The following is a 56,952-nucleotide window of genomic DNA, read 5'->3' as shown; positions in this document are numbered from 1 at the left end:
GGTGCGCGGCCTGGACCTGGCCGCCGGCAGGGTCGGCGGCGTGGTCACCGAACGCGGCGCCGTCAGCGCGGCGGCCGTGGTACTGGCCGGCGGCGCATGGTCGCGCCTGTTCTGCGGCAACAGCGGGGTGTCGTTCCCGCAACTCAAGGTGCACGCCTCGGTGCTGCGCACCACGCCGCTGGAGACCGGCATGGATCTGGCCATCAACGGCGGCGACTTCACCTGCCGCAAGCGCGCCGACGGCGGCTACACGGTTTCGCAGCTCGGCGCCTCCACGGCCGACCTGACGCCCGACAGCATCCGCCTGATGCGCCAGTTCCTGCCGGCCTGGATGGCCGAGCGCAAGTACCTGAAGCTGCGCGTCGGACGGCGCTTCATCGACGAACTGAAGATGCCGCGGCGCTTCGCGCTGGACGCGCCCACGCCGTTCGAGCAGCACCGCATCCTCGACCCGCAGGCCGGCATGGCGGCCATCTCCACCGCGCTGGAAAAGCTCAAGGCGGCCTTCCCCGCCTTCGCGCCCGCCCGCGTGGCCGGCGCCTGGGCCGGCATGATCGACGTCACGCCGGACGCCCTGCCCGTCATGTCGGCCGTGGATTCCGTGCCGGGTTTCTTCCTGGCCTCCGGTTTCTCGGGCCACGGCTTCGGCATCGGCCCCGCCGCCGGCGAACTGATGAGCGAACTGGTCCAGGGCAGGACGCCCACCGTGGATCCGGCCGCCTTCCGCCTGTCGCGCTTTGCCTGACCCCTTTTTTCACCCCGTTCATGGAGTACATGCAGTGCCTGACAACAATGCCCGACTGATCCGTTTCAACGGCGGCCCGATGGTCGATCCGGTCCCCGGCAAACCCAAGCAGCCGCTCACCGGCGACGCGTCGTTCCTCAGCGTCAAGGCCTTCGACCACGAAACGGCGCGCGCCGGCGTGTGGGAAAGCACGGCGGGCACGTTCCAGGCCAACAACGCCGGCTATATCGAATTCGGCTACATCGTCGAGGGCGCCTGCCGCCTGGTCGATCCGGACGGCACCGTGCATGCGCTGGCCGTGGGCGACGCCTTCGTCATGCCCGAAGGCTATTCGGGCCGCTGGGAAGTGGACCGGACCGTCAAGAAAATCTACTTCATCAGCGTCACCCGCTAAGCACGAACGCCCGGCCCGCCCGGGCATCCCCGCCCCCCGGCCAGCGGCAGTTTCGGCGCCTGCGCCGTCGTCAGCACGTCCCCTAAGGCATCGTCGCGCGGCGCGACAGTACAATTCCCCTGCTTTTTTCTTCTCCTGCCCGGCCATCCATGTCCAATCTCATCGTCCACGGCGGCACGCCCCTGCGCGGCCGCGTCACTCCTTCGGCCAACAAGAACGCGGTGCTGCCCGTGCTGTGCGCCACGCTGCTGACCGACCAGCCGCTGCGGCTGCACGGGGTGCCGGACATCACGGACGTGCGCAAGATCCTGGAGATCTTCCGCACGCTGGGCAGCGATGTGCGGCTGGACGAAAGCACCCGCACGCTGGACCTGCACCACCGCGACACGGCCTTCGACGCCGCCCGCCACCGGCTGCCCGAGGAAATGCGCTCGTCCATCATGCTGGTGCCGCCGCTGCTGGCCCGCTTCGGCGTGGCGCGGCTGGAAGACAACGTCAAGGGCTGCACCCTGGGCGTGCGCGAGATCGATCCGCACGTGGACATCTTCCGCTCGTTCGGCGGCGAGGTGGAGCGGGCCAGCGGCTCGCTGCTGGTGCGCGCCAGCGGCCACCTGCGCCCGACCCATCACTGGCTGGACTACGCCTCGGTGACCACGACCGAGAACTTCGTGCTGTGCGCCGCGGCGGCGCAGGGCGAATCCACGCTGACCAACGCGGCTTCCGAGCCGCACGTGCAGGAGTTCTGCCGCTTCATGACGATGATGGGCGCCGATATCGACGGCATCGGCACCTCGCGCCTGACGGTGCGCGGCGGCGCCCGTCTGAAGGGCGGCGAATTCACCTTCGAGGAAGACTTCCACGAAATCACCACGTTCCTGGCGCTGGGCGCGATCACCGGCGGCGACGTGGTGGTGCGCAACAGCACCCCGGGCAACTTCCCGCTGATCGACCGCACTTTCGCCAAGTTCGGCGTGCAGATCGTGCATGAAAACGGCTGGTCGCGCGCGCTGCGCCAGGGCCCGCTCAAGGTGCAGACGCCCTTCACCAGCAACGTCCTGACCAAGGTCGAGGCGGCGCCCTGGCCCTACTTCCCGGTGGACCTTTTGCCGATCTTCATCGCGCTGGGGGTGTGCGCCGAGGGCAACGCCATGTTCTGGAACAAGGTCTACGACGGCGCGCTGGGCTGGACCGGCGAATTGTCGAAGTTCGGCGCCCACGTGTTCTCGTCGGACCCGCATCGCGTCATCACCTTCGGCGGCCGTCCGCTGACGCCGGCGGTGGTCGAAAGCCCCTACATCATCCGGGTCGCGATCGCGCTCTTCATGGTGGCCAGCAGCATCGGGGGCCGCTCGGAAATCCGCAACGCCACGCCTATCCGCCGCGCCCATCCGCGTTTCGTGGAAAACCTGCGCAGCCTGGGCGTGCAGGTGGAATGGACCAGCGAAGAATAGCTGCCGGCGGGCCGGCGCAAGCCTATACTTTGCAGACACACACGCTCCATTACGCGTAACGGGAGCCCGCCGACTTACTCCCGGCGCGACGCGCCGGGAGCGTGGCACTCCAGGGTCATGGCCCCTTGCACCGGAGGCGGATGCCATGTCGCGCCCCGCAGATTGAGACGGCTCGTTTTTAGACGCAGTCTACGAAGCAGCACCTTCAAGGAGGTGTGTGATGAGCAAACTCTCCAATGACGCGCTGGACGCCCTGCGGGCGTCCGCGAGGGGCCAGGTCCTGACCCCCGACGCGGCGGGCTACGACGACGCCCGCAGAATCTGGAACGCCATGATCGACCGCCGCCCGGCGGTCATTTTGCGATGCGCCGGCGCCGCGGACGTGCGCCTGGCGGTGGACTTCGCGCGCCGCAACCGCCTGGTGGTGGCCGTGCGCGGCGGCGGCCACAACATCGCCGGCACCGCCGTCTGCGACGGCGGCATGATGATCGACCTCTCCGCGATGAAGTCGGTGCGGGTCGATCCGCGGCGCGCCCGCGCCTATGTCGAGCCGGGCGCGCTGCTGGCCGACGTGGACCACGAAACCCAGGCCTTCGGCCTGGCCGTGCCGCTGGGCGTGAATTCGACGACCGGCGTGGCGGGCCTGACCCTGGGCGGCGGCTTCGGCTGGCTGACCCGCCGGTTCGGCATGACAGTCGACAACCTCGTTTCGGCCGACGTGGTGACCGCCGACGGCCAGCTGCTGCACGCCAGCGCGCAGGACAACGAGGACCTGTACTGGGCGATCCGCGGCGGCGGCGGCAACTTCGGCGTGGTGACGATGTTCGAATTCCAGCTGCACGCGGTCGGCCCCATCGTGTACGGCGGCCTGGTGGTGCTGCCGCTGGCCCAGGGCCGGCAGGCGCTGCTGCAATACCGCGAGGCGCTGGAAACCATGCCGGAGGAACTGACGGTGTGGGCGGTGCTGCGGCTGGCGCCGCCGCTGCCGTTTCTGCCCGTAGCGGTGCACGGCAAGCCCATGCTGGCCTTCGCCATCTGCTATTCGGGCGATCCGGACCGGGGCCTGGCAGCGGTCGAGGCGGTGCGCGGCTGGGGCCAGCCCTATGGCGAACACCTGGGTCCCATGCCTTATACCGCCTGGCAGCAGGCCTTCGATCCCCTGCTCACGCCCGGTTCGCGCAATTACTGGAAGTCGCACAACCTGGGCCAGTTGCAGGACGGGCTGATCGACGCGCTCATCGGCGCGGTCGAAACGCTGCCGTCGCCGCAGTGCGAGATCTTCCTGGGCTATATCGGCGGCGTCGCCATGCAGGTTCCCGTCGCGGCAACCGCCTATCCGCACCGCGCCGCGCAATTCGCGATGAACGTGCACGGGCGCTGGGACGCGCCCGAGGACGACGAGCGCTGCATCGCCTGGGCGCGCGCGCTGTTTCGCGCGACGCAGCCCTATGCGCAGGGCGGCGTGTACGTGAACTTCCTGACGCAGGACGAACCGGATCGGCTGGGCGCCGCCTACGGGCCGAATTTCGAACGGCTGGTGCGGGCCAAGACCCGCTACGATCCGCACAACCTGTTCCGGCATAACCAGAACATTCCTCCCGCGGCGGCCTGACGGCGCCCTCGGTCCGCGCCCGGACGCCCGCACCGCGTCCGGGCGCGACCGATTATTGCCGCAACGCCGCGGCATTAAGGCGCGCAACAATTATTAACGTGTCTGGCAAAATATCTCATTGACGGGAATTGCCCCGGCCCTTATTTTTGGGCGATTCTGCCCTGTAATAAAAACGCGGTCGCCGGCGGAAAAAAATCCACCATGTCCCTCCCCCGATAAATGCGTAAGGAGCGCTGAGAACAATGGGTCATCTGGTTTTGTTGCTGCTGGGCGTGGAATATATGCGCAAACGCGCCCGCGCCCTGATGATTATCGGCTGGATATTCCTGATCGCCGGCATCGTGGTATTTATCGATGCGCTGGACAATGCCATCTACTTTCCGCTGAATTTCTTCGCCGGCCTTTTCATCATCGAGGGGCTGGCCACGCTGGCCATCGCCAAATCGGGCGTGGGCGGGCAGCGGGTGCTGCGCTACGCCAAGGGCATCATCGTGCTGACCGCCGGCATCCTGGTGCTGGCCGGCCACCATCACGGGCATTTCCTGCTGTCCATGATTTTCGGGCTGCTGTTCCTGGTGGACGGGCTGCTGCAATGCACCGCCGCCTACGTAGTGCGCTATGAGCGCTGGCGTTATGTATTCGCCTCCGGCGTGGCCGAAATACTGCTGGCGATTTTCTTTTTCCAGCCCTACCCGACCAATTACGTGGGCACGGTGCCTTATTGCCTGGGGCTGTTCCTCGCGTTCGCCGGCCTGAAACTGCTGGCGCTGGCCCACCGCACGCGACGCCTGGATTCGAATCCCGCGCTGTATGCCAACCCTGATCCGGCCTTCATGCCCACGCGCGGCGACGACGCACCGCCGCAAACCGTTTTCGACGGCCCGCCGGCGGCCTCCGAGCGCGCGCTCACGGTCCACGTCTGGACCCCGTCCGGCTCGGCCAAGGCGGAAACCCGCAATTATCCGGTGGTGGACCGGTATATCGCCGCCGTCGACCTCAACGGCGTCGTGTCCACCGGCCATGCCGCGATGGAATCGCCCGAAGGCATCTACATCAGCCTGTATCCGGCCAAGGAAATCGACCGCTCTCCCGAGCAGTTCGGCATGCTGCTGCGCGCCACCGCCGACAACAACGTGCCGGGCCTGTTCCAGCCCGATTACCCGACCGAGGCCAAGGCCTGGTGCCCGTCCACGGTGCAGGTGCGCATCCGCAACTACGACGCCGCCAAGCTGCAGGCGTTCTGGGACGAATACCGCCAGAACACCACCTACAACCTGACCTACCGCAATTGCTCCAGCTCGGTGTCCAACGGCCTGGAGGCGGCGCTGGACGGCGTGGTGGGCCGGCTGCATGGCCCCAAGGCCGGCTGGCGCGTGCTGCTGCGCCTGCTGCTGACGCCCGAACTCTGGGTGGCCGGGCAGATCCGCAAGCGCGCCCTGACCATGGCCTGGACCCCGGGCCTGACGCTGGACTATGCGCGCGCGCTCAGCATGCTGGCCGATCCGCGTCCGTTCGGCTGGTGGAAGATGTCGCAGCAGGCGCTGCGCCAGATGGCGCGCCTGCGCGCCGGTTGGCGCAGCCAGGACCGCGAGGCCGTCGCCCGCAACGCGCGCGCCGAATCGCAGGGCGCGCAATGACGGACGCGGCCCGCCTGCTCCGCCCGCCCGTGCCCTTGCCCGCCCTCGCGTCGCGGCCATGATCGCGCAGATCGCCATCGGACTGGCCGTGCTGGCCGGGGCCGGCTGGGGCGCGCTCGCCCTGTGGTTCCAGGCCCCGCTGGGCCCGCGCGCGCGGGGCGTCGTGACCGCCCTGTGGCTGGCGCTGGGCGCCGCCGCGCTGGCCGGCCTGGCCTGGGGCGCCTGGCGGCCCGCCGCGTTTTTCGGCGCGCTGCTGCTGGGCCTGCTGGCCTGGTGGAAGCTGGGCGTGCGGCCGTCGAACGAACGCCAGTGGATGCCCGAGGTGGCCCGCCAGACCCAGGGCGCGGTGGACGGCGACATCCTCACCCTGCGCAACGTGCGCAATTTCGAGTGGCGCTCGCGCACCGACTTCGATCCGCGCTGGGAAACCCGGGTCTACGACCTGTCGCGCCTGGCTTCGGTGGACCTGCTGCTGTCCTACTGGGGCCGGCCGGCGGTGGCCCACGCCATGGTGTCGTTCGGCTTCGACGACGGCCAGTACCTGGTGTTCTCGGTGGAGATACGGCGCAAGCTGAACGACACGTTCTCGGAAATCGGCGGCTTCTTCCGCCGGTACGAACTGGCCGTGCTGGCCTCTTCCGAGGAGGACAGCCTGCGGGTGCGCACCAACGTGCGCGGCGAGGACGGCTACCTGTATCGGGTGCACATGCCCGAAGGCGCGGCGCGCAAGCTGCTGCTGTCCTACGTGGACACGGCCAACCAGCTGGTGCGCCAGCCGCGCTTCTACAACACGCTGACCGCCAACTGCACCACCATCGTGTACCGCCTGGCCGACCAGATCGTGCCTGGGCTGCCGATGGACTACCGGCTGCTGCTGTCGGGCTACCTGCCCGAATACCTGTACCGGCTGGGCGCGCTGGAAGGCGCCGACAGCCCGCAGGCGTACCGGCAGGCCGGCCACTACACGGACCGCGCCCGCGCAACCGCGGACGCCGCCGACTTCTCGCGCAACATCCGGCGCGGCGTGCCTGGCGTGTAGCAGCAGGCAGCCCATCCCGTTCAGGACGTTCGGGCCGATATCGGCTGCGGCTCAGCGCTGGCCGGCCAGCCGCGCGGCTTCGCCCAGCAACGCGTCCAGCAGGCGGCGCGCCGGCACGGTCAGCGGCGCATCGGCGCGATGGGTCACATAGATGACGGTCTTGGGCAAGGGATCGGCGAGGTCCAGCCGCACCAGGTCCAGCGCCGGCCCGTAACGGTCGAGGAACCCCTGCGGCATGATGCCGATGAGGTCCAGCTGCGGCATCAGCGCCAGCAGCGTGGAAAAGGACTCGCATTCGAGCTGCAGATGCAGCGCGCGCGCCTGCGCTTCGTCGGCATACAGCGCCCTGGGATCGCCCGGCCCCTGCGCCGGCCCGGTCAGCACCCAGGCGGCTTCGGCCAGCTCGCTCAGGCGCCGGGCGCGCGCCAGCGGATGCGACGCCCGCGCGACGATGACCGACTGGCTTTCGAACAGCGGCTGCACGGCCAGGTCGCCGCCGCCGCCCGCCTCGGGCAGGGGACCCAGCGCCATGTCCAGCTCGCCCGAACGGATGCGCTCCAGCGCCTGCGGATAGAGCGTGTCGCGCACCCGCAGCCGCACCTGCGGCCAGCGCGCGCCATAGCGCGCCACCGCGCCCGGGGCCAGCAGGATGGCGGCGGCGGGCGATACGCCCAGCGTCACCTGGGCTTCGGCGCCGCGCAAATGCCACGCCAGGTCTTCGTGGGCCTTCTCGATTTCGCGCATGACCACCGCCGCGCGCGCCGCGAGGATCTCGCCGGCCTGCGCCAGCCGCACGCCCTTGGGGGTGCGCACCACGAGTTCGGCGCCCACCTCTTCCTCCAGCTGGCGCAGCGACTTGGTCAGCGCCGGCTGCGACACGTTCAGCACCTGCGCGGCAGCGCGCATGCTGCCGGTGCGGGCCAGGGTGAGCAACAGGTTCAGATGCTGGAGTCGCAAGCCGCCTCTCCGGCCGATTACCTGCGGTAATCGACATCAAAACAATTCAAGGGATGCGCGCGCAGGCCGTCGATAGAATTCCTGCATGCCCCATCGGAGACAGGAGCCTAGCATGACCCGAGGCGTGAAGAACATTCTCTTCATCATGTGCGACCAGCTGCGCTACGACCATCTTTCCTGTTTCGGCCATCCCACGCTGAAGACGCCGAACCTGGACGCGCTGGCCGCGCGCGGCGTGATCTTCGACCGCGCCTATGTGCAGTCGCCCGTGTGCGGCCCGTCGCGCATGAGCTACTACACCGGACGCTATGTGCACGCGCATGGCGCCAGCTGGAACTTCGTCCCGCTGAAGGCCGGCGAGATGACCATCGGCGACCACCTGCGCCCGCTCGGGGTGCGTTCCGTGCTGGTGGGCAAGACCCACATGCGCGCCGACATGGCCGGCATGTCGCGGCTGGGCATAGACCCGGCCTCCGTCATCGGCCGCCGCATCGCCGAATGCGGCTTCGACGCCTACGAACGCGACGACGGCATCCACCCGTACTCGGGCCACGACCCCGACCCGCGCTACAACGACTATCTGCGCGCACAGGGCTACGGAGGCGACAACCCCTGGGAATGCTGGGCCAATTCCGCCGTGGATGCCGACGGCACGGTACGCTCGGGCTGGTTCCTGAAGTATTCCAACCTGCCCGCGCGCGTGCCCGAAGAGCACTCGGAAACGCCATACATCACGCGCCGCGCGATGGACTTCATCAGCGAGGCGGGCGAACAGCCCTGGTGCCTGCACCTGTCCTACATCAAGCCGCACTGGCCCTATCTGGCGCCGGCGCCCTACGCCGGCATGTACAGCGCGCAGGACGCGCTGCCGGTGGTGCGGTCGGAGGCCGAACGGGCCGATCCGCATCCGGTGTATGCGGCGATGATGCGGCATCGCGTATCCGCGACCTTCTCCGAGCCCGGCGTGCGCGAGGCGGTCATGCCCGGCTACATGGGGCTGATCAAGCAGATCGACGACCAGCTCGGCGTGCTGTTCCGCTTCATGGAGGCGCGCGGCCTGTTCGACAACACCATGATCGTGTTCACGTCCGATCACGGCGACTATCTGGGCGACCACTGGATGGGCGAAAAAGACCTGTTCCACGAGCCCGTCATCCGCATGCCGCTGATCGTCTACGACCCGGACGCGCGCGCCGACGCGGCCCGCGGCACGCGCTGCGCGGCGATGGTCGAAGCGATAGACCTGGCGCCGACCTTCCTGGAAGCCTGCGGCGGCGTGCAGGTGCCGCACATCATGGACGGCCGTTCGCTGCGGCCCCTGCTGTTCGGCCAGACGCCGCCGGACTGGCGCGACCACGTCATCTGCGAGTACGACTACGCCTTCCAGGATTCGCGCATCGCGCTGGGCACGCCCGCGCGCCAGGCCTGGCTGCGCATGGTGCGCGACGAACGCTGGAAGTACGTGCTGGCCGAAGGCTACCGGCCGATGCTGTACGACCTGCAGGAGGACCCCCAGGAATTTGTCGACCTCGGCGCCTCGCCTGCGCACGAGGCGGTGCGCAGGCGCATGGAAGAACTGCTGTTCCGCTGGGCGCGCCAGCCGCGCCAGCGGGCCACGGTGGCCGACGGCACCATCGAATCCATCGAAGTCCAGCCGCGCATTTCCGAAGGCGGCATCCTGATCGGCTATTGGGACGAAGCCGATCTGGCCCGCGCCAGGCAGTCGTTCAAGCCCCGTTTCGCATCATCCAACCCGCTCGTGAAGCCGACGCTGGATCGGCTGTCGCAATCCTGAGGAGTGCCGCATGATTCTCGAAACCCCCGACATCACCCGCGCCCAGACCGGCCTGGACGGCGTTTCCTGGAACATCCTGGGCCAGGTGTACGTGCCCAAGCAGGTCAGCCTGGACAGCATTTCCTGGCACGCCACGTTTCCCGAAGAAAGCTTCGTGCCGCCGCACGTGCACCCGAACCAGGACGAATACATCTTTGTGCTGGACGGCCGCATCGACCTCCTCCTGGACGGCAAGAAGACTTCCGCCGGCCCGGGCGACCTGGTGCGCATGCCCCGCGGCGTGCCGCATGCGTTCTTCAACAATTCCGGCATGACCGCCACCGCGCTGTTCTGGGCCGCGCCCGCGGGCAAGCTGCTGGCGCTCTACCGGCGCATCCACAACATGTCGAGTCCGGCCGAGGTGGTGGCGGTGGCGCCGGAATACGACGTGATCTTCATGCCGCCCGTTTCTTCCGCGGCCTGAGCCATGCGCCGCCGCACGCTACTGAAGGGCCTGTCCGGCGCCCTCGCCTGTACCTTGCCGTGGTCCGCCCGGGCCGCGTACCCGGACAAGCCCGTGCGCATCATCGTGCCGCTGCCCGCGGCCAGCCCGCCCGACGTGCTCGCGCGCGTCATCGGTGAAAGGCTGCAGCGCCTGTGGGGCCAGCCGGTGGTGGTCGAGAACCGCCCCGGCGCGACCGGCATGATAGGGCTGGACGCCGTGGCGCGCAGCGCCCCCGACGGCTACACCGTGGGCATCATGTTCCTGACCCACACCGTGCTGCCGGCGCTGTTCGGCAAGGTGTCCTACCGTACGGATGGCGACTTCGCGCCGATCGCGAACCTGGTCTGGCTGTACAACGCCCTGCTGGTGGCGCCGGGCAGCGAGTATGCCGACGTCCGCGGCCTGGTCGAACAGGCCAGGCGCCAGCCCGGCAAACTCAGCTATGGCTCCGGCGGCAACGGCTCGCCCGCCCATCTGCTGGCCGCCGCCTTCTGTCAGGCAGCGGGCATAGACATGCTGCATGTGCCGTTCAAGGGACCGGCGGAAGCGGCGCAGGCGCTCATGGGCAGCTACGTGCAGACCATGTTCGCCACCGCCTCGGTCGCCGTGCCGCTGGCGCAGTCCGGCAAGTTGCGCGCGCTGGCCGTCACGCGCGACGGCGGCATGGACGCCCTGCCCGGCGTGCCCACGCTGGCCGAGGCCGGGGTGCCGGCGTTCAACCTCAAGGAATGGGAAGGCATCGTCGCGCCCGCGGGCACGCCGCCGGCCCTGATCTCCAAATGGAACGGCGCCATGCAGACCATCCTGGCCGAGGCCGGGGTGCGCGACAAGCTCGCCGGCCTGGGCATGGAAGCCGCGGACGCGAACACGCCGGCCGAATTCGCGGGGCTGATACGGGGCGAGCTGCAGCGCTGGTCGACGTTCGTGTCGGAACGGAAGCTGCGCAACGGATGACGGCGCAGCGCGCCGCAGCCCAGGCCTGCGGCCGCCCGCCCGGCCCGCCTAGCGCGCCGCGCCTGCCGACCGTCCCAGGAAATCGAGCACCGCCAGATACGAACCTTCATTGCCCGCGGCGTTCGCGCTGGCCGATCCGCCGGCGTCCAGCAGCAGGCCCGACATGGCGTGCGGCTTGCTGATGAGGGTCGCGGGCAGGTAGGGATAGTGCACGTGGTGCCCCGCCCCCATGCAGACGTGGTGGAAGGTCGGCAGGCCGTGCGCCAGGCGCTGGCGCATGACGACCTCGGAATAGGCGGTGCTGGGCCAGAAGCCGTCGTCCGAGGCGCTGACCAGCATGATCGGGCCGGGATAGTTTTCGACCGGAATGCGGGCGCGCTCGAACGCCGCGCTGTCGCGCGTGGCGCTGAGAAAAGCATGGGTCTGGCGGTACGGCGGGTCCGAGGCGTAGGCCGCTTCCCAGTCCGCGCTGGCGTTGTCCTGCCACAGGTGCGGCAGCGGCTCGCCGGCCTTGGTCCAGACCTGCGCGTCGCGGCCGGTGCCGGGCGCGCCGGCGCTGACCACGCCGTGCATCACCGGCGACGGCACGTAGGCCACCACCGCGCTGACCAGCTCCGGATAGTGCGAGGCCACCAGCAGCGAGGTCTCGCCGCCGCGGCTGATGCCCGACAGCGCCACGAAGCCGTCGCGCGGCGCCAGCTCGGCGCGGGCCCAGCGCAGCGCATGCTCGAAATATTCCAGCGGCATGTCGTTCAGGTACTTGGGCCGGCCTTCGTAGTTGAAGATGGCCAGCGCCAGGCACTGGTAGCCGCGGGCCGCGAACAGCGCCGCGCGCGGCGCGTTGACGCCGCCGGACGAGCCGTTCATGTAGATCACCAGCGGATGCGGGCCGGGGCCGGCCGGGGTGTAGAGCTCGCCCGACAGCGTCATGCCGCCGACCTGCTCGCGCACCGCGCGGTGGGTCACGCCTTCGGCCAGGAATTCCTGCACCAGCTGCGCGCGGGCGCTGCGGCGGCCGTCGCTGGCCTCGATGTCGATCGCCAGCGCGTCGGTGCGGTCCGGCGGGAACACCACGCGTTCCATGTCGCAGCAGCTCATGGACCAGACCAGGCCCATGGCCGAGGGCTCGGCGTAGCTGCCCGACACCGGGCAGTCGCGCGACAGGTCCAGGCTGCCGTCATGGCCGGCCATGAACACGGCCTGCGAGCGCCACGCGGCGCCGCACATCCGCATGCCGGCCGTCACGGTGACGAAGGCATAGGCCGGGAATCCGTCGATGCGGATGTCGCGCGCCACGTCGATCAGGGCGCGTTCGGGACTGACGGTGATGCGGGGCGGTTCGCTCACGGCGGCTCCTTAGCTCTTGAGATCGGTACGGGGCACGCCGTTGGCCTTGATGACCTGGGCCCACATGGCGGACTCCTCGGCGATGACGCGGTCCAGGTCGGCCGATGACGTGAACTCGACCGTCACGCCCTGCTCCGCGAACTGCTGCACCAGGCCGGGGTCGCGCGTGCCTTCGCGCACCGCATGCTCCAGCTTCTTGACCACGGCCGGCGGCATGGCGGCCGGGCCGGAAATCATCATGCGGGTGTACAGCTCGAAGCCGTCCACGCCCGCCTCCTTCATGGTGGGCACGTCGGGCAGGCTGGACAGGCGCTTGTCGGCGGTGACGGCCAGCACCTGCAGCTTGCCGGACTTGATGTTGGGCAGCGCCGAGGTCGGAAAATCGAAAGAGCTCTGCACGGTGCCGGCCATCAGGTCCAGCAGCGCCGGGCCGCTGCCCTTGTACGGCACGTCCTGGAACTGGGTGCCGGTCTTGGACTGGAAATGCAGCAGCGCCAGGTGGTTGATCACGCCGCGCCCGGCGTGCGCGCAAGTGATGTCGCCGGGCTTCTTCCTGGCCAGGGCGATGAACTCCTGCACGGTCTTCACGCCCAGCGCAGGATTGACGATCAGCAGCATGGGCGACTTGCCCATCGACCCCAGCTGCTTGAAGTCCGACTGCTGGTACGGCAGGTTGTTGTACAGCAGGGGGTTGAGGATCATGCCATTGGTGCCGGCAAAGCCCAGCGTGTAGCCGTCCGGCTCGGCGCGCGCCACCGCCACGGTGGCGATGATGGCCTGGCCGCCGGGGCGGTTCTCCACCACCACGCTCTGCTTGAGCGTCTTGCCCATGCGCTCGGCCAGGGCGCGCGCGGCGATGTCGGTCAGCCCGCCCGGGGCAAAGCCCACCAGCAGGCGCACGGGGCGCGTCGGGAAGTCGTCATGCGCCCAGGACGGGCGCGGGATCAGCGGCAGCGCGGCGAGCGCGCCCAGGGCATGGCGGCGGGCGAATCGCATACGGCTCTCCAGGCGGGAGCCGTCCGCCCGAGGGGCAGACGGTCTCGGAGAACGTATGTTGTATGCAGTTTTACGCCGGAGCTACTCGGGGTATCCCGAGGTCGTCAGGGAAGCATATTCCGCCTGACGGTATTTCGTATGCGATCCAGCCCGATCAGGGCTTGGTCATGAGCTTCTTCCACCCCTCCAGCCCCAGCCGGTTCATGGTGTCGATGTTCTTCTCGTAGATCTCGGCGGCGTCCGGGAAGGACTCCACCGCCCGGTCGATGCTGGCTTCGCGCAGCAGGTGCAGGATGGGATACGGCGAGCGGTTGGTGTAGTTGGAGATGTCGTCCGGCTGCGTGTCGGCGAACTGGAACTGCGGGTGGAAGGTCGCCACCTGCAGTTCGCCCACCAGGCGCATGCGCTTGAGCAGGCGGTCCGACAGGTCCTCGAAGTCGTTGAACTCCAGGAAGTCGTCCAGCGCGTCCGGAACGATGAGCAGCGTGGTGTCGATCTTTTCCGGATCGGCCTCGGCCAGCAGCGCCAGTTCGTCCTGCAGGTCGGTCAGCACGCCCTCGGCGTCGGTGGCGTCGCTGACCGCGAAGCGGATCTGGTCCTTGACCTGCACCGCCTTGGCGAAGGGACAGAGGTTCAGGCCGATCACGGCCTGGTTCAGCCAGTGCCGCGTTTCGGCGACGACGTTGGCGTAGGCGTCGGAGGTGGAAATCATACGGGCATCGCCGCCATCGTCTGGGCCACCGCGGCGGTGAGCTTCTTGCCGTAGGGCACGTGCAGGAATTCGTTGGGGCCGTGGGCGTTGGACTTCGGCCCCAGCACGCCGCAGACCATGAACTGGGCCTTGGGGAAGCCCTTCTGCAGGATGCTCATCAGCGGGATGGTGCCGCCCTGGCCGATGTAGCCGCAGGGCGCGCCGTAGTACTGCTGCGAGGCCGCGTCCAGCGCCTGGGTCAGCCATTGCTCGGAGGCCGGCGCGTTCCAGCCGGTGGCCGCGCCTTCGTTGGCCTTGAAGATGACCTTGGCGTTGTAGGGCGCGTCGGCTTCCAGCAGCGCCTTGATCTCCTGCGAGGCGGCCACGGCGTCGACCAGCGGCGGCAGGCGCAGCGACAGCTTGAAGGCGGTGCGCGGACGCAGCACGTTGCCGGCGCTCGACAGCGGCGGCAGGCCTTCGGCGCCGGTCACCGACAGGGTCGGGCGCCAGGTGCGGTTGAGCAGCGCCTCTTCGGGCTCGGTCGTCATGGGCAGCACGAAGCCGCCGTCGGCGCCGCAGCTCCAGGGAAAACGGCGCCAGACCTCGTCGCCCAGGATGCGCGCGGTGGCGTGCACCTGCTCGATGCGCTCGGAGGGAATTTCGCAATGCAGGCTTTGCGGCAGCAGGCGGCCGGTGGCGCTGTCTTCCAGGCGGTCCAGCAGATGGCGCAGGATGCGGAACGACGACGGCACCACGCCGCTGGAGTCGCCCGAGTGCACGCCCTCGTCCAGCACCTGCACTTCCAGCGTGCCCGACACCATGCCGCGCAGCGAGGTCGTCATCCAGAGCTGGTCGTAGTTGCCCGCACCCGAATCCAGGCACACCACCAGCGCCACGTTGCCCAGGCGATCGCGCAGCGCGTCCACGTAGGGCAGCAGGTCGTAGCTGCCGGATTCCTCACAGGTTTCGACGATGCCCACGCAGCGCGGGCGCGGGATGCCCTGCTTGTCCAGCGCCATGATGGCGGTCAGCGAGGCGTACACCGCATAGCCGTCGTCGGCGCCGCCGCGGCCATAGAGCTTGCCGTCTTCGTACTTCGGGGTCCACGGGCCCAGGCCGGCGCGCCAGCCGGAGAATTCGGGTTGCTTGTCCAGGTGGCCGTACAGCAGCACGGTGTCGCCGTTGTCGCTGCGGGTGGCGGGCGCGTCGAAGAAAATCACCGGGGTGCGGCCCGGCAGGCGCACCACTTCCAGTTTCAGGCCCGAGACCTTCTGCGCCTCGACCCATTGCGCGGCGTCGCGCACCACGCGTTCGATGAAGGCGTTCTTTTCCCAGTCCGCATCGAAGGCCGGGCTCTTGGCCGGGATGGCGATGTAGTCGGTCAGGGCCGGGATGATCTCGTTGTCCCACTTGGCGTCCACGAAAGCCTGCAAAGCCTGCGGATCGAGGGTGGGAGGAAGCGCGTCTTCGGGGATGCGGGCGTTCATGGCGGTGATCCTGTGGTCGGGAAAGATGGGCAAAGCGGTATTTTATGCCCAGCGCCGCGCCGCCGGCAGCTTTCGTCCCCTATTTGAAGCGCCCGCGCGCAAAAGGCGCCGCTACCTGGCCGCGTAGGCCTCGATGCGGCCCCACACCTGCCGGGCCAGCGGCTTGGCGTTGTCCACCGACTGGTACAGCCGGATTTCCATGTGGACGTCGTTGCGCGCGCTGTCGGCGCGCACCAGCGTGCCGGCGCGCAGGTCGGCCTCGACCAGCGTGTGGGGCAGCCAGGCCAGGCCGAAGCCCTGGCGGGCCATGGCGTGCAGCGCGTCGGCCAGGTCCGATTCATAGCGGGTCTGCAACAGCGCCGGCACGCACAGGCCGCGCAGCCGGTCGCCCAGGATGCGGCCCAGCGACATGCTGTCGGCGTACGCCAGGAACGGCACCGCCGGGTCCGAGGCCAGCCTGGGCACCGCATGGCGCGGGTGGCGGCTGCCCGCCGCCAGCGGCGCGCTGACGGCCACCAGCCGGTCGGCGCCCACGCGCCGGCAGCGGTAGCCGGCGTTGTCTATCCGGGCGTAGAGCGGCTCGTGCGCGTGGCACAGCAGGAAATCGACCTCGCCATCCACCAGCATGTCGACGCCGTAGTTCAGGGTGGTGGTGACCACTTTCAGCTGGAACGGCTCCATGCCGCGCTCGACGCTGGCCATGAGCCCCGGCAGCACCGAATGCGCCAGCGTCTTGCCCGAGGCGATGACGATCCTGCGGGCGCGCTGCAGCTCCGGCTTTTGCAGTCCCTCGCGCGTTTCGCGCAGGATCTCCAGGACTTCGACGGCCGCCGCCAGCATGCTGCGGCCCGCGGCGTTGAGCGTGGAGACCTGATGGCCGCGCTCGACCAGCGGCACGCCGGCCCAGTCCTCCAGCGCCTTGATGCGGCGCCCGAAAGCCGGGTGCGTCACGTTGCGAGCCTGCGCGGCGCGCAGCAGGTTGCGCGACTTCGACAGCGCCACGAAGTCTTCCAGCCATTTGATGTCCATGCCGTTTTTCCCGTTGTGCCGTTCCGGCACAGTGGCTGCGCATTTTGCACAAACCCCTGGGCGGGTGCAACTAGCATTCCGGCATCTTTCCTGGAAGCGCCGATGTCCGACTCCCCTGTCCTGCTGAAATCCCTGCGCAGCCATTTCCTGGGCGGCCAAGACGCCGCGGTCCACGGCCTGCCGGTGCTGAGCAAGCCTGTCGTGGGCAATGCCGCGCCGCGGCCGATCGACATGAACGGCAGCTATTGCGCCGGCCAGCTCTACGCGCAGGAATACCGGCTGGCGCGGCCCCGCCACCCCTACCCCGTGCTGCTGTGGCACGGCGGCGGCATGACGGGCGCGCAGTGGGAAAGCACGCCCGACGGCCGCCAGGGCTGGCTGTGGCGTCTGCTGCAGGCCGGCTACGACGTGTTCGTGGCCGACGCGCCGGAACGCGGCCGGGCCTCATGGACGATGTTTCCGCAGATCTACGGATCGGCGCCGATCTTCCGTTCCAAGGAAGAGGCCTGGCACCTGTTCCGCATCGGCCCGGCCGACGGCTACGCGGCGCGCCGCGCCCACCCCGCGCAGCAGTTTCCGCTGGAAGCCTTCGATACCTTCGCCAAGCAGTTCGTGCCGCGCTGGCTGGGCCACGAAGCCATGGCGCTGGACGGCTACCGCCGCCTGCTGGACCTGGCCGGCCCCTGCATCGTCATCGGCCACAGCCAGGGCGGCGGCTACGCCACGCAGCTGGCCCACGAATACTCCGGTTCGATCCGCGCGCTGGTGGCGGTCGAGCCCACCGGCACGCCGGCCGCCGCGGCCGCCTCCCTGCCCGCGCAGCTGCTGGTGTGGGCCGACCACTTCGGCGCCAGCGCCGCCTGGCAGCGCTACCGCGCCCAGACCGACGCCTATTGGCGCGCGCTGCGCCAGGCCGGCCAGCGCGCCGACGTGCTGGACCTGCCCGCCGCCGGCATCGCCGGCAATTCGCATTTCTGCATGCTGGACCGCAACAGCGACCGCATCGCCGAACTCATCGTCGACTGGCTCGCACGCCTCGACTAACCTTGCTCTGGAGACACTGATGACACTGAAGAAAATCGCGATCGCCCTGGCGTTCATGAGCGGCGCCTCGCTGGCCGCGGCCCAGCCGGGCGGCGGCTATCCCGACAAGCCGATCCGCATGATCGTGCCGTTCGCGCCCGGCGGCACCGCCGACATCATCGGCCGCGTGTTCGCCGCGCAGCTGGGCACGGAACTCGGCGCCACCGTGGTGGTGGAGAACAAGGCCGGCGCGGGCGGCTCGATCGGCACCCGCTTCGTCGCCGACTCGGCGCCCGACGGCTACATCCTGCTGCTGGCCTCGTCCAGCACCCACGGCACCAACCCGGCGGTCTACAAGAACCTGAGCTACGACGCCGCGCAGGACTTCACCGCCATCACCCAGCTGGTGACCGTGCCGGGCGTGCTCAGCGTCACCAAGGACTTTCCGGCGGCCGACCTGCAGGGCCTGGTCGCCGCGGCCAAGGCCGATCCGCAGAAGTACACCTACGCCTCGTCGGGCGCGGGCGGCCTGGGCAACCTGGCCATGGAACTGATGAAGTCGATGACCGGCGCCGGGCTCATGCACATCGCCTACCGCGGCGCCGGCCCGGCCTTCACCGACGTGATCAGCGGCCAGGTGTCGATGATCTGGGAACCGCTGCCGGCGTCGCTGCCGTACATCAAGAGCGGCCAGATCCGCGCCATCGCGGTCGCCGCGGACCAGCGCTCGCCCGAGCTGCCCGACACGCCGACGTTCAAGGAAGCCGGCCTGCCGCGCTATGAAGCCAATGCCTGGAACGGCCTGCTGGCGCCCAAGGGCCTGCCGGACGACGTGAAGAAGGCGCTGCACGACGCCTCGGTCAAGGCGCTGAACGACCCGCAGGTCAAGGCCAAGATGGCCAGCCTGGGCGGCACGGTCGTGGCCGGCACGTCCGAGGACTTCCAGGCCCTGATCGCCCGCGACGTGAAGAAGTGGAAGAACGTCGCGGCCGACGCCAGCATCCAGCTGGATCAGTAAGGACTCAGGCCCCCAGCAGCGCCGGCTCGGCGCTGCGGCCCACGGCCGGCGCCTCGGCGTCGATCACGCGGCCAGCCTGCAGCTTGAACACCGCCACGGCCTCGCGCAGGCGCTGGGCCTGGGTTTCCAGCGAGGCGGCGGACGCGGCGGCCTGCTCGACCAGCGCCGCGTTCTGCTGCGTCACGCTGTCCATCTGCGACACCGCCTGGTTGACCTGCTGGATGCCTTGCGACTGTTCCTCGGACGCGCTGGAGATCTCGTTGATGATGTCCGTCACCCGGCGCACCGAACTCACGATCTCCTGCATGGTGGCGCCGGCGGCCTCCACCTGATCCGAGCCGACCGACACTTTCTGCACCGAATCGTCGATCAATCCCTTGATTTCCTTGGCGGCGGCGGCGCTGCGCTGGGCCAGCGCGCGCACTTCGCTGGCCACGACCGCGAAGCCCTTGCCCTGCTCGCCGGCGCGCGCGGCTTCCACCGCGGCGTTCAGCGCCAGGATGTTGGTCTGGAAGGCGATGCCGTCGATCACGCCGACGATGTCGGCGATGCGGTTGGAGCTGTCGGCGATGCCGCGCATGGTGCCGACCACGTCGCCCACGGCGCGTCCGCCGCGCGCGGCCACTTCGGAAGCGGCCGTGGCCAGTTCCGAGGCGCTGCGCGAGCTTTCGGCGTTGTTGCGCACGGTGGACGAGAGTTCGTCCATGCTGGCGGCGGTTTCCTCCAGCGACGCGGCCTGCTGCTCGGTGCGCGAGGACAGGTCGATGTTGCCGGCGGCGATCTCGCGCGCGCCGGTATGGATTTCCTCGACGCCCAGGCGCACGGCCGACACGGTGCGCGCCAGGCTGTCCTGCATGCGCTTGACGGTGCCGTACAGCGCGCCGATTTCATTGTTGCCGCGCTGCTCGATGCGGTTGGTCAGGTCGCCCGCGGCGATGCGGTCGAACAGGCGGCCGGCCTCGTGCAGCGGGCGGAACACCGCGCGCGCGAACACCACGTACAGGCCCACCACCAGCACGCCCACCACGGCCAGCAGGCCGATCAGCAGCGCGATGGCGCCGTTGATGCGGGCCGAGGCCTCGCGCGCCACGCGCTGGCCGACCTCGTCGGCGTAATCCAGGTATTTCTGGATGGCGGCGGTGAAATTCAGGCCCAGCGGCGTGACTTTTTCCAGGTTCAGGCGGCCGGCCTCCTGGGCGTTGCCGGCGCGGATGGCGGCGATCATGGGCACGATGGCGTCGCGGTGGTAGACGTCATAGGCCGCCAGCGCGGCGTCGAACAGCGGCTTGCCTTCGGCCGTGGTCTCGGGCGTCTGGCGCGCGGTCTGGATCAGGTCGGCGGCCTCTTTGGTGTAGCGGTCCAGGCGCTGCATGCTGGCCAGGTTGTCGATGCGCTTGCCTTCCATCAGCGCGGTCTGCGCGGCCACCAGCACCAGCCGGGCGCGCAGCAGCTCGCTGGCGGCGCCGTCCACGGCGTTGGCGCGGACCAGGTTTGTTTCCAGCAGGCGTTCGATGGAGTTGCGGTTGGAGGTGAGCTGCTGGTAGACCGCGATGCCGGTCACCAGGAAAAGCGTGAAGAAAACGACTAAAGCGGTCGTCAAGACCGCGCGGATACTTAAATTCTTGAACATGAGGGGGAGGAACTCCGGGGGGTTGCGTAAAGCTTCCCCTATAACGGCGCACTGCAATGAAAAGTTAAATATCTCATTGAGTTACATATCCTCCCCCTTCCGGCGCGCCGTTCAGGCCGGCTTCCACCCTTGCGGCACGCGCGGCTTGTCGATCTGCGCGAAATGGCAGATGGCGTCGGCGATGCCGGAGAAGTCGATCCCGCCGAATTCGCCGGCGCGCGCCAGGCTAAACGACTCATGCACGGCCGCGGCGACCGGCATCGGCACCTTGGCGGCGTGCGCGGCGCCGACCACCAGGGACATATCCTTGTGCGCCAGGTCGATGGTGAATCCGGGCGTGGTGTCGCCAACCAGCACCTTGTTGGGGAAGTTCATGCGCAGCTGGCCGTTGGAAGCGGACGTGCCGTAGAGCACCTGCAGGGTCTTGGTGATGTCCAGGCCGAAGCGCTGCGACAGCGCCAGCGCCTCGGCGTTGACCTGGCACAGCGTGACCGCGACGTAGTTGTTGACCAGCTTGGTGCGCCCGCCCGCGCCCACCGGGCCGCAGTGGTAGGTGGTGGTGCCCATGGCGTCGAGCAGCGGCTTGACGCGCTCGAAATCGGCGTCGCCGGCGCCCACCATGAAGAGCGATTCGCCGCGGTCGGCATGTTCGGCCAGGCGCCCGACGGGCGCGTCCACCACCGTCATGCCGTGGGCCTGCGCCTGTTCCTGCAGGCGGTCGGTGGCCAGCGGATCGATCGTGCTCATGTCCATCAGCACGCTGCCGCGGGCGGCGTTGGCGAAGATCCCGCCCTCGCCCAGCGCCACCTGCTCGACCTCCTTGGACGAGGGCAGCATCGTGATGATGACCGCGCAGCGCCGCGCCACGTCGGCCACGTCCTTGCCCTGGGCGGCGCCGGCCGCCGCCAGCTCCTCCATGGCCTGCCGGTTGATGTCCAGGACCACGAGCTCGAACCCCGCCTTGCGCAGGTTCAGCGCCATGGACTTGCCCATGCGTCCCAAGCCGATGAAACCGATTTTTTCCATGCCAGTCTCCTCTCTGTCGGCGTTCGAGCGCCGATCGTGTCGCGCGGTTGCTCAATAGCCGATGTAGGCCGTCTTGGTCGAGGTGTAGAAGTCCACGGCGTAGCGGCCCTGTTCGCGCGGGCCGAAGCTCGACGCCTTCACGCCGCCGAAGGGCACGTGGTAGTCCAGGCCGGCGGTGGGCAGGTTCACCATGGTCAGGCCGCTGCGCACGTTCAGCCGGAAGTGGTTGGCGTGCTTGAGCGAGGTGGTGCAGATGCCCGAGGACAGGCCGAAAGCCGTGTCGTTGGCGACCTGCAGCGCCTCGTCGTAGCCCGACACCCGGATCACCGCGGCCACCGGGCCGAAGATCTCCTCCTGGTTGATGCGCATGGCGTTGCTGCTTTCGGTGAACAGGGTCGGACGCAGGAAATGGCCGGCCGTGGCCGCCTCGGCGCGCTTGCCGCCTTCGGCCAGGGTGGCGCCCTCGCTGCGGCCCAGCTCGATGTAGCCCAGGATCTTCTCCAGCTGGGCGGCGTTGATGACCGGGCCGATCTGCGTGCCGGCGGTGCGCGGATCGCCCACCACCAGCTTGCGCATCCTGTCGGTCAGGGCCTGCACGAAGCGGTCGTGGATGCCGTCGGCCACGATCAGCCGGCTGGACGCGGTGCAGCGCTGGCCGGCCGAATAGAAGGCGCCGTTGAGCGCGCACTCCACCGCCACGTCCAAGTCCGCGTCGTCCAGCACCACCAGCGGGTTCTTGCCGCCCATCTCCAGCTGCACCCGCATCATGCGTTCGCTGGCGCCGGCGGCGATCTTGCGGCCGGTGGCCACGCTGCCGGTGAAGCTCACGGCGTCTGCGCCGTCGAGCAGCGCCTGGCCCGCCGCCGCGCCGTAGCCGTTGACCAGGTTGGCCACGCCCGCCGGCAGGCCGGCGCGCTCCAGGATGGCGAACAGTTCCCAGGCCGCGCCGGGCGTGTGTTCGGAAGGCTTGAGCACCACCGTGTTGCCGAAGGCCAGGGCCGGCGCGATCTTCCAGGCCGGGATCGCGATGGGAAAATTCCAGGGCGTGATCATGGACACCACGCCCACCGGATGGCGGCTGATCTGCACGCCGATGTCCGGGCGCACGGAGGGCAGGTTTTCGCCGCCGTAGCGCACCGCCTCGCCGGCGAAGAACTGGAACACCTGGCCGGCGCGCATCACCTCGCCCACCCCGTCGGCCAGGGTCTTGCCGGCCTCGCGCGAGACCAGGGCGCCCAGCTCTTCCTTGCGCGCCAGGATCTCGTTGGCCGCGCGGAACAGGATGTCGCTGCGCAGCTGCGTGCTGCTGCGCTCCCAGGCGGGCGCGGCGTCGCGCGCGGCCTGCACCGCCTGGCGCATCTGCGCCTGGTCGGCGCTGGCGTACAGGCCGATCACGTCCGCGGGGTCCGCCGGGTTGAGGTTCTCGATCGCATCGGGGCCTTCCACCCAGGCGCCGCCGATGTAGTTTGCTTTCTGCTTCACTGTCTGCTCCTAGTTATGGTCTTTGATCGTTTCACGCGTGGCCGCCCTTGCCCTTGCCCAGCACCGCCTCGCGAAAGCGCGACCGGAGATAGGGACCGTCGCGCGGCGGCAGGCTGCCGGGCTCGGGCGCCGAAGACACTTTTAACACCAGGCATTGCAGGCCCGGTTCGCGCAGGGCCGGAATGCGGTCCGACAGCTCCGCCTCGCTGCGCACCGTGGCCGCGTCCGCGATGCCGCAGGCGCGCGCCACGCCGGCGATGTCCACGCCGCGCCCCGAATGCGCCGGCTGCATGCCGGTCTCGCCGTAGTGCTCGTTGTCGATCACGATGATCTTCAGGTTCGAGGGCGCGCGCACCCCTATGGTGGCGAGCGAGCCCAGGCCCATCATCATTTCGCCGTCGCCGACGAAGGCCAGCACCTGCCGGCCGGGCTGCGCCAGCGCCAGGCCGAAGGCCACCATGCAGGCCCCGCCCATCGCGCCCCAGACGTAGAAATTGCGCTCGTCGTCGCCCGCGGCCGACGTGTCGTATGTGGGATTGCCCAGGCTGGCCACCACCAGCGCGTCGCCGCGCCTGTCGAGTATGCGGGCCACCGCCGCCCGCCGGTTCATCGTCGCCGTCGCGTTCATCTGCATGGTCCCGTCCTACTTGCTGAAGTTCTTGATGCCCAGCACGCGCTGGGAAATCACCACGGCCACCGCCCGGTTCGAATTGAACGCGAGCAGGCTGGCCGCCCGCACCGTTTCGGGCGCGTCCTCGCCGCGGTCGACGCGCTGCACGTAGACGCCTGCCGCTTCCAGCGCCGCCACGGCCGACTGGCCCATGGGACATTGCCAGGGATTGAACTCGCCCCATTCGCCGCGCATGGTGACCAGGCACAGCAAGGGCATGCGGCACTCCTGCGTCAACGCCAGCATATTGATGCAGTTGCCCACGCCGCTGGACTGCATCAGCAGCACGCCCTTGGCCCCGCCCAGCCAGGCCCCGCCCAGCATGGCCACGCCTTCTTCTTCGGTGGTGAGCGAAATCGCTTCCACGTCGGGGTCCGCCTCGAACAGCTTGATCAGCCGGCCGTGCCCGGCGTCGGGCACGTACGCCATTTGCGTAATGCCGGCTTCCTTCAAGTTCCGATAAACCAGCTCGGGCCAACTTTCCGCCATGATTGCCTGCCTCCGGTAAGGGATGGGAATTCAGATCTTTGCCTGCAGCTTGCACACGCCGGGCTTGGTCGGCGCATAGGCCTCTTCGCCGGGGATGGTGGCCACTTTCCGGTAGTAGTCCCACTCGCCCTTGGAGGCCGAGGGCGACTTGACCTGCATCAGGTACATGTCGTGGACCATGGCGCCGTCGGCCCGGATATAGCCCTTGGTGAACATGTCGTCGATCTGCATGGACTTCAGCGCGTTCATGACCGCGTCCGAGTCGGTGGTGCCGGCGCGCTCCACCGCCTTCAGGTAGGTGGTGGTGGCGGAATAGTCGCCGGCCTGGAAGGTGGTCGGCATCTTCTTGTTGCGCTCGTGGAAGCGCTTGCTGAACGCGCGCGAGCGTTCGTCGAGATCCCAGTACCAGCCGTCGGTGAGGTACATGCCGGCCGTGGTGTCCAGGCCCAGGCTGTGGATGTCGGTGATGAACACCATCAGGCCGGCCAGGCGCATCTGGTCGCTCACGCCGAATTCCTTGGCCGTCTTGATCGAATTGATCAGGTCGCCGCCGCCGTTGGCCAGGCCCAGCACCTGCGCCTTGGAGGCCTGGGCCTTCATCAGGTAGGACGAGAAATCCGAAGTATTGAGCGGATGGCGGGTGGTGCCGGAAACAGAACCGCCGTTGGCCTGCACCACGTCCATGCTGGCCTTCTCCAGCGAATAGCCGAATGCGTAATCGGCGGTCAGCATGAACCAGCTCTTGCCGCCCTGCGCCACCATGGCCGCCGCCGTGCCGCGGGCCTGCGCCGAGGTCGAATAGGTGTACCGCACCGTGTAGGCGTTGCAGGCCTCCTCGGTCAGGCTGTCGGCGCCCGCGCCGGCGCTGATGAAGACCTTTTTCTTCTCGGCCGCGATGGTGCTGATGGCCAGCGAGGCCGACGAGTTGGAGCCGCCTATCACCAGGTCGACCTTGTCCTGGTCCCACCACTGGCGAGCCCGGTTCGACGCGATGTCGGCGCGGTTCTGGTGGTCGGACGCCAGCACTTCTATCGGCTTGCCCAGCACCTTGCCGCCGAAGTCCGCCACCGCCATGCGGATCGCGTCCAGGCCGCCGACGCCGTCGAAGTCCGAATAAGGACCGCTCATGTCCGTGACGAAGGCGATCTTCACCGTGTCGCCCTGGGCGCTTGCCGCTCCCGTCCCGCAGATGCCGACTACCGCCAACGCGACGGCACCTAACACTTTCGTACTGGTTTCCACGTCTTGTCTCCTTGCTGTGTCGGCCTTGCCGCAGGATCGCCAAAGCCATCTCTGTTTTTAATAATATATTCACCTACGATCTATTTCTTTCATATCGTTTGCCCCTAGACCGACATTCGGCGCCGGTTTCCGATCCCTATAATCCGGTATCGCCCGCCCCTCCCGCGCACCATGGATTTACGCCAGATCGAGTGTTTTCTCTGCCTGTACCGCAACGGCGGCATGACGCGCGCCGCCGCCGAGCTGGGCATCGTCCAGTCCGCGCTGAGCACGCAGCTGGCCAAGCTGGAAAAGACCTTGAAGGTTCAGCTGTTCGAACGCTCCAGCCGCGGCGTCACGCCCACGGCCGCGGGGGTGGATCTGTACAAGATGCTGCTGCCGCTGTCGAAGGAAGTGGAAAGCGTGCGCCAGCGCATGCTGGACCTGAGCGGCGGCACGTCGGGATTGATACGGGTGGGCACGGTGCCGTCGCTGGGCGCGAGCATCGTGCCGCGCGCGCTCTCGCTCTACAGCGCCGAGAACCGCGACGTCACGATCCGGCTGACCGAGGCCTATAGCGCGGGGTTGGTCGAGCGCCTGGACGCCGGCGAGCTGGACGTGGCCATCGTCAACCTGATCCAGCCGGTGCGCAGCCTGGAGATGCGGCCGCTGGTCAGCGAGGAACTGGTGCTGGTGACCGCCGCCGGCAGTCCGCTGCGCAACGTCGAATTCAAGGACCTGTCGATCGACGCGCTGATCGTGCCGTCGCTGGGTCAGGGCCTGCGCGCCATCATCGATCCGGTGCTGAAGAAACGCGGCGCGGCTGCACGCCCGCGCCTGGAAATGGACGCGCTGACCCCGACGCTGGAGCTGGTGAAGTCAGGCGCCTGGGCCACCATCCTGCCGGTCAGCGCCATCGCGCACGAACTGGACGCCGGCGCCCTGTCGGTACGCCGCATCCACGCCGACATGCAGCGCCAATTGGTGGTGGTGAATCATCCGCGTCGCCCGCTCAGCCTGGCGGCCCAGCGCTTCGTGGCCGCGCTGGCCGCCGAGGCGCAGGACGCGGTCACGCGCGCGCAGCGGTTCATGAAGTCGTTGAAGCGTGCGTCGTAGGATGGGTGCAGCGCGCGGAGACCCGGGCCAGAACCCAGATCCCCAACGCGCGGAACCCATCAGGCGAGCCAGACGCGGGCATTGCGGAACATGCGCATCCACGGGCTGAACGCGCCGCCGGCGTCGGCCGCGCCCCACTTCTCGGGCGCCCACGACATCATGACGTTGCGGGTCACGCGCTCGGGGTGCGGCATCATGACCGTGAAGCGGCCGTCGGCAGTGGTGACCGCGGTCAGGCCGCCGGGGCTGCCGTTGGGGTTGAACGGATAGGCTTCGGTGGCTTGGCCGCGGTTGTCGATATAGCGCGCGGCGGCCAGCACACGGGCGGCGTCGCCCTGCTGCGAGAAGTCGGCATAGCCCTCGCCGTGGGCCACGGCGACCGGCACGCGCGCGCCTTCCATGCCGGCGAAGAAGATCGACGGCGACTTGGCCACTTCCAGCATGGACAGCCGCGCCTCGTACTTTTCCGACTGGTTGCGCGTGAAGCGCGGCCAGAATTCGGCGCCCGGGATCATGGGCGCCAGCGCGGCCATCATCTGGCAGCCGTTGCACACGCCCAGCGCAAAGGTGTCGGGGCGCGCGAAGTACGCGGCGAACTGATCCGACAGCTTGCTGTTGAAGCGGATGGTGCGCGCCCAGCCTTCGCCGGCGCCCAGCACGTCGCCGTAGCTGAAGCCGCCCACGGCCACCAGGCCCTGCGCCTGCGCCAGGTCCACGCGGCCCGACAGCAGGTCGGTCATGTGCACGTCGATGGCCTCGAAGCCGGCGGTGTCGAAGGCCCAGGCCATTTCCACCTGGCTGTTGCAGCCCTGCTCGCGCAGGATGGCTACGCGCGGGCGCTTGCCGGTGTTGATGAACGGCGCGGCCACGTCTTCCTGCGGGTCGAAGGCCACGCTGGGGCTCATGCCCGGGTCCTGGGTATCGTTCCAGACGTCCAGTTCGGCCTGGGCGCAGGCCGGGTTGTCGCGGCGCGCCATGATGCGGTAGGAAACTTCGCTCCAGGCGCGGCCGAGGTCGGCGCGCGGCTGGCCCCAGACCTTCTTGCCGTCGCGGTAGAACTCCACTTCGTCGGCGCCGTTCAGGCCGCCGATGACGTGCGAGTGGGCCGACAGGCCCGCGCCGCGCAGCACCTGCATGACGGCGTCGCGCTGCGAGGCCGGCACCTGGATCACGGCGCCCGCCTCTTCCGAGAACAGCGCCTTGAGCGTGAGTTCGTCGCGCTGCACCGCCACCTGCTCGGGGCGGATCTTGAAGTCGCCCCAATCCGCCGATTGCGGATCGAAGGTCAGCATGTCCAGGTTGACCGAGATGCCGGTGCGGCCGGCGAAGGCCATTTCCACCAGGGTCGCGAACAGGCCGCCGTCGGAGCGGTCGTGGTAGGACAGGATGGAGCCGGCTTCGGCCAGCGTGCGGATGGTGACGAAGAAGGCGCGCAGGTCCTGCGGCGCGTCGATGTCCGGCACGGTCTCGCCGACCTGGTTATAGACCTGCGCCAGGATCGAGCCGCCCATGCGATGGCGTCCGCGCCCCAGGTCGATCAGGATCAGCACGCTGTCGCCGGCGTCGGTGCGCAGCTGCGGCGTGAGGCTGGCGCGCACGTCGGCCACCGGCGCGAAGGCCGTGACCACCAGCGAAACCGGCGCCACCACCTGGCGCTGCTCGCCGTCCTGCTGCCACGAGGTCTTCATGGACAGCGAATCCTTGCCGACCGGAATCGACAGGCCGGTCGCCTGGCACAGCTCGCTGACGGCGGACACCGTGTCGTACAGCGCCGCGTCCTGGCCGTCCACGCCGCAGGCGGCCATCCAGTTGGCCGACAGCTTGATGTCTTCCAGGCGCGCCACGTCGGCGGCGGCCAGGTTGGTCAGGGCCTCGGCCACGGCCATGCGGCCCGAGGCCGGCGCGTCCAGCATGGCGATCGGGGTGCGCTCGCCCATGGACATCGCTTCGCCGCGGAAGCCTTCGTAGTCGGCCAGCGTCACGGCGCAATCGGCCACCGGCACCTGCCAGGGGCCAACCATCTGGTCGCGGCTGGACAGCCCGCCCACGGTGCGGTCGCCGATGGTGATGAGGAAGGTCTTGTTGGCCACGGTGGGGTGGCGCAGCACGCGGTAGGCGGCGTCAGTCAGGTCGATGCCGGCCAGGTCCAGCGGCGCGGACACGCCGGGCAGGCGCGTCACCTCGCGCGTCATGCGCGGCGGCTTGCCCAGGATCACGTCGATCGGCACGTCCACCGGACGCACCTCGGCCTCGCCTTGCGGACGGATCGTGTCCAGGCCGGGCAGGCCTTCGCCGTCGACCACGCGCAGCTGGCGCTCTTCGGTGGCCACGCCCACCACCGCGTACGGGCAGCGTTCGCGGCGCGCGATGGCGTCGAAGCGGTCGAGGTCTTGCGGCAGGATCGACAGGACGTAGCGCTCCTGCGATTCATTGCTCCAGATTTCGGCGGGCGACAGGCCGGATTCTTCCAGCGGCACGCGCTTCAGGTCGAAGATGGCGCCGCGGCCGGCGTCGTTGACCAGCTCGGGGAAGGCGTTGGACAGGCCGCCCGCACCCACGTCATGGATGGCGATGATGGGGTTCTTGTCGCCCTGCTGCCAGCAGCGGTCGATGACTTCCTGGGCGCGGCGCTCGATCTCGGGGTTGCCGCGCTGCACGGAGTCGAAGTCCAGCTCGGCCGAGTTGCTGCCCATGCTGATGCTGGAGGCGGCGCCGCCGCCCATGCCGATGCGGAAACCCGGGCCGCCCAGCTGGATCAGCAGCGCGCCGGGGGGAATGACTTCCTTGTGCGTCAGGCCGGCGTCGATGCTGCCCAGGCCGCCGGCGATCATGATGGGCTTGTGGTAGCCCCAGCGGGTGCCGCCGGCGGTCTGCTCGAACGAGCGGAAGTAGCCCAGCAGGTTGGGACGGCCGAATTCGTTGTTGAAGGCGGCGCCGCCGATGGGGCCGTCGATCATGATGGACAGCGGCGAGGCGATGCGATCGGGCAGGCCGTGGTGATCGGCTTCCCAGGGCTGCAGCGCGTCGTCGAAGCGCAGGTGCGAGACCGTGAAGCCGGTCAGGCCGGCCTTGGGCTTGGAGCCGCGGCCGGTGGCGCCTTCGTCGCGGATCTCGCCGCCGGCGCCGGTGGAAGCGCCCGGGAACGGCGCGATCGCGGTCGGGTGGTTATGCGTTTCCACCTTCATCAGCGTGTGCACGACGGTGTCGCGGCGGATGTATTTGGCGCCTTCCGCGCCCTCGCCCGTCACGCCCGGCACGCCGGCCTGGAAGCGCTGCGCGGGGCCGCCTTCCATGATGGCGGCGTTGTCGGAATAGGCCACGACCGTGCCGGCCGGCTGCGCCTTGTGCGTGGCGCGGATCATGCCGAACAGCGTGTTGGGCTGCGCCTGGCCGTCGATCACCCACTGGGCGTTGAAGATCTTGTGGCGGCAGTGTTCGCTGTTGGCCTGGGCGAACATCATCAGTTCCACGTCGGTGGGGTCGCGCCCCAGGTCGCCGAAGGACTTGGCCAGGTATTCGATTTCGTCGTCGGACAGGGCCAGGCCGAGCGTGGCGTTGGCCTCGACCAGCGCCTGGGCGCCGCGCGCCTGCACGTCCACCGTGCGCATGGGCTTGCCGGCCAGCGGCTGGAACAGCGCCTGGCCGTCGAAGCTGGCGTCAACCACGGTTTCGGTCATGCGGTCGTGCAGACAGTCGGCGGCGCGCGCCAGCATGGCTTCGTCGAAGGACTTGGCGCCCAGCAGGCCGCGTTCGGGCGTGATCACGTAGCGCACGCCGCGCTCGATGCGGTGCACGGCCGTCAGGCCGCAGTTGTGGGCGATGTCGGTGGCCTTGCTGGCCCACGGCGAAATCGTGCCCAGGCGGGGAATGACCAGCAGCGCCAGACTCTTGGCCGGCGCCTCGCCCGTGGCCGGCGTGCCGTAGTCCAGCAGTTGGGCAAGCTGGTTCTGTTGCTCGGCCGTGAGCGCGGCGTCGGTGCTGACGAAGTGCTCGTAGCGGGCGGATATGTCGGCCACCGGCAGGCCGGCTTCCTTCAGCTGCGCCAGCAGGCGATCGCGACGGAAAGAGGACAGGACGGAGGAACCAGGCAGATGCTGAACTAGGGACACGATGCGGGCGCCGTATAAGGTAGAAGGAGCAAAAAGCGATTTTACCCGTTTAGGGGGTTTTCCCGGAGCCGCGCTGCAACCGGTCCGTTCAGGCCCCGCCGGCGGCCGAGGTTACAAAAGAATTCCGCCGCCCATGCACGAAGATGGTGCATGGCAATATCTGCGCGCATTTCCTTATGCAGTCCCCGTTTACCTGCCATCCTGGAGGCCTGGCCCGGAAATTTATGCTGCGACGCACCATGTTGCGTCCATCCCGCACCGCGGGAAAACACGAACTATCGCGCCCACGGCGCAACGGTAGGATGCAGCGACCCCACAAATAAAAAGCAAAGCGCCTACCCGCGCGCTGGCCGTTGCCTCATGTCCCGCCCCGAAGCCCCCGCCGAGCCCGTAGAACCGATCATCCCCGCAGAACCCGATCCCGCCGTAAAAGTGCCGCTGGCCATCGAGGACTGGCTGGCCGTGATCCTGCTGGCGGCGCTGGCCATCATCACCTTCCTGAACGTGCTGGTGCGCTATTTCACCGACCAGTCCTTCGCCTGGACCGAAGAAATCTCGGTGTTCCTGCTGATCGTGCTGACCATGGCCGGCGGCAGCATGGCCTTCGTGCGCAACCACCACATCCGCATCGAGATCCTGGCCGACTCGGGTTCGCCGCGCCGCCAGCGCATCATGGCGCTGATCTCCAACGGCTGCGTGCTGGCGTTCTTCCTGCTGCTGACCGTGCTGTCGGTCAAGCTGGTGGCCGACGAATACATCTACGAAGAGACCTCGCCGGCCATCGGCGTGCCGACCTGGTGGTATTCGATCTGGCTGCCCGTCATGGCCGCGGCGATCTCGCTGCGCACCATCGGCATATTGCGCCGCATCGCGCGCGCCCCCGTGGCGGCCGATTCCGCCAGCCGGGGCCAGCCATGATCGCGGGCGTCCTCTTCACCGTCTTCATCGTGCTCATGCTGATCGGCGTGCCGGTCGGCGTGGCGCTGGGCATCGGCGGCACCGTGGCCATCGTGCTGTCCAACCTGGACACGCCCTGGTATGGGCTGTTGACGGTGCCGCAGAACTTCTACGCCGGACTGGCCAAGTATCCGCTGCTGGCCATTCCCATGTTCGTGCTGGTGGGGTCGATCTTCGACCGCTCCGGCGTGGCCAAGCGGCTGGTGGATTTCGCCATCGCCATCGTCGGGCGCGGCCCGGGCATGCTGCCGCTGGTGTCGATCGCGGTGGCCATGTTCCTGGGCGGGATTTCCGGCTCCGGCCCGGCCAGCGCGGCCGCCGTGGGCGCGGTGATGATCACCGCCATGTCGCGCGCCGGCTATCCGGGTTCGTTCTCGGCCTCGGTGGTGGCCGCCGGCGCCGCCACCGACATCCTGATCCCGCCCTCGGTGGCCTTCATCATCTATTCGGTGCTGGTGCCCGGCGCCTCGGTGCCGGCGCTGTTCGCCGCCGGCATGGTGCCCGGCGTCCTGGCCGGCCTGGCGCTGATCATTCCGGCGGTGTGGCTGGCGCGCAAGCACAAGATGGGCGCGCTCGAGGCGCATCTGCCGCGCCCGCCGTTCTGGGCCAGCCTGCGCGAGGCCTCGTGGGGCCTGGCCGCGCCGGTGCTGATCCTGGGCGGGATGCGCATGGGCTGGTTCACCCCCACCGAGGCCGCCGTGGTGGCGGTGTTCTACGGGCTGTTCGTAGGCATGTGCATCCACCGCAGCATCAAGCTGCGCGACCTCTTCACCATTTTGCGCGAAGCGGCCGAACTGTCCGCCGTCATCATGCTGGTGGTGACGCTGGCCGGCATCTTCGCTTGGGCCCTGTCCACGCTCAGCATCATCGATCCCGTCACGCACGCCATCGTCAATTCCGGCCTCGGCGAATGGGGCGTGCTGGCGCTGCTGATCCTGCTGCTCATGACCGTGGGCATGTTCCTGGACGGCATCTCCATTTTCCTGATCTTCGTGCCGCTGCTCATGCCGATCGCCAACGCCTACGGCTGGGACCCGGTGTGGTTCGGCGTGATCCTGACGCTGAAGGTGGCGCTGGGCCAGTTCACCCCGCCGCTGGCGGTGAACCTGATGGTTTCCTGCCGCATCGCGCGCGTGCCGATGGAGTCCACGGTGCGCTGGGTGGTGTGGCTGCTGGGCGCGATGTTCCTGGTGCTGGTGGCGGTGCTTGCCTTCCCGCAGCTGGCGCTGTGGCTGCCCCACAAGCTCGGTTATTGAAGCGGCTGACCTGCATTACACAACAACAGACAGACTAGCAAAGAGAGGAGACGCAACATGAAGTTCCGCAACCTGATCGGCGCCGCCCTGTGCGCGGCGGCAGTGGCGGGCATGGCGCCCGCGCATGCCCAGAACTACAAGTCCGAATACAAGCTCTCGATCGTCGTGGGCACCACCTTCCCGTGGGGCCAGGGCGCCGAAATCTGGTCCAACCTGGTGCGCGAGCGCACCGAGGGCCGCATCAACATCAAGGTCTACCCGGGCACCTCGCTGGTCCAGGGCGACCAGACCCGCGAATTCACCGCCATCCGCCAGGGCGTGATCGACATGGCGGTGGGCTCCACCATCAACTGGTCGCCGCAGGTCAAGCAGCTCAACCTGTTCTCCCTGCCCTTCCTGATGCCCGACTACGCCGCCATCGACTCGCTGGTGCAGGGCGAGGTCGGCAAGCAGATGTTTAAGCTGATCGAGAAGGCCGGCGTGGTGCCGCTGGCCTGGGGCGAGAACGGCTACCGCCAGCTCAGCAACTCCAAGCACGAGATCAAGAAGCCCGAGGACATGAAGGGCATGAAGCTGCGCGTGGTGGGCTCGCCGCTGTATATCGACACCTTCACCGCGCTGGGCGCCAACCCCACCCAGATGAGCTGGGCCGACGCCCAGCCCGCGCTGGCCAGCGGCGCCGTGGACGGCCAGGAAAACCCCCTGTCGATCTACACCGGCTCCAAGCTCTACACCGTGGGCCAGAAGTACCTGACCCTGTGGAACTACGTGGCCGACCCGCTGATCTTCGTGGTCAACCGCGAGGTGTGGAATTCCTGGTCCGAGAAAGACCGCGACATCGTGCGCCAGGCCGCGCTGGACGCCGGCAAGCAGCAGATCGTGATCGCGCGCAAGGGCGTGACGCCCGAGGACCCGTCGCTGCTCAAGGAGATCGAGGGCCACGGCGTCAAGGTCACCTCGCTGTCGCAGGCCGACCATGAAGCCTTCGTCAAGGCCACCAAGCCCGTCTACGACAAGTGGAAAAAGCAGATCGGCGAAGACCTGGTGAACCTGGCCGAAAAGTCCATCGCCAGCCGCAAGAAGTAAGCCCGCAAGAACACAGCAAGCCCCAGGGGAACCGGCGGCGCAAGCCGCCAACCGAGGCAGGGACGCCAGATCCCGCCCGCCAACGGGCGCCGGCCACGAGCCGGCGCCCGTATTTTTTTTGAGGCGGCCCCGTTACGCCGGGTAAGAAACTTCCAGGATATCCAGCTCTTCGATGCCGCCGGGCGTGCGCAAGACCACCGTATCGCCTTCCCTGGCCTTGATCAGCGCGCGCGCCACCGGCGAGATCCAGCTGATCTTGCCGGCCAGCGGCTCGGCCTCGTCCACGCCCACGATGGTCACGCGGTGCTCTTCGCCGGCCTTGTCGGAATACAGCACCGTGGCGCCGAAGAAAACCTGGTCGCGGTTGGGCTGGGCGGCCGGATCGACCACCTCGGCGAAGTCCAGCCGCTTGGTCAGAAAGCGCATGCGGCGGTCGATCTCGCGCAGCCGCTTCTTGCCGTAGAGGTAATCGCCGTTCTCCGAGCGGTCGCCGTTGGACGCGGCCCAGGACACCACCTGCACCACGGCCGGACGCTCCACGTTCATCAGGTGCGCCAGCTCGCCGCGCAGGCGTTCGTAGCCGCCGGGCGTCATGTAGTTCTTGGTGCCGGCCGGCAGCGCCTGGGCCTGCGGCAGATCGTCGTCGTCCTCTTGATCGGATTCTTTAACAAATGCTTTGTTCATGGCGGTTGCGCCGTTGGGCGCGGTCACAGTCGATAGCATGGCGGGCGTGGCGGACGGGCCGCCGCCCGGGTCAGAACCAGTCGTGCCAGACCGGCTTGAGGTCCGGCGGCAGCGCCGGCAGGCGGCCCAGGTCCATCCGGCTTTCCTTGGGGCTGTGGAAGTCCGAGCCGCGCGAGGCGAGAAAGCCGTAGCGGCGCGCCACGTCCGCGTAGTGGCGGGCCTCTTCGACCGTATGGCTGCCGGTGTTGACCTCGATGCCGACGCCGCCCAGTTGCAGGAACTCGTCGAACAGCGCGGCGAACTGCAGCGGCGTGTACTTGTAGCGGCCGGGATGCGCGATCACGGCGCGGCCGCCGGCCCCGCGTATCCAGCCCACGGCTTCGGCCAGCGTGGCCCATTGCATGGGCACGTGGCCGGGACGGTCGTCGCCCAGGTGTTTGTTGAACACGGTCTGCACGTCGGGGCAATAGCCGGCCTCGACCAGGTAGCGCGCGAAGTGCGTGCGGCTGATGAGTTCGGGATTGCCGGCAAACGGCAGCGCGCCTTCGTAGGCGCCCGGCATGCCCATCTCGGCCAGGCGTTCGCCGATGCGCTTGGCGCGCTCGGCGCGGCCGGCGCGGGTCTTGCGCAGGCCTTCGATCAGCGTCTGGTCGGCCGGATCGAAGCGCAGCCCGACGATGTGCACCGTCAGGCCGGCCCAGGTAACCGAGATCTCGACGCCGGTGGCGAATTCCATGTCCAGTTCGCGCGCCGCAGCGGCGGCTTCGGCCAGGCCGCCGACCTCGTCGTGGTCGGTCAGGGCCCAGACGTCCACGCCATTGGCATGCGCGCGCTGCGCCACGTCGCGCGGCGCGAGCGCGCCGTCCGAGACGGTGGAATGGCAATGCAGGTCGATATTCAGGGTGCGCGCGTTCATGGGGCTATTGTAGAGAAGCCCCGCCAGCGTGGATAGCGCCGTGTCCGTCCCTGGTTTGGCAGGGCGCTAACCCAGCAGGAACGCGGCCACCGGTTCGACCTGCTCGTCGGCCATCAGCGTGGGCGCGTGGCCCACGCCGGCCACTTCGTGCGCCTGCGCGCGCGGATTGCGCGCCAGCATTTCTTCGACCGTGGTGCGGGTCAGCAGATCCGATTGCTCGCCGCGCACGATGAGGATGGGGCAGGCCACCGTGTCATAGGCGCGCCACAGGATCTGCTCGCCGGCGGCCAGTTCCTGCGGCGTCTGCGCGGCCAGGGCCTGGGCCAGCGCCAGGTCGTAGTGCTTGACCCATTTGCCGCCCTGTTCGGGGTACAGATAGCGTCCCAGCTCGGCCCATTGCGCGTCGGTATGCGGGCCGAAAGTCGTGGAGTTGGCGCGCATGGCGGCCACGGCCGCGTCGAACGACTCGAATTCGGCCGGCTCGCCCACATACTGGCCGATGCGCGCCAGCGCGCCGGTCTCCAGCCGCGGGCCGACGTCGTTGAGCACCAGCTTGTCCAGCCGCAGGCCTTCGGACGGCGGCAGCATGCCCGCATGCGGGCGCATCGCCAGCATGGCCTGCGCGTATACCGCGGCGCCCGACAGCGCCAGGCCGATCAGCCCGCCCATGGAGGTGCCCAGCCAGGCCAGGCGCGCCGGGCGCAGGCGGGCCAGCAGGGTCACCATGTCGGAGACGTACTGCGGCACGGTGTAGAAAGCGGGATTGGCGAGCCAGTCCGAACGCCCCCGGCCCACCACGTCCGGGCAGACCACCCGGTAACGGTCGGCCAGGCGGCGGGCCAGCGTGTCGAAATCCCGGCCGCTGCGGGTCAGGCCGTGCACGCAAACCAGCACCTCGTCGTTGGCCGGGTCGCCCCATTCCCAATAGGCCATGCGATGCAGCCCGGCCGGGCTGGCGCAGGTGACGAATTCCAAACGGGGTTCCAGGCGGGCGTCCTGCATCGATGCACTCCATGAGTCTGCGCGCGCCGGCACGGTGCGCCAGGCCGGTATCTTATAGGATGGCGCCGAACTCGGACCGCGGCCCTGGACTATCGGAGCGCGCATCGCTACGATCACGCCATCCGGATCGACGCCCCGACCGCCGGGCGGAAGGTGAATTAGCCTATCGGCGCGATCCAACATTTAAATTGGAGTTGCCCGCCGTTTCGCGCCACAGTACGCAGCCTCGAGCATTGCCAGATCAGTCTTCCCAAATTGATATGGAGTCCGTATGCAGCAAAGCAGTCCCGCCTCCCCGCTGACCACCGATGAGCAGGCCGTCAGCCTCCCCCCTCCCCAAGCCCCCAAAGTGTTGCAGGACGTCCTGGCCCGCGCCGACGTCCAGATCAACGGTACGCGTCCCTGGGACATCCGCGTCCACGACAAGCACATGTACGACCGCGTGTTCGCCAGCTGGTCGCTGGGCCTGGGCGAGTCCTACATGGACGGCGAATGGGACTGCGACCAGCTCGACGAGCTCTTCACCCGCCTGCTGCGCGCCGACGTGGGATCGGCGGCGCTGGGCCTGGCGCGCCTCAAGCTGATCGCCGAACACCTGCGCCACAAGCTTTTCAACCTGCAATCCAAGAGCCGCGCGTTCGAGGTCGGCAAACAGCACTACGACGCCGGCAACGACGTGTTCGAAGCCATGCTGGACAGCCGCATGATCTATTCCTGCGCCTACTGGGAACATGCCGAGACCCTGGAACAGGCCCAGGAAGCCAAGCTGGACATGATCTGCCGCAAATTGCAGCTCAAGCCGGGCGAAACCCTGCTCGACATCGGCTGCGGCTGGGGCGGGCTGGCCAAGTTCGCGGCCGAGCGCTACGGCGTCAAGGTCACCGGCGTGACCGTCTCCAAGGAACAGCTGGCGCTGGCGCAGCAGCGCGTGCAGGGCCTGCCGGTGCAACTGCTGCTGCAGGACTACCGCGACCTGCAAGGCAGCTTCGACAAGGTCGTGTCGGTCGGCATGTTCGAGCACGTCGGCCCCAAGAACTACGACACCTACTTCACCCACGTGCAGCGCTTGATGGCGCCCGGCGGCATCTTCCTGCTGCACACCATCGGCATCGCCGCCACCAGCCAGAGCACCGATCCCTGGATCGACCGCTACGTCTTCCCCAACGGCAAGCTGCCCTCGGCGCGCGAAATCGCCACGGCGGTGGAAGGCCGTTTCATCATCGAGGACTGGCACAACTTCGGCGCCGACTACGACCGCACGCTGATGGCCTGGTGGGAGAACTTCGAGCGCGCCTGGCCCACGCTGGAAGCGCGCTACGGCAAGCGCTTCTACCGCATGTGGAAGTACTACCTGATGTGCTGCGCGGGCTTTTTCCGCTCGCGCGAGGGCCAGCTCTGGCAAGTGATGCTGACCCACCCGCAGCGCCAGGACATGTACCGCTCGCTGCGCTGACCTTCGCTACGCGGCCTGCCCCGCGTCCGCGCGGATCAGGTCGGCCGCGCGTTCGGCGATCATGATGGTCGGCGAATTGGTGTTGCCCGACGTGATCAGCGGCATCACCGACGCGTCCGCAATGCGCAGCCCCTCCAGCCCATGCACGCGCAGCCGCGCGTCGACCACCGCGCCGGCGTCGGCGTCGCGGCCCATGGCGCAGGTGCCCACCGGATGGAAAATCGTGGTGCCGATCTTGCCTGCCGCTTCGCGCAGCTGGGCTTCGTTCTCGTACGCCGGTCCCGGCAGCCATTCCTGCGGACGGTAGCGCTGCAACGCCGGCGCCGCGGCGATCCGGCGCACCAGGCGGATGGAATCCGCCGCCACCCGCAGGTCTTCCTCGGTGCTCAGGTAGTTGGGCGCGATCACCGGCGCCAGGCCCGCGCCTTGCGGGCCCTGCGCATGCACGCTGCCGCGCGAGGTGGGCCGCAGGTTGCAGACGCTGGCGGTGAAAGCGTCGAATCCGTGTAGCGGCTCGCCGAAGGCGCCCAAAGACAGGGGCTGCACGTGGAACTCGACATTGGCGCGGGCCTGGCCCGGGTCCGATTTGGCGAAGGCGCCCAGCTGCGACGGCGCCATGCTCATCGGGCCGCTGCGGTTGACCAGGTATTCCAGGCCAATGCCCGCCCTGCCCCACCAGGTGGAGGCGATGCGGTTCAAGGTCTTGACGCCGTCGACCTTGAGGATGACGCGCAGTTGCAGATGGTCCTGCAGGTTTTCGCCCACCCCGGGCAGGGCGTGGCGCAGCGCGATGCCGCTTTCGCGCAGCCGCGCCGGCTCGCCCACGCCCGAGAATTCGAGCAGCTGCGGCGTGTTGATGGCGCCGGCCGCCAGCACCACTTCGCGGCGCGCGCGCACCGTCGCGCCGGCCTCGCCGCGCTTGAGCTGCACGCCCACGCAGCGCTTGCCTTCGAACACCAGCAGCTCGACCAGCGCGCCGGTTTCCACCCGCAGGTTCGGGCGCTGGCGCACCGGCCGCAGAAAGGCCTTGGCCGTGTTCCAGCGCCAGCCGCGGCGCTGGTTCACTTCGAAGTAGCCGCTGCCGAAATTGTCGCCGCGGTTGAAGTCCGCCACGCGCGGGATGCCTTCCTGCTCCGCCGCCTCGGCGAAAGCCTCCAGGATGTCCCAGCGCAGCCGCTGCGGCTCCACCCGCCATTCGCCGCCCGCGCCGTGGAACTCGTCTGCGCCGCGGTGGTGGTCTTCGCTGCGCTTGAAGACCGGCAGCACCTGGTCCCAGCTCCAGGCCGGATCGCCCGACAGCGCGGCCCAGTTTTCGTAGTCCTCGCGCTGGCCGCGCATGTAGATCATGCCGTTGATCGACGAGCAGCCGCCCAGCACGCGGCCGCGCGGGTAGATCAGCGCACGGCCGCCCAGGCCGGGCTCGGCCACGGTGCGGTACATCCAGTCGGTGCGCGGATTGCCGATGCAATGCAGATAGCCCACCGGGATGTGGATCCAGTGGTAGTTGTCGCGCCCGCCGGCCTCCAGCAGCAGCACCTGCACGGACGGATCGCGGCTGAGCCGGTTGGCCAGCACGCAGCCGGCCGAACCCGCGCCCACGATGATGTAGTCGTATGTCTCCATAAGCGCTTCTTATTTTCATGCCCGGGCGGATGCCGGACTTTGCCATGACTCTGGCGCAGTGCTGCGCGCCTGTCCAATGAATTGTTGAAAAACGCTTTATAAGCGTCTTTAATAAAGCTCGACTTCCCCGCCCCCATCCAGCCATGGATCTCAAGCATATCCGCAGCTTCGCCGCCGTGGCCCGCGCCGGCAACCTGACGCGCGCGGCCGAGCAGCTGCACCTGACCCAGCCCGCGCTCAGCCTGCAGCTCAAGAATTTCCAGGAATCGCTGGACCTGGCGCTGTTCGCGCGCACCGCCCAGGGGCTGGCGCCGAACGCCGACGGCCGCGCGCTGCTGCCGGCGGCGCAGCGGGTGCTGGACGCGCTGGACGATTTCGAGCGCGCCATCGGCGCGCTGCGCGACACCGTGCAGGGCGAGCTGCGGATCGGCACCATCCTGGACCCGGAATTCCTGCGGCTGGGCGCCACACTGCAGCACCTGGTCGAGCACTATCCCAAGATCCGTCCCACGCTGCGCCACGGCATGTCCGGTTCGGTGGGCAGGCTGGTGCGCGCGGGCGAGCTGGACGTGGGTTTCTTCCTGGGCGCGCCGGGCGACGCGGCCGCGGGGCTGGAGGCGCTGCCGCTGGCTTCGTTCACGTATAGCGTGGTCGCGCCCAAAGGCTGGGGCGCGCAGGTGGCCGGCCGCGGCTGGGCCGAGATCGCCGCGCTTCCGTGGATCTGGACGCCCCCGGATTCCGTGCACCACCGCCTGCTGGCCGCGCAGTTCGAAGCCCTGGGCATCGCGCCCAACGCGGTGGCCGAGGTCGACCAGGAAGCCTCGATGCTGGACCTGGTGCGTTCGGGCGTCGGCCTGTCGCTGGCCCGCGATTCCATCGCGCTGCGCGAATCCCAGGCCAACGGCGTGCTGCTGATCAAGGGCCTGTCGATCCAGGCGGAACTGTCCTTCATCACCCAGGCCTCGCGGCGCGCCGACCCCTTGGTGGACGCCGCCTTCGCCGCCGTGCGCGCCGCCTTCGGCTGACGGCGCGCCCCGCGCCAAACAGGTGCGGCGCGCACAACACTATGCACCGCAATGAAGCAGCCCGCCGCACGCGCGGACGCGCCGGCCGCGCGCGCCCCCGCGCGCGCCGGCTGGCATGGACTTTGCTTTGAATCCTGGCAGGCGGACCGCAAGCCCGCCGCACACGACAATTCGAGCAACACCGGCAAAGGCGCCCTCGACCGCAAGGTCCAGGGCGCTTTTCGTCTTTTCGGAACCGGGGATTTCCCATGAACGTATCGGCAGCAAGCGATTCCCTGCAAACCCTCGTCATCGTCGGCAACGGCATGGTGGGCCACCACTGCGTCGAACAGCTGATCGCGCTGGGCGCGCTGGAACGCTACCGCATCCACGTCTTCGGCGACGAGCCGCGCCGCGCCTACGACCGCGTGCACCTGTCCGAGTACCTGAACGGGCGCGACGCCGAATCGATGGCGCTGGGCGCGGCCGGGCTTTACGAACACCCGGGCGTCACGCTGCACCTGGGCACGCCGGTGCTGGAGATAGACCGGCGCCAGCGCGAGGTCGTCACCGCCGCGGGCCGCTATGCCTACGACAAGCTGGTGCTGGCCACCGGCTCCCATCCTTTCGTGCCGCCGATAGCCGGCGCCGAGGGCGCTTCGCGCCTGGTCTACCGCACGCTCGACGACCTGGACCAGATCCGCCAGGCCGCCGACGGCGCGCGCCGCGGCGTGGTGGTGGGCGGCGGGCTGCTGGGCCTGGAGGCCGCCAACGCGCTGAAATCCCTGGGCCTGCAGGCGCACGTGGTCGAATTCGCGCCGCGCCTGATGCCGGTGCAGCTCGACGAGCAGGGCGGCGCGGCGTTGCGCGCCCGCATCGAGGCGCTGGGCGTGGGCGTGCACCTGTCGCGCGCCACGCAGGACATCCGGCCCGGCACGCAGTACCGCTACCGCATGCGCTTCGCCGAAGGCGCGCCGCTGGAGACCGACCTGATCGTGTTCTCCGCCGGCATCCGGCCGCAGGTCACGCTGGCGCGCAAGGCCGGGCTCACGCTGGCCGAGCGCGGCGGGATCGCGATCGACGACTTCTGCCGCAGCAGCGACGAACACATCTACGCCATCGGCGAATGCGCGGCCTGGAACGGCAGCGTGTACGGCCTGGTGGCGCCGGGCTACCAGATGGCGCGCACCGCCGCCGCCGCGCTGTGCGGCGAGGCCGCGCAGCCCTTCGCCGGCGCCGACATGTCGACGCGGCTCAAGCTGCTGGGCGTGGACGTCGGCTCCATCGGCGACGCCCACGGCGCCACGCCGGGCGCGCGCAGCTACCGCTATATCGACGAGGCCGGCGCCGGCTACCGCCGCCTGGTGGTCTCGGGCGACGGCAAGCGCGTGCTGGGCGCGGTGCTGGTGGGCGACAACAGCTACTACGACACCCTGCTGCAATACGTGCAGAACGGCATCGCCCCGCCGGCCGACCCGGCCAGCCTGATCCTGCCGCGCGGCGAGGCGGCGCCGCTGCTGGGCGCGGACGCCCTGCCCGATTCGGCCACGGTCTGTTCCTGCCACAACGTCAGCAAGGGCGCCGTCCGCCGGGCCATCGACGGCGGCTGCGCCGACCTGGGCGCGGTCAAGGCCTGCACCCGGGCGGCCTCGGGCTGCGGCGGCTGCGCCGGCCTGCTCAAGCAGGTGGTGGAACACGAACTGGCCGCGCGCGGCGTGGCGGTGGACAAAAGCCTGTGCGAACACTTCGCCTACACGCGCCAGGAGCTGTACGCCATCGTGCGGGTCGGCGGCATCGAGAGCTTCGAACAACTGCTGGCCAGCCACGGACGCGGCCGGCTGGGCTGCGAAATCTGCAAGCCCGCCGTCGCCTCCATCCTGGCGTCGTGCTGGAACCGGCCCATCCAGGACCCGGCCCTGGTGCCGCTGCAGGACACCAACGACACCTTCATGGCCAATATGCAGAAGAACGGCACCTACTCCATCGTGCCGCGCATCGCCGCCGGCGAGATCACGCCCGACGGCCTGATCGCCATCGGCGCCGTCGCCAAGAAATACGGGCTGTACACCAAGATCACCGGCGGACAGCGCATCGACCTGTTCGGCGCGCAGCTGCACGAACTGCCCGCCATCTGGGGCGAACTGATCGCCGCCGGCTTCGAGACCGGCCACGCCTACGGCAAATCGACGCGCACGGTGAAGTCCTGCGTGGGCAGCACCTGGTGCCGCTACGGCGTGCAGGACAGCGTGCGCATGGCGCTGGACATCGAGCACCGCTACAAGGGCCTGCGCGCGCCGCACAAGCTCAAGTTCGCGGTCTCCGGCTGCACCCGCGAATGCGCCGAGGCGCAGAGCAAGGACATCGGCGTCATCGCCACGGAGAAGGGCTGGAACCTCTACGTCTGCGGCAACGGCGGCATGCGCCCGCGCCATGCCGAGCTGTTCGCCACCGACCTGGACGACGCCATGCTGATCCGCGTCATCGACCGGCTGCTGATGTTCTATATCCGCACGGCCGACAAGCTGCAGCGCACCGCCGCCTGGCGCGAGTCGCTGGAGGGCGGGCTGGACTACCTGAAGCAGGTGGTGCTGGAAGACAGCCTGGGCCTGTGCGCCGAGCTGGAAGCGCAGATGCAGCTGGTGGTGGACCGCTATGAATGCGAATGGGCCAACGCGCTGAACGATCCGCAAAAGCTCAAGCGTTTCCGCACCTTCGTCAACGACGACGCCGCCGACCCCGACATCCGCTTCGTGCAGGAGCGCGGCCAGCCGCGGCCCGCCCCCGCCCGCGTCATCCCCATCGCCGAGGAGATTGCCTGATGGACGCCCTGGTCAACGAACCCCAAGCCTGGCGCCCGGTGTGCCGCCGCCAGGACCTGGTTCCCCACTCCGGCGTGGTGGCGCTGGTCGACGGCGTGCAGATCGCGCTCTTCTACCTGCCGCAGGCCGCCGAGGGCGAGATCTACGCCATCGAGAACCGCGACCCGCGCTCCGGCGCCAACGTCATCGGCCGCGGCATCGTCGGCCACCTGGACGGCGAGCTGGTGGTCGCCTCGCCGCTCTACAAGCAGCATTTCCGGCTGGCCGACGGCAGCTGCGTGCAATACCCCGAACAGCGGCTGCGCGCCTGGCGTGCGCGCCTGAACGCCGACACGGTCGAGATCGGCTGACCTCACGGCAGATTCTCGCGGAATATCACCTGGCTGCGCGCCATTTCCACGCCGTTCATCGCGCTGCGCCTGTCGCGCAGGTTGGAGAAGATCCGCACGCAGCTCATCAGCGCCTCCATCGGGCTTTGCGTGATGACCGCGTCCATGGTGCCGTCTATCAGCAGCGAGCGGGTGTCGGGCGTGAGGCCGTGGCCGATGAACACCACCCGGTGCTGCAGGCCGGCCTCCTTCAACGCGCGCGCCACGCCGTCCGAGGCGCCGCCGATGTTGTAGATGCCGGCCAGCTGCGGATACTGCTCCAGCAGCTGGCGCGTCTGCTCGTAGTTGCGCTGGGCGTCGTCGTAGCCCTCGCGCAGGTCGACCACCTGCATGGCCTGAAACTGTTCCGCATACAGCTGCAGAAAGCCGCCCTCGCGCTCCTCGTGCGCGCGGTAATGGCGCGAGCCCGCGATCAGCGCCACGTGCGCCGCGCGCGAGCCGATGAAGCGCGCGATCAGGTAGCCCGCGGTGCGCCCTGCCGCGCGGTTGTCCAGCCCCACGTAGGCGGCGCGCGCGCAGTTGGCGATGTCGGAAATCAGCGTCACCGTCGCCACGCCCTGCTGCGCCAGCGCGTCGACCGCCTCGCGCACCACCGGATGCTCCAGCGCCATGAACGCGATGCCGTCGGCGCGCCGGCCGTGCCTGGCCAGCGCCTGGGCCAGCGCGTCGGGGTTGAAGCTCTCGACGTATTCGACCTGGCACTTGGCGTTCAGCGGCGCGAAGTGCTCGTGCGCGTAGCTGACGGTGTCGCCCAGCATGCGCAGATAGCGGTTGCTGCCGCGCGGCAGCAGGAACACCAGGCGCATGGGCTCGGGCGCGGCGGCCGCGAGGATTTCCTGTTCGGGCAGGTAGTCCAGCTCGATGGCGGCGCGAAAGACTTTCTGCGCGGTGCTGGCGCGCACGCCGGGGCGGCGGTTCAGCACCCGATCGGCCGTGGCGGTGGAGACGCCGGCTCGCGCGGCCACGTCGGCCAGGCGCGCCAGCCTGCGTTCGGAAGGTTTTCTATTCACATCAAAAACCATCATTAAAGAAGTTTGACGATGATAGCGCCTATTCACTATTGTCCAGTCTGCCGCATGGGATTGGCACTTTTGTGGCGCATCAAAAAACATCATAACCACGATTATGGAGACAACCATGAAGCTGATGACCCGCCGCAGTGCCTTGCGCCGCCTGGGCGCCGTTCCCGCCCTGGCCCTGGCCAGCGGTTTCCCGATGATCGCGCGCGCCGCCGACTATACGCTGAAGTACGGCAACAACCTGCCCGTCACCCATCCGCTGAACATCCGCGCCCAGGAAGCGGCCGAACGCATCCTCAAGGAAAGCAATGGCCGGGTGGACATCAAGATCTTCCCCAACAACCAGCTGGGCGGCGACACCGACATGCTGGCGCAGGTGCGCTCGGGCGGCATCGATTTCTTCACGCCGTCGGCGCTGGTCATCGCCACGCTGGTGCCGGTGGCGGCGATCAACGCCGTGGGCTTCGCTTTCAAGGACTACGACCAGGTCTGGAACGCCATGGACGGCGCGCTGGGCGCGCACGTGCGCGCCGCCATCGCGCAGCGCCGCCTCTACGCCTTCGAGAAGATGTGGGACAACGGCTTTCGCCAGACCACCAGCAGCAAGGCGCCGGTGCAGACCGCCGCCGACATGGACGGCCTCAAGATCCGCGTGCCGGTGAGCTCGCTGCCCATCTCCATGTTCAAGGGCCTGGGCGCCGCGCCGGCCAGCCTGCAGTTCAGCGAAGTCTATTCCTCGCTGCAGACCAAGGTGGTCGACGCCCAGGAAAACCCGCTGCCCATCATCCAGGTCGCCAAGCTGTACGAAGTGCAGAAGTACTGCTCGCTCACCAACCACATCTGGGACGGCTACTGGTTCATCGCCAACGGCCGCATGTGGGAAGGCCTGCCGCAGGACCTCAAGACGGTCGTCGCCCGCGGCATCAACGAGGCCGGCCTGGCGCAGCGCGAGGACATCAAGAAGCTCAACGCCTCGGTGCAGTCCGACCTGGAAGCCAAGGGCCTGCTGTTCAACCAGCCCTCGGCAGACAGCTTCCGCCAGCAGCTGCGCAACGCCGGTTTCTACAAGGAATGGCAGGGCCGCTTCGGCAACGAGGCCTGGACCCTGCTGGAGCAGGCCGTCGGCAAACTGGCCTGAGGTCGCGCCATGTCCTCCCTGTCCGCTCCCCACGCCGCGCCGCCCCTGCTGCCGGCCCATCCCCTGCGCCGGGCCGCCGGCGCAATAGACAGCCTGCTGGGCTGCGTGGTCGAACACGCGGCGGCGGCCATCGTGCTGGTCGAGATCGCGGTGCTGTTCGCCGGCGTGGTCGCGCGCTATGCCCTGCACAGCCCGCTGGTCTGGTCCGACGAACTGGCGTCCATCCTGTTCCTGTGGCTGTCCATGCTGGGCGCGGTCGTGGCGCTGCGGCGCGGCGAACACATGCGCATGACGGCCTTCGTCAACAACGTCGGCCCCGCGCGCCGCGCGCAGCTGGAAACGGCGGCGCTGGCGGCCTCGCTGGCCTTCCTGGCGCTGATCCTGGCCCCGGCCATCGAGTATGCGCACGAAGAACACTTCATCGTCACGCCCGCGCTTGAACTGAGCAACGCCTGGCGCGCCGCCGCCATTCCGGTCGGCATGGGGCTGATGGCCATCGTGGCGCTGCTGCGCCTGGCGCGCACCCAGACCCTGCCGCAGATGCTGGCGGCGCTGGCCGGCGCGGCGGCCGTGGTGGGGCTGTTCTGGCTGGCCCAGCCGCTTTTCTCCACGCTGGGCAAGCTGAACCTGGTGATCTTCTTCGTGGGCATCGTCGCGGCCACCGTGTTCGCCGGCGTGCCCATCGCGTTCTCGTTCGCGCTGGCCACCTTCTCCTACCTGGCGCTGACCACCAACACCCCCATGCTGGTGATGGTGGGCCGCCTGGACGAAGGCATGTCGCACCTGATGCTGCTGGCGGTGCCGCTGTTCATCTTCCTGGGCTCGCTGATCGAGATGACCGGCATGGCGCGCGCCATGATCCAGTTCCTGGCCAGCCTGCTGGGCCACGTCCGCGGCGGCCTTTCATACGTGCTGATCGGCGCCATGTACCTGGTGTCGGGCATTTCCGGCTCCAAGATCGCCGACATGGCGGCCATCGCCCCGGTGCTGTTTCCCGAGATGCAGAAGCGCGGCGCCAAGCCGGGCGACCTGGTGGCGCTGCTGTCGGCCACCGGCGCGCAGACCGAAACCATTCCGCCCTCCATCGTGCTCATCACCATCGGTTCGGTCACCGGCGTGTCGATCGCGGCGCTGTTCACCGGCGGCCTGCTGCCGGCGGTGGTGCTGGGCCTGGCGCTGTGCTCGGTGGTCTGGTGGCGCTACCGCAAGGAAGACCTGAGCCTGGCCCAGCGCTTCACCTTGCGCGAAATCGGCCGCTATTTCGTGATCGCCCTGCCCGCGGTGGCCCTGCCCTTCGTGATCCGCGCGGCCGTGGTCGAAGGCGTGGCCACCGCCACCGAGGTCTCCACCATCGGCATCGTCTATTCCGTGGTCATCGGCCTGCTGGTCTACCGCCGCTTCGACTGGGCCCGCCTCAAGCCCATGCTAATCGAGACCGCCTCGCTGTCCGGCGCCATCATGCTGATCGTGGGCTGCGCCACCGCCATGGCCTGGGCGCTGACGCAATCGGGATTCTCCGGCGACCTGGCGCGCCTGATGGCCGACATGCCCGGCGGCTCGTACGGCTTCCTGGCCGTGTCCATCGTGGCCTTCATCATCCTGGGCAGCGTGCTCGAAGGCATACCGGCCATCGTGCTGTTCGGCCCGCTGCTGTTCCCGATCGCGCAGCAGGCCGGCGTGCACGAGGTGCACTACGCCATGGTCGTGATCTTCGCGATGGGCATCGGCCTGTTCGCGCCGCCGTTCGGCGTGGGCTACTACGGCGCCTGCGCCATCAGCCGGGTCGATCCCAACGAAGGCATCGGGCCGATCTGGGGCTACGTCGCCGCGCTGCTCGTCGGCCTGGTGATCGTGGCGGCCTTCCCCTGGTTCTCCATCGGTTTCCTGTAAGTCTCCCGCGGGGCCGCGGCCCCGCGCTTTCCAACCCTCAAAGCTGCAAAGTCCGATCATGAGTCGATTCCTGGGCGAAATCCGCCAACTCGGTTACGTGGTGCACGATATCGAAGCCGCCATGGACTACTGGAGCGCCACGCTGGGCGTGGGCCCCTGGTACTACAACCCGCGCGTGCCCATCGTGAACTACCGCTACGACGGCGCCAGCCATCAGCCGCACAACTCGGTGGCGCTGGCCAACTCCGGCTACGTGCAGGTCGAGCTGATCCAGACCCGCAACGACGTGCCCTCCATGTACCGCGACTTCCTGCAGGCCGGCCGCACCGGCCTGCAGCACGTGGCCTACTGGACCGAGGACTACGACGCCGATCTCGAACGCCTGCTGGCGCAGGGCTTCAAGCCCAAGATGAGCGGCGAAGTCGGCGAAAAAGGACGCTTCATCTATTTCGATACCGAGTACCACCCCGGCACCGTGATCGAGCTGTCCGAAGTGGCCGGCCCCAAGGGCCGCCTGTTCGACCTGATCCGCGACAGCGCGCGCGACTGGGACGGCAAGGACCCCGTGCGCCCCTTCCCCGACCTGAGCCGACTCTGAAGCGCCCGCCCATCGCCCTATGAACTCCCAATCGTTTACCGCCACCTACCTGATCGAAACCCCGCTGGACCCCGCCCGGGTGGCCGAGGTCATGGCCGGCGAGCAGTCCTGCGGCACCTTCACGCGGGTGCAGGGCGAAACCGACGAGCTGCGCGCGCGCGCCCGCGCGCGCATCGAATCCCTGGAGGAACTGGAGACCGTCAGCGCCCCCAGCCTGCCCAACGCCTGGCTGGCGCGCCAGCCGGGCGGCATGCCGGCGCGCTACCGGCGCGCGCGGGTGCGCATCGCCTTTCCGGTCGCCAACGTCGGCGCCAACCTGCCCACGCTGGCAGCCACCGTCGGCGGCAACCTGTACGACCTGGGCGAAGCCACCGGCCTGCGCCTGGAAAGCCTCGAACTGCCCGCCAACTACCGCGCCCAGTTCGACATGCCCCGGGCCGGCATCGCCGGCACGCGCGCCCTGACCGGCGTGGCCAGCGGGCCGCTGGTGGGCACCATCATCAAGCCCAACGTCGGCCTATCGCCCGAGCAGACCGCGCACCTGGTGGCGCAGCTGTGCGCCGCCGGCGTGGACTTCATCAAGGACGACGAGGTCTGCGCCAACCCGGCCCACGCTCCGCTGGCGCAGCGCGTGGCCGCCGTGATGGCCGTGGTGCGCGCGCACCGCGAACGCACCGGCCGCCAGGTCATGGTGGCGTTCAACATCAGCGACGAAACCGACGCCATGCGCCGCCACGCCGAGCTGATCGAACGCGAGCAAGGCAGCTGCGCCATGGTCAGCCTGAACCACTGCGGCTACTCCGCCGTCCAGACCCTGCGCCGCAGCACGCCGCTGGCGCTGCACGGCCACCGCAACGGCTACGGCGCGCTGTCGCGCCACCCCATGCTGGGCGTGGGATTCCAGGCCTACCAGACGCTGTGGCGGCTGGCGGGCGTGGACCACATGCACGTGCACGGCCTGCAGGGCAAGTTCTCGCAGGAGGACCAGGAAGTAGTGGACGCCGCGCGCAACTGCCTGGCTGCGCTGACCTTCGGCATCGACGACGCGGTGATGCCGGCGTTCTCGTCCGGCCAGTGGGCCGGCACCGTGCCCGCCACCTGGTCGGCGGTGCGCAGCGACGACCTGCTGTTCATGTCGGGCGGCGGCATCCTGGCCCACCCGGACGGCCCCGCCGCCGGCGTGCAGAGCATCCGCCAGGCCTGGCAGGCCGCGCGCGAAGGACAGGCCCTGCAGGACTACGCGCGCCAGGCGCCCGAACTGCGACGGGCGCTGGACTTCTTCGGAAACCGCGCATGACCCGCGACCAGCGCGGCCCCGCGCCGCCGCGCGTGGGCTGGTACGGAGACGACTTCACCGGCGCCACCGACACGCTGGCCGAAGTCTCGCGCGCCGGCCTGCGCAGCCTGCTGTTCCTGGGCGTGCCAACGCCGCAGCAACTGAGCCGCGCCGGCGCGCTGGACGCCATCGGCATCGCGGGCGCGGCCCGCGCCATGCCGCCAGCCGAAATGCAGGACGAGCTCGACGCCGTGGGCCGCTTCATGGCCGGGCGCGGCGTGCGCGTGCTGCACTACAAGTGTTGCTCCACGTTCGACAGCGCGCCGCACGTCGGCAATATCGCCGCCGCCATCCAGGCGCTGCGCCGCCACATGCCCAACCCGCTGGTGCCCATCGTGGGCGGGCAGCCCAGCATCGGGCGCTATTGCAGCTTCGCGCAGCTCTTCGCCCGCGCCGGCGGCGCCCCCGCGATCCACCGCATCGACCGCCACCCGGTCATGCGCGCGCACCCGGTCACGCCCATGCACGAAGCCGACCTGCGGCTGCATCTCGCGGCGCAAGGCCTGCGCGAGATCCGGTCGGTGCCGCACACCGACTACCCGCGCCTGCGCCGGCCGGCCGACGCGCCCGTGCTGGAAGACTGGATCGACGGCGTCGTCGAATCCGCCGACGGCCCCCTGCTGCTGGACCTGATCGACGACGAGCAGCTCCCGGTGATCGGCCGCCTCATCTGGCGCGCGGCCGCCTGCCTGCCGCTGCTGGCGGTCGGCCCCAGCAGCGTGCAGCAGGCGCTGGCCCGCGCCATGCCGGGCGGCCGCGCCGCCGCCGTCGACGCACCGCTGGCGCCGGTCTCGGGGCCGGTGCTGGTGGTGGCGGGCAGCCTGTCGCCGGTCACCGCGCAGCAGATCGCCGCGTGCCGGCGCTATGCGCGCCAGCCGCTCTCCGTGCAACGGCTGCTCTCGGATCCCGGCTACGCGGCCGCGCAGTCGCGCGAGGCCGTCGCCGCGCTGGTCCAGGGGCACAACGTGCTGGTCCATACCGACCGGCCCGAGCAGGCCCCCAGCGCCGCCCACACGGCGGCCACCGCCCGCGCCACCGCGCAGCTTGCCGCCGCCATCGTGCGGGGCTGCGCGCAGGCGGGCCGACGGCTGGGCCGCGTCGGCATCGCCGGCGGCGACACCTCCAGCCAGGCCACCCTCGCCCTCGGCCTGTGGGGCCTGGCGTTTCGCTGCGTGCTGGCGCCCGGCGTCACCGTCAGCGTCGCGCGCAGCGACGACCCGCGCATCGACGGCATGGAGCTGATGCTCAAGGGCGGCCAGATGGGCGGCGACCTGCTGTTCGACGAACTGGCGCAGGGGCAGGCCTGACGCCGTACGCCGCGCTTGCGGGTTATGCTGCGCCGTTGCGCCCGCCCGTCGGCGCCCCGACCCAGGAGACTCCCCGCATGAACCGGCTGCTGCGCGCCTCGGCCATGGCCGCATTCACGCTGTGCGTATCCGCCGCGGCCGCCGCCGCGCCGGCCACCCGCGCCGAATGGAGCGGCGCCGCGGCGCGCCAGCTGCAACGCCACCTGACCATGCCCAAGGAAGCCGACGGCCTGCCCGGCCCGCTCAGCCTGAAACTGCGCCTCACCATCCTGCCCGACGGCGGGATAGACAAGATCGAAGTGGCCGCCAGCTCCGGCCATGCGGCAGTGGACCGCGCCGCAGCCGCCATGGTCCGGCGCGCCGGGCCGCTGCCCGCCTTCGCCGCCGACATGACCGGCGACAGGGAAATCCTGATGCTGCCGCTGCGCTTCGAACCGGAAGCGCCGCAAGAGAATCCGCCGGCCGCCGCCGCGCACCGCTACGCCGACCCGGCGCGTGGCTACGGCGTGACCGTGCCCGCCCCCTACCGCATCCTGCCCAGCGGCAGGACGGCGGAATTCGACCTGCTGGTCAGGGTGGGCGATGCCAGCGGAGAGCGGTGCACCATCGGTTTCAACACCGCGCGCAAGGCGCTGACGGCCCATCCCGGCCGCGAGGCGCCGCTGTCGGCAGCCGCCCGGCTGGCCGCGGACGAAACCCTCGAAGCCGCGCAGGGCCGCGAACTGCAGGAACGCCGGACATTCGAATCGGCCGGCGCGCACGGCGTCGAATACGTGGCGCCGGCCGCGGACGCGGCGCTGCTGCGCTACACCGCCCTGCTCGACACGCCGGCCTTGCGCGTGGCGCTGGCCTGCACCGCCACGCGCGCGGCCATGCCGACCGCCCTGGCCGACTTCCGCCGCATCCGGGACGGGATCAGCCTGGGATCGCCGGACGCGCCTTGAACCTAGCGCCCATGCCAGTAGCGCCGCCCGCGCTGGCGCTGCGTCCACACCTCCAGCCCGTCCGGCGTTGAACTCGCTATCACCGCCCCGTCGCGGTCGCTGCGCCAGAACGCCGCGCCGGCGCGCATCCAGCGCCGCTCCACCGCGCGCGCCGGATGTCCGAAGCGGTTCAGGTGGCCGGCCTGCGCGATCGCGTGGCCCGCGCCGCTGGCCTGCACCAGTTCGCGTCCCGAGGACGAGGCCGAGCCATGATGCGGGGCCAGCACCACGTCCGCGCGCCCGAGACCGTTGGCGGCCAGCGCGCGTTCCTGCGCCGTGCCCACGTCGCCGGTCAGCAACAGCGTATGGCTGGCCCCTTCGATGCGCAGCACGCAGCTTTCGGCATTGGGGTTTTGCGCCGCGCCGGCGCCCGCGCGCGGCGGATGCAGGAACGTAAAACGCACGCCGTCGGCCTCCCAGCCCAGCCCGCTGCGGCAACGCTGCGCCTGGCGCGGCGGAGCCGGCGCGCCGGCCCGCGGCCACAGCCGGGCGTCGCGCCGCAGAAACGCTTCCAGGTCGAAGGACGCGTAGCTGCGCGCCGCCGGCACGGCCGCCAGCACCGCGCGCAAGCCGCCCACGTGGTCCATGTGGGCATGCGACAGCACCAGCACGTCCAGCCGGCGGATCGCGCGCGCCTGCAGGAACGGCGCGACCACGCGCTCGCCGGCGTCGCTGCCGCCGTAGTGGCGCGGCCCGGCGTCGAACAGCAGCGTCTGGCTGGCCGTCTCCACCACGACGGCGCCGCCCTGTCCCACGTCCAGCGCGCTCATGCGCCAGTGGCCGGGCTCGGGCCTGTCGGGACGCCAGCACAGCAGCGGCAGCATGCACAGCCATCCCAGCCGCCGCCCCGGCCAGCCGGGCGCCTGCAGCGCCCAGGCCATGCCCGCCACCGCCAGCGCCAGCCACGGCCACGGGGCCGCCCCCACCGCCACGCTGGACCACTCGGCCGCGGCCACCCAGCCGACCGGCGCCATGGTCGCGTCGAACGCCGCCAGCCCCGCGCGTCCGGCCAGCGCGGCCAGGGCCTGGGCGCCCGGCAGTGCCGACAGCGCCGCGCACAGCAAGGCTAGCGGCGTCACCACGAAGGTCACCACCGGGATCGCCACCGCATTGGCCAGCGGCGATCCCACGGACACCTGATGCACCAGATAGGCCAGCAGCGGCGTGAGCCCCACGGTGATCGTCAACTGCAGGCGCGCCGCCTGCGCCAGCCGCGCCGTCCATCGCGCCCGCCAGCCCGCCTGCGCATCGCGCGGCGCCTGGGCGACCCGCAGCAGCACGGCCACCGCCCCGAACGACAGCCAGAAGCCCGGCGCCATCGGCGCCCACGGGTCCAGCGCGGCCACCACCGCGGCCGCGCCGGCCAGCACCCGGTCGGCCGACAGCGGCAGCCGCGACACCGAAGCCGCCAGGGCCACGGACAGCATGAAAAAAGTGCGCCGCGCCGGCACGCCCCAGCCCGCCAGCAGGCAATACAGCAGCGCGACCGCCGCGGCGGCCGCGCCGCCGGCCACGCGCGCCGGCGCGTACTCCGCCAGCCCCACGCCGCGCCATCGTCCCTGCCGCCACAGCGCCGCCGCCAGCAGGCCCGCCAGCCCCGCGATCGAGGTGACGTGCATACCGCTGATGGACACCAGATGGGTAATGCCGCTGCGGCTGAACACCTGCCAGTCCTCGCGCGCCACGCCGGCCTGGTCGCCGATCGCCAGCGCGATCAGCACCGGCGCATAGCGGTGCGCTCCCAACGCGGCGCGCAGCCCCTGCCGCACGTGATGGCGCGCCCGCTCCAGCGCCACGCCGGCCGTCGCCCAGGGCCGGTCCGCCAGCAGCCGCGGCCGCCCGCGCACCTTGCCCAGCGCCCGCACGCCGCGCGCGAACAAGCGCCCCTCGGCATCCGGTCCCGCCGGATTCAGCGCCCCATGCGGACGCCGCAGCACCAGCGCCATGCGCCACACCTGCCCCGGCGCCAGCGCCGGCAGCCCGCCCGCCGGCGCCGGCCAGCTCACCAGGATGCGCGACGGAATCCCCGCCGCCGCCGGCTCGGCCAGCTCCGCGAGGAAGCGCAGTTCCTTGTCATCGCCGTCGGGCAACCCGGCCACTCGCAGCACCACGCGCGATACCGCGTTTTGGTGCACCTGCGCCAGTTCATCGTCGAGCCGCCGTTGCGCCTGCACGCCGGCATTGAGCAGCCCCACGCACAGCCCCAGGGCCGCGGCCGCGCAGTTGCGTGGGCCCGCAAGGCGCAAGCGCAGCCCGGCAAGCAGCGCCAACGCGGCGCCGGCGGCCAGCAGCCAGGCCGCGCCGGCCCCGGGCAGGCGCGGCAGAACCTGCACCAGTCCCGAGCCGGCGACCAATGCGATGCAGAAAATGCGGCCCGTGATATGCGCCTCCCGAAACGGGACAGCGTAGGCGGCCGCGATGGCCCTGCGGCGTCGCGCGTGGCGGTTTCGGCCGCCCCGGCCCGCCGCAACTCAGCCCTTCACCGGATTGCCGGCATACGCGCCGACCACGTCGATGAACCGCCTGAGCAGCGCCGACTTGTTGTCCGCGCGCCAGACCAGTTCCCAGTGCTGCACCACGTCCAGGTCCGGCAGTTCCATGAAGGCGACCGAATCCGGCGCGGCGCGCGTGGCGGAGTCGGGCAGCACGGTGCAGCCCATGCCGGCGGCGACCAGGGTGAGCATGGAGGCCACGTCCACGCCCTGCACCGCGGCCCGCGGCACGAAACCGGCCTTGAAGAAGCAGTGGATCAGCTTGTCGTGCCAGACCGGCGCGGCGTTGCGCGGCAACCAGATGAAGTCCACCGCGTTGAGGTCGCGCAGCGAGGCGGGCGGGCCGCCTTCCCATCGCCAGTCGGCGGGATAGGCCAGCAGCATTTTCTCTGAATAGATGGGGATGCCCTCGAACGCGGGGTCGTCCGGCGGGCGGAACAGGGTGAAGCCGGCGTCCAGCCTGCCGGTGGGCAGCCACTCGAGCTGGGTGTCGGACAGCAGGTGGCTCAGCGTCAACGAGACGCCCGGCGCCTCGTGGCGGAAGATGCGCAGCACTTCGGTCAGCAGCGGACGCAGGGTCAGCATGACCGGCAAGGCGATGGACAGGTGGCCGATTTCGCCGCGTCCCACGCGCTGGGCGCGTTCGACGGTGGCCGCGGCGTCGCCCAGCAGCCGGTTGGCGTCCACCAATAGCTGCTTGCCGACTTCGGTCAGGCGCACGCCGCGGGCGCTGCGCTCGAATACGGTCGCGCCCAGTTCTTCCTCCAGCGCCTGGATCTGCCGGGTCAGCGCGGGCTGGGCGATGTAGACGGCCTGGGCCGCCAGGCTGATGCTGCCGTGCTGTGCAACCGCAACGAAGTAGCGCAACTGCCGCAGATCCATGGTTATACCTTTACGGCATGGGGAACATAGGTAACAAGCATTTTACGGCATGGCCTGCGCTTCCTACCATCCAGCGGTGTCCATGCTTTCCATCAAGAGTATCCATGCCCATGCCACAGAAAATCCCGCAGTTGCTGCCCTCGGAGATCGACGCCTACCGGAAAATCCGGCGCGACCTCCATGCCCATCCCGAACTGGGTTTCGAAGAACACCGGACGGCCGAAGTGGTCTGTGCGGAGCTGCGCCGGCTGTCCATCGAACACCGCACGGGAGTCGGCGGCACCGGCGTGGTCGGCATGATCCAGGGACGCGGAACGGCCAGCGGGCGCGCGATCGGACTGCGCGCCGACATGGACGCGCTGCCCATGGATGAATGCACGCGGCTGGACTACGCCTCGCGTCACGCAGGCAGAATGCACGCCTGCGGCCATGACGGGCACGTCGCCATGCTGTTGGCCGCCGCCGCTTATTTGCAGCGCACGCGGGCCTTCGACGGCGTGGTCTATCTGATTTTTCAACCTGCGGAGGAGGGATTGAATGGGGGATTGGAGATGGTCAGGGATGGCCTGTTCGAGCGGTTTCCGATGCAGGAGGTCTATGCCCTGCACAACTGGCCCGCGCTTGCGCTGGGATCGGTGTCGGTTCCGGTCGGGCCGGCCATGGCCGCGTCCGACCGCATCACCATCCGGATCAAGGGCAAGGGCGGCCACGGCGGCCTGGCGCCGCAGCGCGCGCTGGACCCCATCCTGATGGCGGGCCACGTCATCGTGGCGGCGCACTCCATCGTCAGCCGCAACCTGGACCCGCTGGAGGCCGGCGTGCTCAGCCTGTGCGGCATCGCCGGCGGCAGCCTGGCGGGCTTCAACGTGATCCCGGACGAGGTGGTGCTGACCGGCACCGCGCGCTCGCTTCAGCCCGAAGTGCGCAGCATCATCGAGACGCGGTTGCGGGCCACGGTGGAGCACGTGGTGCAGGGCCTGGGCGGCACGGCGACGCTGGAATACGAGCCCAACGTGCCGGCGACCGTCAACACCGAAGCCCAGGCCCTGCTGGCGCGGCGGGCGGCGGCCGACGTCGTGGGCGAGGACAACGTGGTGCGCCGTCCGCTGCCCAGCCTGGGCGGGGAGGATTTTTCCTTCATGCTGCAGCAACGCCCGGGCGCCTACATCCATCTGGGCACGGGAGACCCGGACCATCGCCACGGACTGCACAACTCGAATTTCGATTTCAACGACGCCGCGCTCCCCATCGGGGCCGCGGTCCTATCCCGTATCGCTGAACTGGGACTGCCGCTGCATAACAACGCATAAGCGGCGGCCGGGAGGAGACAGACTATGAAACAGACGAAAAAAGCGGCCCCTCGATGGCTGCAACTGACCGCCGCCATTCTGGGCAATGCGCTGGAATGGTATGACTTCGGCGTGTTCGCCGCGCTGGCCTTCATCATCGCCAAGGTGTTCTTTCCCGCCGCGGGTGAGCACACCGCGCTGCTGCTGACCCTGGCGACTTTCGGGGTGGGCTTCGTGACCCGGCCCATCGGCGGGATCGCCATCGGCATTTATGCCGACCGGCGCGGGCGCAAATCGGCGCTGCAGCTGATCATCGCGCTGATGACGGTGTCGCTGCTCATCATGGTGTTCACGCCCTCTTACGCCACCATCGGCATCGCCGCGCCCATTCTGATCGTGATCGCGCGCCTGATGCAGGGCATCGCCA

At 69.3% G+C, this 56,952-nt stretch carries 48 protein-coding genes (2 of these 48 cut by a window edge); 28 read left to right on the top strand and 20 right to left on the bottom strand.

Translation table 11 applies throughout. From position 1 onward, the window contains the following. From AC1IQ6_RS11620 to AC1IQ6_RS11595, 6 genes are all read left to right on the top strand, one after another. On the top strand, positions 1-745 hold the 3' portion of the coding sequence (locus AC1IQ6_RS11620; RefSeq protein ID WP_485866355.1) for an NAD(P)/FAD-dependent oxidoreductase. The gene continues 521 nt to the left of window position 1, outside the view; the window shows 745 of its 1,266 coding nt (coding positions 522-1,266); its start codon lies off the left edge, out of view; the stop codon is at positions 743-745. Positions 746-779: 34 nt separating this feature from the next. Further along, positions 780-1,139, top strand: a complete 360-nt coding sequence (locus AC1IQ6_RS11615) for a cupin domain-containing protein (protein ID WP_102772015.1) — start codon at positions 780-782, stop codon at positions 1,137-1,139. Between the two features lie 149 nt (positions 1,140-1,288). After that, the gene (locus tag AC1IQ6_RS11610) at positions 1,289-2,590 is read left to right on the top strand and encodes a UDP-N-acetylglucosamine 1-carboxyvinyltransferase (protein WP_485866354.1); all 1,302 of its coding nucleotides are present in this window, start codon (positions 1,289-1,291) and stop codon (positions 2,588-2,590) included. A gap of 220 nt (positions 2,591-2,810) precedes the next feature. Next, a complete protein-coding gene (locus tag AC1IQ6_RS11605) occupies positions 2,811-4,202 on the top strand; it encodes an FAD-binding oxidoreductase (protein ID WP_485866353.1) in 1,392 nt (463 codons plus the stop codon). 242 nt (positions 4,203-4,444) lie between these two features. Beyond that, entirely contained in the window at positions 4,445-5,839 is a 1,395-nt protein-coding gene (locus tag AC1IQ6_RS11600; protein WP_209165953.1) for a DUF308 domain-containing protein, read from the top strand. A gap of 58 nt (positions 5,840-5,897) precedes the next feature. Further along, on the top strand, positions 5,898-6,878 hold the full coding sequence (locus AC1IQ6_RS11595) for an Lnb N-terminal periplasmic domain-containing protein (protein ID WP_485866352.1): 981 nt from the start codon (positions 5,898-5,900) through the stop codon (positions 6,876-6,878). A 51-nt stretch (positions 6,879-6,929) separates the two neighbouring features. On the opposite strand, the gene AC1IQ6_RS11590 is transcribed toward AC1IQ6_RS11595, so the two are convergent. After that, the gene (locus tag AC1IQ6_RS11590) at positions 6,930-7,835 is read right to left on the bottom strand and encodes a LysR family transcriptional regulator (protein WP_102772020.1); all 906 of its coding nucleotides are present in this window, start codon (positions 7,833-7,835) and stop codon (positions 6,930-6,932) included. Between the two features lie 112 nt (positions 7,836-7,947). On the opposite strand from AC1IQ6_RS11590, the gene AC1IQ6_RS11585 reads away from it, so the two are divergent. Genes AC1IQ6_RS11585 through AC1IQ6_RS11575 form a run of 3 tightly spaced genes read left to right on the top strand, consistent with a single transcriptional unit; the run spans position 7,948 to position 11,068 of the window. Further along, positions 7,948-9,630: an alkaline phosphatase family protein gene (locus AC1IQ6_RS11585; protein WP_102772021.1), complete on the top strand. Its 1,683-nt coding sequence runs from the start codon at positions 7,948-7,950 to the stop codon at positions 9,628-9,630. 10 nt (positions 9,631-9,640) lie between these two features. Then, entirely contained in the window at positions 9,641-10,093 is a 453-nt protein-coding gene (locus AC1IQ6_RS11580) for a cupin domain-containing protein (protein ID WP_102772022.1), read from the top strand. Positions 10,094-10,096: 3 nt separating this feature from the next. Further along, positions 10,097-11,068, top strand: a complete 972-nt coding sequence (locus tag AC1IQ6_RS11575; RefSeq protein ID WP_485866351.1) for a Bug family tripartite tricarboxylate transporter substrate binding protein — start codon at positions 10,097-10,099, stop codon at positions 11,066-11,068. A 48-nt stretch (positions 11,069-11,116) separates the two neighbouring features. Here AC1IQ6_RS11575 and AC1IQ6_RS11570 read toward each other — a convergent pair whose 3' ends face one another. The 5 genes from AC1IQ6_RS11570 to AC1IQ6_RS11550 all read right to left on the bottom strand — a co-directional run bounded on the left by AC1IQ6_RS11570 (position 11,117) and on the right by AC1IQ6_RS11550 (position 16,618). Then, a complete protein-coding gene (locus AC1IQ6_RS11570; protein WP_485866350.1) occupies positions 11,117-12,415 on the bottom strand; it encodes an acyl-CoA thioester hydrolase/BAAT C-terminal domain-containing protein in 1,299 nt (432 codons plus the stop codon). Between the two features lie 9 nt (positions 12,416-12,424). Further along, positions 12,425-13,411, bottom strand: coding sequence for a Bug family tripartite tricarboxylate transporter substrate binding protein (locus tag AC1IQ6_RS11565; protein WP_485866349.1), 987 nt, complete (start codon positions 13,409-13,411; stop codon positions 12,425-12,427). 154 nt (positions 13,412-13,565) lie between these two features. Further along, the gene (locus AC1IQ6_RS11560; protein WP_102772026.1) at positions 13,566-14,123 is read right to left on the bottom strand and encodes a DUF1415 domain-containing protein; all 558 of its coding nucleotides are present in this window, start codon (positions 14,121-14,123) and stop codon (positions 13,566-13,568) included. Continuing rightward, the gene (locus AC1IQ6_RS11555) at positions 14,120-15,589 is read right to left on the bottom strand and encodes a M20 family metallopeptidase (RefSeq protein ID WP_102772027.1); all 1,470 of its coding nucleotides are present in this window, start codon (positions 15,587-15,589) and stop codon (positions 14,120-14,122) included. The genes AC1IQ6_RS11560 and AC1IQ6_RS11555 overlap by 4 nt, the downstream gene beginning before the upstream one ends. 111 nt (positions 15,590-15,700) lie before the next feature. Further along, positions 15,701-16,618 carry a LysR family transcriptional regulator gene (locus tag AC1IQ6_RS11550; RefSeq protein ID WP_102772028.1) on the bottom strand — a complete coding sequence of 306 codons (918 nt, stop codon included), beginning with the start codon at positions 16,616-16,618 and terminating at the stop codon, positions 15,701-15,703. Between the two features lie 102 nt (positions 16,619-16,720). On the opposite strand from AC1IQ6_RS11550, the gene AC1IQ6_RS11545 reads away from it, so the two are divergent. Both AC1IQ6_RS11545 and AC1IQ6_RS11540 read left to right on the top strand, forming a co-directional pair. Further along, entirely contained in the window at positions 16,721-17,662 is a 942-nt protein-coding gene (locus tag AC1IQ6_RS11545) for an alpha/beta hydrolase (RefSeq protein ID WP_485866348.1), read from the top strand. A 19-nt stretch (positions 17,663-17,681) separates the two neighbouring features. Then, positions 17,682-18,659 carry a Bug family tripartite tricarboxylate transporter substrate binding protein gene (locus AC1IQ6_RS11540; RefSeq protein ID WP_102772030.1) on the top strand — a complete coding sequence of 326 codons (978 nt, stop codon included), beginning with the start codon at positions 17,682-17,684 and terminating at the stop codon, positions 18,657-18,659. A 4-nt stretch (positions 18,660-18,663) separates the two neighbouring features. Here AC1IQ6_RS11540 and AC1IQ6_RS11535 read toward each other — a convergent pair whose 3' ends face one another. The 6 genes from AC1IQ6_RS11535 to AC1IQ6_RS11510 form a co-directional block, all read right to left on the bottom strand. Further along, entirely contained in the window at positions 18,664-20,289 is a 1,626-nt protein-coding gene (locus AC1IQ6_RS11535) for a methyl-accepting chemotaxis protein (RefSeq protein ID WP_102772031.1), read from the bottom strand. A gap of 111 nt (positions 20,290-20,400) precedes the next feature. After that, a complete protein-coding gene (locus tag AC1IQ6_RS11530; protein ID WP_102772032.1) occupies positions 20,401-21,315 on the bottom strand; it encodes an NAD(P)-dependent oxidoreductase in 915 nt (304 codons plus the stop codon). 51 nt (positions 21,316-21,366) lie between these two features. Continuing rightward, positions 21,367-22,797, bottom strand: coding sequence for an aldehyde dehydrogenase family protein (locus AC1IQ6_RS11525; protein WP_485866347.1), 1,431 nt, complete (start codon positions 22,795-22,797; stop codon positions 21,367-21,369). 31 nt (positions 22,798-22,828) lie between these two features. Beyond that, the gene (locus AC1IQ6_RS11520) at positions 22,829-23,431 is read right to left on the bottom strand and encodes a thiamine pyrophosphate-dependent enzyme (protein ID WP_246842353.1); all 603 of its coding nucleotides are present in this window, start codon (positions 23,429-23,431) and stop codon (positions 22,829-22,831) included. 9 nt (positions 23,432-23,440) lie between these two features. Beyond that, on the bottom strand, positions 23,441-23,956 hold the full coding sequence (locus AC1IQ6_RS11515; protein WP_102772034.1) for a thiamine pyrophosphate-binding protein: 516 nt from the start codon (positions 23,954-23,956) through the stop codon (positions 23,441-23,443). 30 nt (positions 23,957-23,986) lie between these two features. Beyond that, on the bottom strand, positions 23,987-25,198 hold the full coding sequence (locus tag AC1IQ6_RS11510) for an ABC transporter substrate-binding protein (RefSeq protein ID WP_440130622.1): 1,212 nt from the start codon (positions 25,196-25,198) through the stop codon (positions 23,987-23,989). A gap of 171 nt (positions 25,199-25,369) precedes the next feature. On the opposite strand from AC1IQ6_RS11510, the gene AC1IQ6_RS11505 reads away from it, so the two are divergent. Beyond that, entirely contained in the window at positions 25,370-26,293 is a 924-nt protein-coding gene (locus AC1IQ6_RS11505) for a LysR family transcriptional regulator (RefSeq protein ID WP_102772035.1), read from the top strand. Between the two features lie 59 nt (positions 26,294-26,352). Here the strand turns inward: AC1IQ6_RS11505 and purL are convergent, their stop codons facing one another. After that, complete coding sequence (gene purL / locus AC1IQ6_RS11500; protein ID WP_485866346.1) at positions 26,353-30,402, bottom strand: phosphoribosylformylglycinamidine synthase; 4,050 nt, start codon at positions 30,400-30,402, stop codon at positions 26,353-26,355. A gap of 360 nt (positions 30,403-30,762) precedes the next feature. Between purL and AC1IQ6_RS11495 the strand changes: the two genes are divergently transcribed. From AC1IQ6_RS11495 to AC1IQ6_RS11485, 3 genes are read left to right on the top strand one after another with little or no spacing between them, the layout of a single operon-like run. Next, entirely contained in the window at positions 30,763-31,320 is a 558-nt protein-coding gene (locus AC1IQ6_RS11495; RefSeq protein WP_102772037.1) for a TRAP transporter small permease, read from the top strand. After that, a complete protein-coding gene (locus AC1IQ6_RS11490; RefSeq protein ID WP_485866345.1) occupies positions 31,317-32,615 on the top strand; it encodes a TRAP transporter large permease in 1,299 nt (432 codons plus the stop codon). Before AC1IQ6_RS11495 ends, AC1IQ6_RS11490 begins: the two co-directional genes overlap by 4 nt. Positions 32,616-32,672: 57 nt before the next feature. Next, positions 32,673-33,701 (top strand): DctP family TRAP transporter solute-binding subunit, encoded by a 1,029-nt coding sequence (locus AC1IQ6_RS11485; RefSeq protein WP_102772039.1) that lies wholly within the window; start codon positions 32,673-32,675, stop codon positions 33,699-33,701. A gap of 132 nt (positions 33,702-33,833) precedes the next feature. Here AC1IQ6_RS11485 and greB read toward each other — a convergent pair whose 3' ends face one another. The 3 genes from greB to AC1IQ6_RS11470 form a co-directional block, all read right to left on the bottom strand. Then, positions 33,834-34,385: a transcription elongation factor GreB gene (greB, locus tag AC1IQ6_RS11480; protein ID WP_102772818.1), complete on the bottom strand. Its 552-nt coding sequence runs from the start codon at positions 34,383-34,385 to the stop codon at positions 33,834-33,836. A 70-nt stretch (positions 34,386-34,455) separates the two neighbouring features. Further along, positions 34,456-35,301: a 3',5'-nucleoside bisphosphate phosphatase gene (locus tag AC1IQ6_RS11475; RefSeq protein WP_102772040.1), complete on the bottom strand. Its 846-nt coding sequence runs from the start codon at positions 35,299-35,301 to the stop codon at positions 34,456-34,458. Between the two features lie 66 nt (positions 35,302-35,367). Beyond that, complete coding sequence (locus AC1IQ6_RS11470) at positions 35,368-36,303, bottom strand: alpha/beta fold hydrolase (protein WP_485866344.1); 936 nt, start codon at positions 36,301-36,303, stop codon at positions 35,368-35,370. Positions 36,304-36,574: 271 nt separating this feature from the next. On the opposite strand from AC1IQ6_RS11470, the gene cfa reads away from it, so the two are divergent. After that, complete coding sequence (gene cfa, locus AC1IQ6_RS11465; protein ID WP_209165944.1) at positions 36,575-37,756, top strand: cyclopropane fatty acyl phospholipid synthase; 1,182 nt, start codon at positions 36,575-36,577, stop codon at positions 37,754-37,756. 6 nt (positions 37,757-37,762) lie between these two features. Here the strand turns inward: cfa and AC1IQ6_RS11460 are convergent, their stop codons facing one another. Beyond that, the gene (locus AC1IQ6_RS11460) at positions 37,763-39,379 is read right to left on the bottom strand and encodes a GMC family oxidoreductase (RefSeq protein ID WP_485866343.1); all 1,617 of its coding nucleotides are present in this window, start codon (positions 39,377-39,379) and stop codon (positions 37,763-37,765) included. A gap of 143 nt (positions 39,380-39,522) precedes the next feature. On the opposite strand from AC1IQ6_RS11460, the gene AC1IQ6_RS11455 reads away from it, so the two are divergent. From AC1IQ6_RS11455 to nirD, 4 genes are read left to right on the top strand one after another with little or no spacing between them, the layout of a single operon-like run. Beyond that, a complete protein-coding gene (locus tag AC1IQ6_RS11455) occupies positions 39,523-40,404 on the top strand; it encodes a LysR family transcriptional regulator (protein WP_111824845.1) in 882 nt (293 codons plus the stop codon). A 51-nt stretch (positions 40,405-40,455) separates the two neighbouring features. Beyond that, entirely contained in the window at positions 40,456-40,656 is a 201-nt protein-coding gene (locus AC1IQ6_RS11450; protein ID WP_209165942.1) for a hypothetical protein, read from the top strand. After that, positions 40,653-43,202: a nitrite reductase large subunit NirB gene (nirB, locus tag AC1IQ6_RS11445; RefSeq protein ID WP_485866342.1), complete on the top strand. Its 2,550-nt coding sequence runs from the start codon at positions 40,653-40,655 to the stop codon at positions 43,200-43,202. Before AC1IQ6_RS11450 ends, nirB begins: the two co-directional genes overlap by 4 nt. Further along, positions 43,202-43,552, top strand: a complete 351-nt coding sequence (gene nirD, locus AC1IQ6_RS11440; RefSeq protein WP_485866341.1) for a nitrite reductase small subunit NirD — start codon at positions 43,202-43,204, stop codon at positions 43,550-43,552. The genes nirB and nirD overlap by 1 nt, the downstream gene beginning before the upstream one ends. 2 nt (positions 43,553-43,554) lie before the next feature. Here nirD and AC1IQ6_RS11435 read toward each other — a convergent pair whose 3' ends face one another. Then, positions 43,555-44,616, bottom strand: coding sequence for a LacI family DNA-binding transcriptional regulator (locus AC1IQ6_RS11435; RefSeq protein ID WP_209165940.1), 1,062 nt, complete (start codon positions 44,614-44,616; stop codon positions 43,555-43,557). A 112-nt stretch (positions 44,617-44,728) separates the two neighbouring features. Between AC1IQ6_RS11435 and AC1IQ6_RS11430 the strand changes: the two genes are divergently transcribed. The 6 genes from AC1IQ6_RS11430 (at position 44,729) to AC1IQ6_RS11405 (ending at position 51,823) form a co-directional block, all read left to right on the top strand. Then, entirely contained in the window at positions 44,729-45,748 is a 1,020-nt protein-coding gene (locus AC1IQ6_RS11430) for a TRAP transporter substrate-binding protein (protein ID WP_111824841.1), read from the top strand. A gap of 9 nt (positions 45,749-45,757) precedes the next feature. Continuing rightward, positions 45,758-47,638 carry a TRAP transporter large permease gene (locus AC1IQ6_RS11425; protein WP_111824840.1) on the top strand — a complete coding sequence of 627 codons (1,881 nt, stop codon included), beginning with the start codon at positions 45,758-45,760 and terminating at the stop codon, positions 47,636-47,638. 58 nt (positions 47,639-47,696) lie between these two features. Further along, on the top strand, positions 47,697-48,236 hold the full coding sequence (locus AC1IQ6_RS11420) for a VOC family protein (protein WP_485866340.1): 540 nt from the start codon (positions 47,697-47,699) through the stop codon (positions 48,234-48,236). 19 nt (positions 48,237-48,255) lie between these two features. Then, on the top strand, positions 48,256-49,533 hold the full coding sequence (locus tag AC1IQ6_RS11415) for a ribulose-bisphosphate carboxylase large subunit family protein (protein ID WP_479731562.1): 1,278 nt from the start codon (positions 48,256-48,258) through the stop codon (positions 49,531-49,533). After that, the gene (locus tag AC1IQ6_RS11410) at positions 49,530-50,879 is read left to right on the top strand and encodes a four-carbon acid sugar kinase family protein (protein ID WP_485866339.1); all 1,350 of its coding nucleotides are present in this window, start codon (positions 49,530-49,532) and stop codon (positions 50,877-50,879) included. The genes AC1IQ6_RS11415 and AC1IQ6_RS11410 overlap by 4 nt, the downstream gene beginning before the upstream one ends. A gap of 77 nt (positions 50,880-50,956) precedes the next feature. Beyond that, a complete protein-coding gene (locus AC1IQ6_RS11405) occupies positions 50,957-51,823 on the top strand; it encodes a TonB family protein (protein ID WP_485866338.1) in 867 nt (288 codons plus the stop codon). 2 nt (positions 51,824-51,825) lie between these two features. On the opposite strand, the gene AC1IQ6_RS11400 is transcribed toward AC1IQ6_RS11405, so the two are convergent. Continuing rightward, positions 51,826-54,186 carry a DNA internalization-related competence protein ComEC/Rec2 gene (locus tag AC1IQ6_RS11400; protein ID WP_485866568.1) on the bottom strand — a complete coding sequence of 787 codons (2,361 nt, stop codon included), beginning with the start codon at positions 54,184-54,186 and terminating at the stop codon, positions 51,826-51,828. 147 nt (positions 54,187-54,333) lie between these two features. Next, positions 54,334-55,236 (bottom strand): LysR family transcriptional regulator, encoded by a 903-nt coding sequence (locus AC1IQ6_RS11395; protein ID WP_102772055.1) that lies wholly within the window; start codon positions 55,234-55,236, stop codon positions 54,334-54,336. 110 nt (positions 55,237-55,346) lie between these two features. On the opposite strand from AC1IQ6_RS11395, the gene AC1IQ6_RS11390 reads away from it, so the two are divergent. Together AC1IQ6_RS11390 and AC1IQ6_RS11385 are read left to right on the top strand one after the other, a co-directional pair. Continuing rightward, a complete protein-coding gene (locus tag AC1IQ6_RS11390) occupies positions 55,347-56,546 on the top strand; it encodes an amidohydrolase (RefSeq protein ID WP_210405773.1) in 1,200 nt (399 codons plus the stop codon). 24 nt (positions 56,547-56,570) lie between these two features. Further along, a protein-coding gene (locus AC1IQ6_RS11385) for an MFS transporter (protein ID WP_485866337.1) crosses the window boundary here: on the top strand, positions 56,571-56,952 show its start. It continues 923 nt past the right edge of the window; only the first 382 of its 1,305 coding nucleotides appear in the window; it begins with the start codon at positions 56,571-56,573; the stop codon falls past the right edge of the window.

It is taken from the genome of Achromobacter sp. MUI-25009338, assembly GCF_057359325.1.
This window is presented reverse-complemented; position numbering and strand designations above follow the sequence as displayed.

Excerpts from the sequence above, each read along its gene's own strand:
- AC1IQ6_RS11410 (WP_485866339.1), top strand. The coding sequence starts at position 49,530 with ATGACCCGCGACCAGCGCGGCCCCGCGCCGCCGCGCGTGGGCTGGTAC.
- AC1IQ6_RS11470 (WP_485866344.1), bottom strand. The coding sequence starts at position 36,303 with ATGCAGGACGCCCGCCTGGAACCCCGTTTGGAATTCGTCACCTGCGCC.
- AC1IQ6_RS11540 (WP_102772030.1), top strand. The coding sequence starts at position 17,682 with ATGACACTGAAGAAAATCGCGATCGCCCTGGCGTTCATGAGCGGCGCC.
- AC1IQ6_RS11515 (WP_102772034.1), bottom strand. The coding sequence starts at position 23,956 with ATGGCGGAAAGTTGGCCCGAGCTGGTTTATCGGAACTTGAAGGAAGCC.
- AC1IQ6_RS11600 (WP_209165953.1), top strand. The coding sequence starts at position 4,445 with ATGGGTCATCTGGTTTTGTTGCTGCTGGGCGTGGAATATATGCGCAAA.
- AC1IQ6_RS11490 (WP_485866345.1), top strand. The coding sequence starts at position 31,317 with ATGATCGCGGGCGTCCTCTTCACCGTCTTCATCGTGCTCATGCTGATC.
- AC1IQ6_RS11430 (WP_111824841.1), top strand. The coding sequence starts at position 44,729 with ATGAAGCTGATGACCCGCCGCAGTGCCTTGCGCCGCCTGGGCGCCGTT.
- nirB (WP_485866342.1), top strand. The coding sequence starts at position 40,653 with ATGAACGTATCGGCAGCAAGCGATTCCCTGCAAACCCTCGTCATCGTC.
- AC1IQ6_RS11505 (WP_102772035.1), top strand. The coding sequence starts at position 25,370 with ATGGATTTACGCCAGATCGAGTGTTTTCTCTGCCTGTACCGCAACGGC.
- AC1IQ6_RS11460 (WP_485866343.1), bottom strand. The coding sequence starts at position 39,379 with ATGGAGACATACGACTACATCATCGTGGGCGCGGGTTCGGCCGGCTGC.
- AC1IQ6_RS11485 (WP_102772039.1), top strand. The coding sequence starts at position 32,673 with ATGAAGTTCCGCAACCTGATCGGCGCCGCCCTGTGCGCGGCGGCAGTG.
- AC1IQ6_RS11580 (WP_102772022.1), top strand. The coding sequence starts at position 9,641 with ATGATTCTCGAAACCCCCGACATCACCCGCGCCCAGACCGGCCTGGAC.
- AC1IQ6_RS11420 (WP_485866340.1), top strand. The coding sequence starts at position 47,697 with ATGAGTCGATTCCTGGGCGAAATCCGCCAACTCGGTTACGTGGTGCAC.
- AC1IQ6_RS11395 (WP_102772055.1), bottom strand. The coding sequence starts at position 55,236 with ATGGATCTGCGGCAGTTGCGCTACTTCGTTGCGGTTGCACAGCACGGC.
- cfa (WP_209165944.1), top strand. The coding sequence starts at position 36,575 with ATGCAGCAAAGCAGTCCCGCCTCCCCGCTGACCACCGATGAGCAGGCC.
- AC1IQ6_RS11610 (WP_485866354.1), top strand. The coding sequence starts at position 1,289 with ATGTCCAATCTCATCGTCCACGGCGGCACGCCCCTGCGCGGCCGCGTC.
- AC1IQ6_RS11435 (WP_209165940.1), bottom strand. The coding sequence starts at position 44,616 with ATGATGGTTTTTGATGTGAATAGAAAACCTTCCGAACGCAGGCTGGCG.
- nirD (WP_485866341.1), top strand. The coding sequence starts at position 43,202 with ATGGACGCCCTGGTCAACGAACCCCAAGCCTGGCGCCCGGTGTGCCGC.
- AC1IQ6_RS11565 (WP_485866349.1), bottom strand. The coding sequence starts at position 13,411 with ATGCGATTCGCCCGCCGCCATGCCCTGGGCGCGCTCGCCGCGCTGCCG.
- AC1IQ6_RS11535 (WP_102772031.1), bottom strand. The coding sequence starts at position 20,289 with ATGTTCAAGAATTTAAGTATCCGCGCGGTCTTGACGACCGCTTTAGTC.
- AC1IQ6_RS11450 (WP_209165942.1), top strand. The coding sequence starts at position 40,456 with ATGAAGCAGCCCGCCGCACGCGCGGACGCGCCGGCCGCGCGCGCCCCC.
- AC1IQ6_RS11585 (WP_102772021.1), top strand. The coding sequence starts at position 7,948 with ATGACCCGAGGCGTGAAGAACATTCTCTTCATCATGTGCGACCAGCTG.
- AC1IQ6_RS11415 (WP_479731562.1), top strand. The coding sequence starts at position 48,256 with ATGAACTCCCAATCGTTTACCGCCACCTACCTGATCGAAACCCCGCTG.
- AC1IQ6_RS11545 (WP_485866348.1), top strand. The coding sequence starts at position 16,721 with ATGTCCGACTCCCCTGTCCTGCTGAAATCCCTGCGCAGCCATTTCCTG.
- greB (WP_102772818.1), bottom strand. The coding sequence starts at position 34,385 with ATGAACAAAGCATTTGTTAAAGAATCCGATCAAGAGGACGACGACGAT.
- AC1IQ6_RS11455 (WP_111824845.1), top strand. The coding sequence starts at position 39,523 with ATGGATCTCAAGCATATCCGCAGCTTCGCCGCCGTGGCCCGCGCCGGC.
- AC1IQ6_RS11495 (WP_102772037.1), top strand. The coding sequence starts at position 30,763 with ATGTCCCGCCCCGAAGCCCCCGCCGAGCCCGTAGAACCGATCATCCCC.
- AC1IQ6_RS11530 (WP_102772032.1), bottom strand. The coding sequence starts at position 21,315 with ATGGAAAAAATCGGTTTCATCGGCTTGGGACGCATGGGCAAGTCCATG.
- AC1IQ6_RS11390 (WP_210405773.1), top strand. The coding sequence starts at position 55,347 with ATGCCACAGAAAATCCCGCAGTTGCTGCCCTCGGAGATCGACGCCTAC.
- AC1IQ6_RS11555 (WP_102772027.1), bottom strand. The coding sequence starts at position 15,589 with ATGAACGCCCGCATCCCCGAAGACGCGCTTCCTCCCACCCTCGATCCG.
- AC1IQ6_RS11605 (WP_485866353.1), top strand. The coding sequence starts at position 2,811 with ATGAGCAAACTCTCCAATGACGCGCTGGACGCCCTGCGGGCGTCCGCG.
- AC1IQ6_RS11575 (WP_485866351.1), top strand. The coding sequence starts at position 10,097 with ATGCGCCGCCGCACGCTACTGAAGGGCCTGTCCGGCGCCCTCGCCTGT.
- AC1IQ6_RS11560 (WP_102772026.1), bottom strand. The coding sequence starts at position 14,123 with ATGATTTCCACCTCCGACGCCTACGCCAACGTCGTCGCCGAAACGCGG.
- AC1IQ6_RS11475 (WP_102772040.1), bottom strand. The coding sequence starts at position 35,301 with ATGAACGCGCGCACCCTGAATATCGACCTGCATTGCCATTCCACCGTC.
- AC1IQ6_RS11550 (WP_102772028.1), bottom strand. The coding sequence starts at position 16,618 with ATGGACATCAAATGGCTGGAAGACTTCGTGGCGCTGTCGAAGTCGCGC.
- AC1IQ6_RS11520 (WP_246842353.1), bottom strand. The coding sequence starts at position 23,431 with ATGCAGATGAACGCGACGGCGACGATGAACCGGCGGGCGGCGGTGGCC.
- AC1IQ6_RS11595 (WP_485866352.1), top strand. The coding sequence starts at position 5,898 with ATGATCGCGCAGATCGCCATCGGACTGGCCGTGCTGGCCGGGGCCGGC.
- AC1IQ6_RS11405 (WP_485866338.1), top strand. The coding sequence starts at position 50,957 with ATGAACCGGCTGCTGCGCGCCTCGGCCATGGCCGCATTCACGCTGTGC.
- AC1IQ6_RS11425 (WP_111824840.1), top strand. The coding sequence starts at position 45,758 with ATGTCCTCCCTGTCCGCTCCCCACGCCGCGCCGCCCCTGCTGCCGGCC.